This is a genomic window from Amycolatopsis melonis (assembly GCF_040064235.1).
In the GTDB taxonomy this organism is placed as follows: domain Bacteria; phylum Actinomycetota; class Actinomycetes; order Mycobacteriales; family Pseudonocardiaceae; genus Amycolatopsis; species Amycolatopsis melonis.
In genome coordinates this window covers 1-54,986 of sequence record NZ_JBDZYD010000004.1, presented here as the reverse complement: position 1 = coordinate 54,986, position 54,986 = coordinate 1, and the positions used below count along the sequence as shown (strand labels likewise).

Annotated in this window: 32 protein-coding genes and 1 pseudogene; 3 read left to right on the top strand and 30 right to left on the bottom strand. The window is 72.1% G+C overall.

Going from position 1 to position 54,986, the window contains the following annotated elements:
• Nucleotides 1-392 precede the first annotated feature (392 nt).
• The 12 genes and pseudogenes from ABJI51_RS11230 to ABJI51_RS11175 form a co-directional block, all read right to left on the bottom strand.
• Entirely contained in the window at nt 393-2,183 is a 1,791-nt protein-coding gene (locus ABJI51_RS11230; protein WP_348949883.1) for a flavin-containing monooxygenase, read from the bottom strand.
• Nucleotides 2,183-3,253 carry a TauD/TfdA family dioxygenase gene (locus tag ABJI51_RS11225; RefSeq protein WP_348949881.1) on the bottom strand — a complete coding sequence of 357 codons (1,071 nt, stop codon included), beginning with the start codon at nt 3,251-3,253 and terminating at the stop codon, nt 2,183-2,185. The genes ABJI51_RS11230 and ABJI51_RS11225 overlap by 1 nt, the downstream gene beginning before the upstream one ends.
• A gap of 47 nt (nt 3,254-3,300) precedes the next feature.
• A complete protein-coding gene (locus ABJI51_RS11220) occupies nt 3,301-6,975 on the bottom strand; it encodes a non-ribosomal peptide synthetase (RefSeq protein WP_348949879.1) in 3,675 nt (1,224 codons plus the stop codon).
• Nucleotides 6,972-8,294 (bottom strand): MFS transporter, encoded by a 1,323-nt coding sequence (locus tag ABJI51_RS11215; RefSeq protein ID WP_348949877.1) that lies wholly within the window; start codon nt 8,292-8,294, stop codon nt 6,972-6,974. Before ABJI51_RS11215 ends, ABJI51_RS11220 begins: the two co-directional genes overlap by 4 nt.
• Nucleotides 8,291-16,180: pseudogene (locus ABJI51_RS11210) on the bottom strand (amino acid adenylation domain-containing protein); the annotation flags it as partial. The pseudogene ABJI51_RS11210 and the gene ABJI51_RS11215, both read right to left, overlap by 4 nt.
• 75 nt (nt 16,181-16,255) lie before the next feature.
• Entirely contained in the window at nt 16,256-17,971 is a 1,716-nt protein-coding gene (locus ABJI51_RS11205) for a carbamoyltransferase N-terminal domain-containing protein (protein WP_348949873.1), read from the bottom strand.
• A gap of 61 nt (nt 17,972-18,032) precedes the next feature.
• Nucleotides 18,033-21,131 (bottom strand): aminotransferase class III-fold pyridoxal phosphate-dependent enzyme, encoded by a 3,099-nt coding sequence (locus ABJI51_RS11200; protein WP_348949872.1) that lies wholly within the window; start codon nt 21,129-21,131, stop codon nt 18,033-18,035.
• A 22-nt stretch (nt 21,132-21,153) separates the two neighbouring features.
• Nucleotides 21,154-23,742, bottom strand: a complete 2,589-nt coding sequence (locus ABJI51_RS11195; protein ID WP_348949870.1) for a type I polyketide synthase — start codon at nt 23,740-23,742, stop codon at nt 21,154-21,156.
• On the bottom strand, nt 23,735-28,015 hold the full coding sequence (locus ABJI51_RS11190; RefSeq protein ID WP_348949868.1) for a condensation domain-containing protein: 4,281 nt from the start codon (nt 28,013-28,015) through the stop codon (nt 23,735-23,737). Before ABJI51_RS11190 ends, ABJI51_RS11195 begins: the two co-directional genes overlap by 8 nt.
• Complete coding sequence (locus ABJI51_RS11185) at nt 28,012-31,287, bottom strand: non-ribosomal peptide synthetase (protein ID WP_348949866.1); 3,276 nt, start codon at nt 31,285-31,287, stop codon at nt 28,012-28,014. The genes ABJI51_RS11190 and ABJI51_RS11185 overlap by 4 nt, the downstream gene beginning before the upstream one ends.
• Before the next feature lie 108 nt (nt 31,288-31,395).
• Nucleotides 31,396-31,665, bottom strand: a complete 270-nt coding sequence (locus tag ABJI51_RS11180) for a phosphopantetheine-binding protein (protein WP_348949864.1) — start codon at nt 31,663-31,665, stop codon at nt 31,396-31,398.
• Entirely contained in the window at nt 31,662-31,868 is a 207-nt protein-coding gene (locus ABJI51_RS11175; protein WP_348949862.1) for an MbtH family protein, read from the bottom strand. Before ABJI51_RS11175 ends, ABJI51_RS11180 begins: the two co-directional genes overlap by 4 nt.
• A 190-nt stretch (nt 31,869-32,058) precedes the next feature.
• Between ABJI51_RS11175 and ABJI51_RS11170 the strand changes: the two genes are divergently transcribed.
• On the top strand, nt 32,059-33,093 hold the full coding sequence (locus ABJI51_RS11170; protein WP_348949860.1) for a MupA/Atu3671 family FMN-dependent luciferase-like monooxygenase: 1,035 nt from the start codon (nt 32,059-32,061) through the stop codon (nt 33,091-33,093).
• 123 nt (nt 33,094-33,216) lie between these two features.
• On the opposite strand, the gene ABJI51_RS11165 is transcribed toward ABJI51_RS11170, so the two are convergent.
• The 14 genes from ABJI51_RS11165 to ABJI51_RS11100 all read right to left on the bottom strand — a co-directional run bounded on the left by ABJI51_RS11165 (nt 33,217) and on the right by ABJI51_RS11100 (nt 48,819).
• A complete protein-coding gene (locus ABJI51_RS11165) occupies nt 33,217-35,325 on the bottom strand; it encodes an iron-containing redox enzyme family protein (protein WP_348949858.1) in 2,109 nt (702 codons plus the stop codon).
• 12 nt (nt 35,326-35,337) lie between these two features.
• Entirely contained in the window at nt 35,338-36,447 is a 1,110-nt protein-coding gene (locus ABJI51_RS11160; RefSeq protein ID WP_348949856.1) for a 2-oxo acid dehydrogenase subunit E2, read from the bottom strand.
• Nucleotides 36,440-37,447 carry an alpha-ketoacid dehydrogenase subunit beta gene (locus ABJI51_RS11155; RefSeq protein WP_348949855.1) on the bottom strand — a complete coding sequence of 336 codons (1,008 nt, stop codon included), beginning with the start codon at nt 37,445-37,447 and terminating at the stop codon, nt 36,440-36,442. Before ABJI51_RS11155 ends, ABJI51_RS11160 begins: the two co-directional genes overlap by 8 nt.
• A 3-nt stretch (nt 37,448-37,450) precedes the next feature.
• Complete coding sequence (locus tag ABJI51_RS11150; RefSeq protein WP_348949854.1) at nt 37,451-38,359, bottom strand: thiamine pyrophosphate-dependent dehydrogenase E1 component subunit alpha; 909 nt, start codon at nt 38,357-38,359, stop codon at nt 37,451-37,453.
• A complete protein-coding gene (locus ABJI51_RS11145; RefSeq protein ID WP_348949853.1) occupies nt 38,356-39,426 on the bottom strand; it encodes a C45 family autoproteolytic acyltransferase/hydrolase in 1,071 nt (356 codons plus the stop codon). Before ABJI51_RS11145 ends, ABJI51_RS11150 begins: the two co-directional genes overlap by 4 nt.
• Complete coding sequence (locus ABJI51_RS11140) at nt 39,423-40,037, bottom strand: GNAT family N-acetyltransferase (RefSeq protein WP_348949852.1); 615 nt, start codon at nt 40,035-40,037, stop codon at nt 39,423-39,425. Before ABJI51_RS11140 ends, ABJI51_RS11145 begins: the two co-directional genes overlap by 4 nt.
• Nucleotide 40,038: 1 nt before the next feature.
• Complete coding sequence (locus tag ABJI51_RS11135) at nt 40,039-40,299, bottom strand: acyl carrier protein (protein WP_348949850.1); 261 nt, start codon at nt 40,297-40,299, stop codon at nt 40,039-40,041.
• Nucleotides 40,289-41,827, bottom strand: a complete 1,539-nt coding sequence (locus ABJI51_RS11130; protein ID WP_348949849.1) for an AMP-binding protein — start codon at nt 41,825-41,827, stop codon at nt 40,289-40,291. Before ABJI51_RS11130 ends, ABJI51_RS11135 begins: the two co-directional genes overlap by 11 nt.
• On the bottom strand, nt 41,824-43,836 hold the full coding sequence (locus tag ABJI51_RS11125; protein WP_348949847.1) for a class I tRNA ligase family protein: 2,013 nt from the start codon (nt 43,834-43,836) through the stop codon (nt 41,824-41,826). Before ABJI51_RS11125 ends, ABJI51_RS11130 begins: the two co-directional genes overlap by 4 nt.
• Nucleotides 43,833-44,909: an NAD(P)/FAD-dependent oxidoreductase gene (locus ABJI51_RS11120; RefSeq protein WP_348949846.1), complete on the bottom strand. Its 1,077-nt coding sequence runs from the start codon at nt 44,907-44,909 to the stop codon at nt 43,833-43,835. The genes ABJI51_RS11125 and ABJI51_RS11120 overlap by 4 nt, the downstream gene beginning before the upstream one ends.
• Before the next feature lie 4 nt (nt 44,910-44,913).
• A complete protein-coding gene (locus ABJI51_RS11115) occupies nt 44,914-46,212 on the bottom strand; it encodes a lysine N(6)-hydroxylase/L-ornithine N(5)-oxygenase family protein (RefSeq protein WP_348949844.1) in 1,299 nt (432 codons plus the stop codon).
• A gap of 30 nt (nt 46,213-46,242) precedes the next feature.
• On the bottom strand, nt 46,243-47,418 hold the full coding sequence (locus ABJI51_RS11110) for an acyl-CoA dehydrogenase family protein (RefSeq protein ID WP_348949842.1): 1,176 nt from the start codon (nt 47,416-47,418) through the stop codon (nt 46,243-46,245).
• A gap of 195 nt (nt 47,419-47,613) precedes the next feature.
• Nucleotides 47,614-48,549, bottom strand: a complete 936-nt coding sequence (locus ABJI51_RS11105) for a hypothetical protein (protein WP_348949841.1) — start codon at nt 48,547-48,549, stop codon at nt 47,614-47,616.
• Nucleotides 48,550-48,582: 33 nt separating this feature from the next.
• A complete protein-coding gene (locus tag ABJI51_RS11100) occupies nt 48,583-48,819 on the bottom strand; it encodes an acyl carrier protein (RefSeq protein ID WP_348949839.1) in 237 nt (78 codons plus the stop codon).
• A gap of 417 nt (nt 48,820-49,236) precedes the next feature.
• Between ABJI51_RS11100 and ABJI51_RS11095 the strand changes: the two genes are divergently transcribed.
• Nucleotides 49,237-49,971, top strand: a complete 735-nt coding sequence (locus ABJI51_RS11095; RefSeq protein ID WP_348949837.1) for an LmbU family transcriptional regulator — start codon at nt 49,237-49,239, stop codon at nt 49,969-49,971.
• A 4-nt stretch (nt 49,972-49,975) separates the two neighbouring features.
• Here ABJI51_RS11095 and ABJI51_RS11090 read toward each other — a convergent pair whose 3' ends face one another.
• From ABJI51_RS11090 to ABJI51_RS11075, 4 genes are all read right to left on the bottom strand, one after another.
• Nucleotides 49,976-50,878: an SGNH/GDSL hydrolase family protein gene (locus ABJI51_RS11090; protein WP_348949836.1), complete on the bottom strand. Its 903-nt coding sequence runs from the start codon at nt 50,876-50,878 to the stop codon at nt 49,976-49,978.
• Nucleotides 50,875-51,924 carry a glycosyl hydrolase 53 family protein gene (locus tag ABJI51_RS11085; RefSeq protein ID WP_348949834.1) on the bottom strand — a complete coding sequence of 350 codons (1,050 nt, stop codon included), beginning with the start codon at nt 51,922-51,924 and terminating at the stop codon, nt 50,875-50,877. The genes ABJI51_RS11090 and ABJI51_RS11085 overlap by 4 nt, the downstream gene beginning before the upstream one ends.
• Nucleotides 51,925-52,111: 187 nt before the next feature.
• Nucleotides 52,112-52,870 (bottom strand): SDR family NAD(P)-dependent oxidoreductase, encoded by a 759-nt coding sequence (locus ABJI51_RS11080; RefSeq protein ID WP_348949832.1) that lies wholly within the window; start codon nt 52,868-52,870, stop codon nt 52,112-52,114.
• 12 nt (nt 52,871-52,882) lie between these two features.
• Nucleotides 52,883-53,935 (bottom strand): YncE family protein, encoded by a 1,053-nt coding sequence (locus ABJI51_RS11075; RefSeq protein ID WP_348949830.1) that lies wholly within the window; start codon nt 53,933-53,935, stop codon nt 52,883-52,885.
• A gap of 128 nt (nt 53,936-54,063) precedes the next feature.
• Here ABJI51_RS11075 and ABJI51_RS11070 point away from each other — a divergent pair, with 128 nt between their 5' ends.
• Nucleotides 54,064-54,957 (top strand): LysR family transcriptional regulator, encoded by an 894-nt coding sequence (locus ABJI51_RS11070; protein ID WP_348949829.1) that lies wholly within the window; start codon nt 54,064-54,066, stop codon nt 54,955-54,957.
• Nucleotides 54,958-54,986: the final 29 nt, after the last annotated feature.

Here is a 54,986-nt window from a genome sequence, read left to right as displayed (position 1 = left end):
GCCGTTGGGGCGGGTCGCGCGGGGTTGGGTGGTTGGCATGGCTGGGACAACCCCCCCCCGCCCCCCCCCCCACGACCGCGCGAAGTTGTGCAAAGTTCTCAAAGTGGACATTTATGTCGGACTTTGCGTCCTGCGTGGACAGTCGAGAAGATGCTTCACGCTCCCGGTCTGTCGCCAACTCGCCACGACGCGTTTGCCTTGCCCCTCAATAACCCGAATTACCACTCACGACACCTGCGGGTTGCACCCGGGCGGGCTGAAAGGGACTTTCGTCTCGTCTGGTGCGACGAAAGGGACTTTCGTCGCGTCAGACGCCAGGAAAGTCCCTTTCAGCCCGCGCCGATCGGTGGATCCAGGTCAGATGAGACGCGGGCATGCCGGCGGCAGCGGGGTCACCGGAACTCCAGGCCGGTGAACTCCCGGGCGTCACGCCACTGCTGCAGCACCCGGAAGAACGTCATCACGTCGGCCGTCACGTAGTCCTGGAACAGGGAGAACGCGCCGAGCCCGCCTGCCTCGTTGTTGATGTAGCCGGGTGTGCAGTCGGCGGTCAGGAACGCCGCCCAGTCCTCGTCGACCTCCACGTTCTGCATCCAGTCGTCCTCGGCCTGCCGCGTGACCTCGACGACGCCGGCGCCTTCGTCGAGGGCGTGCGCGATGACCGTCGCGACGGTGCGGGCGGACTCCATCAGGATGTGCGTGACGTTCGAAAACCGCATCGCGCCCGTGGCCGGCTGGACGAGGAACGCGTTCGGGAACCCGTGCACGTGGATGCTGTGCATGGTGCGCATGCCGTCGGCCCAGTACTCCGAGAGCCGCGCGCCGTCGCGGCCGACCGCGTCGAACCCGACCCGGCGGGTCGGCGCGGTGTTGACCTCGAACCCGGACGCGAAAATAATGCAGTCCACTTCGTACTCGACGCCGTCGACGACGACGCCCCGCTCGGTGATCCGCTCCGGGCCCTTGCCGTCCGTGTCGACCAGGTGCACCGTCGGCACGTTGAAGGCGTCCAGGAACTCGTCGTTGAACGCCATCCGCTTGCACGAGACGTGGTACCAGGGCTTGAGCAGCTCCGCGGTCTGCGGGTCCTTCACCGTCGCGTCCACCCTGGCGTGGATTTCGTGCATCTTCTTGAGGTCGGCGAACAGCCAGCCCTTGACCCCCTCGGGGGCGTCGGGGTCCGTGCTCGGTCCCTGGCCTCCGGAGTTGCGCCACATCCGGGCCATCGCCGTGAAGCCGTCGTCGATCAGGCACTCCTCCGGCGGTTCGGCCGCGGTCATGGTGTCCGCGTAGTTCTCCAGCCAGCGTTGCTGCCACCCGGGCGTGGCGATCCGGGCGAACCAGTCCGGGTCGACCGGGCGGTTGTTGCGGACGTCGACCACGCTCGGGGTGCGCTGGAAGACGAACAGCTCCTGGCACGCGGCCGCCAGTTCCGGCACGGCCTGCACCGCGGTGGCGGCGCTGCCGATGATCGCCACCCGCTTGTCACGCAGGTTGTCCAGCGGCCCGCCGTCGGGATCGCCGGTGTAGGCGTAGTCCCACCGGCTCGTGTGGAACATGTGCCCGGCGAACTTCTCGACCCCGGGGACGCCCGGCAGCTTCGGCACCGACAGGTGGCCGAGCCCGTAGCTGACGAACTGCGCGGTGAACTCGTCACCGCGGTCGGTCCGCACCGTCCACAGCCGCGCCGTCTCGTCCCACACCAGGTCGGTGACCCGGGTGTGGAAGAGCCCCTTGTCGTACATGTCGTACTGCTTCGCGATCCGCTGGCAGTGCTCGAGGATCTCCGGGCCGGACGGGTACCACTCGGTGGGCATGTACCCGGTCTCCTCCAGCAACGGCAGGTAGAGCAGGGACGCGACGTCGCACCGGACCCCCGGATACCGGTTCCAGTACCAGGTCCCGCCGACGTCCCCGCCGCTCTCGACCACCCGGACGTCGGTGACCCCGGCCTCCTTCAGGTACGCGGTGGTCATCAGCCCGGCGAACCCCGCGCCGATCACCGCGACCGTGACGTGGTCGCGGACCGGCTCGCGCTCGACCCGTTCGGTGAACGGGTCCTCGGTCAGATGCGTGTGCTCTTCGCTGAGCAGCACGTACTGCGCGGCGCCGTCCGGCCGGGTCCGCTTGGTCCGCTCGGCGGCGTACTTCTCCAGGATCTTCGGGACATCGGGCTGGAACATCAGTGCGTCTCCTCGGACTGGGCTTTGTGCGGGTCAGCGGTCCCGCCGGTCATGTCGCCGAGCGCCACCACGATCTTCCGTGGCCCGGTGAACGGGCTGCGCGAGTGCGCGACCAGCATGTTGTCGATGATCAGGACGTCGCCCTCCTGCCAGGTGAACGCGACCGACTCGCGGTCCATCAGCTCCCTGACCTCGGTCACCACGGCGTCGTCGATGACGCCGCCGTCACCCCAGAAGACGTTGCGGGGCATGCCGTCCTCACCGCAGATCTCGGCCAGCGACGCGCGGGTCTCCGCGTCCAGCGCCGACGGGTGGTGCAGTGCCAGCTGGTTGAAGAACACCCGCTCGCCGGTCACCGGGTGGTGCAGGACCGCGTCGGCCTGACGCGAGGTCCGCAGGCCGCCACCCGGCGTCCATTCGAAGCTCGTGCCCTCCTCGGCGCACTTGCGCTCGACCTCGGCCGGGTCGTCGGTGCCGTAGAACCGCGACCAGCTGACGTCGACGCCCTCGATGAACGTGCGGACGTAGCGGAGTTTCCGTGCGGCGAACTCCTCGGCCAGCTCCGGCCGCATCCGGTCCAGGACCGTCCGGCAGTCGACGATCGGCGTCTGGCCCCCGGTCAGCGGCGCGACGACACAGGAGAAGAACTGGCGCATCGGCCACTGCGGCAGGTGGGAACTCTCGTTGTGGAACAGGATCGAGAGGTCTTCCGGGTACGGGGTCGACTGGTAGACGCGCTCCGATTCGCCCTCCCGCGGGAGGTCCCCGTACTCCCGGAAGAGGGTGCTGCACAACGCCGACGCGGCCTGCTCGAACTTCTCCACCGAGCCGCCGTGGAACCCACGCAGCAGCACCGCGCCGTGCCGCAGCAGCCGGGCGTCGATCTCGTCGCGGTTCGCGCGCAGCCAGCCGGGCAGGTCGACGCCGGGCCCGGACGGCGTGAGGACGGCGGGCGTCGACGGCGACTCCGGCAGGAAGCCGAAGGTCACCGCGTCTCCGGCGGCAGCGGGCACCGACCGCCGGGTGGCGCCCAGGAGGGGGCGGGGCCCCGGCGAAGTGACTGCGTTCATGTGGTTGGTCCTCGTTTCCTTTGCGGTGGAAGCGTTTGTCCCCGGTGTCATCGGATCATCTCGGCGAGTTGGGCCACCGCGGGCGCGCGCAGGATGCCGTGGTGGGTTGCCGTCACCGACGCGACGGCGAGGCCGGGGCCGACCACCGATTTCCAGTCCTCTGTGGAATCTGTCTCCGCACGTACCAGCAACACGGGGAAGTCCGGTCGGTCCACTGTGGAGTGTTGCTGGGCGAAGAAGCGGTCCAAAGTGGTCACGTTGGCCGCGAAGACGTCCAGCAGGTTCTGCAGCTCCGGCTCACCGGAGCCGGGAGCCAGCAGCCCGGCGTTGTGCATGGCCTTGAGCAGGTCCTGCCTGCCGGCGGGCAGCTCCATGTCGTGATGGACGGCGAAGCGGTGGACCGGGTCGTCGCCGGGCAGCGGCGCCAGGCCGCCGTCGACGATGACCAGCCGGGTCACCTCGCGCCCGGACCGGCGCAGTGCCCCGGCCGTGGCGTAGGCGATGATCCCGCCGGAGCCCCAGCCGACGAGCACCGGGGCGGCGTCGCCCGCGGCCGCGATGGCCGCCGCGTTCTCCTCCGCCATGGCAGTGAGGTCCTGCGGGAGCGGACGGCCGTGCAGGCCCGGGGATTCGATCCCGAAGACCGGCCGGTCTTCGGGCAGCGCACGGGCCAGGTCCCAGTAGGCCAGCGTGGTGCCGTCGGCCGGGTGGACGCAGAAGACGGCCTGCGGTCCGCGGGCGGCGCGCAGCAGGACCAGGGTCGAGTCCTGGAACCCGCTTTCGCGCACCAGCGACGCCATCGCCGCGGCGGTCGGCGCGCTGAACGCCGCGGACATCGGCAGCCGGCAGCCGAAGGTGGTGTTGATCTGGGCCATGAGCTTGATCGCGCGCAGCGACTGCCCGCCGAGCTCGAAGAAGTCGTCGTCCGGCGACGAGACGTCCTGTCCGAGGACCGCGGACCAGATCGCCACCAGGCGCTGCTCCACCGAGTCGCGCGGACGGCCTGCCCTGGCCTTCGGCGGCGCGATCGGCGCGAGGGCCCGGCGGTCGAGCTTTCCGTTGGCGGTCAACGGAAGCCGCTCCAGCACCTGCCAGCCGGTCGGCACCACGGCGGCCGGGAGCCGTCCGGCGACGGCCGTCCGCACCTGTTCGATCGAGAGCGCCCCGGCGGCGACGAGGTAGGCGTCGAGATGCGTGATCAGGCCGCTGTCGTCCCCGCGCGCCACGACCGCGGCGGCCCCGACGCCGGGCAGCTCGGTCAGCACCGCTTCGATCTCGCCGGTCTGGACGCGGTGCCCGCGCAGCTTCACCTGGTCGTCGAGCCGGCCGAGGATCTCGACGCCGCCGGGCACGAGGCGGCCGAGGTCGCCGGTCCGGTAGGTGCCGCCGAAGCCCGGCTGCCCGAGATAGCCAAGGCCCACACCGGGTCCGCTGACCACCACCTCACCGGGGCACCAGGGCGGCACCGGGATGCCCGCGGCGTCGACCACGGTCAGGACGTTCGCGCCCAGGCCACCGCCGACGGGGATCGAGGAGCAGCGTTCGTCGATCTCCTCGTCGAGTGCCAGGCAGGAGGCGCCGACCGTCGTCTCGGTCGGGCCGTAGTGGTTGTACACGCGCAGCGACGGCGCGATCTCGCGCAGCCGCTCGTACAGCGGACGCGGCAGCCGTTCCCCGCCGAGCACGAGTGCCTCGCCCGGCAGCAGCGCGAGCGGATCGGCGGCCTCTGCCAGCAGCGCCGAGAGGTGCGAGGGAACCAGCTTCAGCGCGGCGGCGGGATGCGCGCGGAACCACTCGGCGAGCGCGGCCGGGCTGGTGGCGGTCTCGGCGGGGATGAGCTGGACGCAGCCGCCGCTCGCCAGGGCCGGGAAGATCGCCGTGTAGGCCAGGTCCGCGGCGAGGGTGGAGACAGCGGCGAACTCGGCACCCTCGGACAGGCCGAGGGTTTTTTCGATGGCCGCGGTGTAGTGGGCGACCTGGTCGTGGCCGATGACCACGCCCTTCGGCACGCCCGAGGTACCCGAAGTGAAGATCACGTAGGCCGCGCCCGCGGTCTCGGTGGCGGCTGCCGAGATCGTCCGGACGGAGACGCCGGGATCGGTCTCCGGATCGGGGGTGAGCAGCAGCGCGGGGGCGGCTTCGCGGAGGATGGTCTCGACCCGCTGCTCCGGCCACGCGGGGTCGACGGGGACGAACGCCGCCCCGGCGAACCAGATCCCGAGCATCGCGACGACGGTCTCGGCCGAAGCCGGTGCCAGCAGGGCGACCCGGTCCCCAGTGGACACTCCGTGCTCGCGCAGCAGCCGGGCGACCGTGTCGGCGCGTAGGGCAACGTCGCGATAGGACAGGACGGTTTCGCCGCAGCGCAGTGCGGGTCGGTCGGGAGTCCGGGCTGCTTGATCGAGGAACCGTTCGGGCACTGAGGGGTATCGCGTTTCCGGCCCGGTCGGCTGGTCCGGTGTGCCCGGCGTGGTGAGCCGCAGCCCGCCGACACCAGGCTCCACGCTCCCGGCCAATTCGTCCGGCGCGCCCGGCGCGGCCAGCCGCAACCCGCCGCCACGCTCCGCACTCCCAGCCGACTCGCCCAGCTCGCCCGGCGCGGTGAGCCGCAACCCACCAACACCACGCTCCACGCTCCCGGCCAGCAGATCGGCAAGCTGATGCCCATACGCCGCCGCCACGAGGTCCAAGTCGGCCTGGGCGATCCGGCCTGCGTCGCCGACGAAAGTCAGGCGCAGGCTCCGCGACCCACGGACGCAGTCCAGATGCAGCAGCCCGGTCGCGGGCTCCTCGGCCGAAAGCTGCCCGTCCCACCGGTCTTCGCGGTGCCGGTAAGAGATCCCGCCACCAACCGTCCCCGGGTCGACCTCGTTCTCGATCGTCGCGACGAAGCCGAGGACTTCCTGCGCCGCCCGGAGCGCGTCCGCGATCGGGGTGTCCACAGTGAACTCCAGCCGCACCGGTACCGGCCGTTCCAGCAGGCCGAGCACGGTCTCCAGGCCCTCCGTGGACCGCCCGTCGGACAGCACCACCACCCGGTCGTCGGCGTCCTGCCCGTACCGGCCGGACAGCGCGCGCCAGAGCGCGAGCAGCACGGCCGCTTCGCTCACGCCGTGCCGGACGGCGAGTTCGTCCAGCCGGTCCAGCGCCGGGCCCTCCACCACGGCCGAGACGCGCACGGCGTCCCCGTGGCCGCCCGGCTTGAGGAAGGGCAGCGCCGGCGCCGGTTCGTCGTCCGCCGGACGTGCCGAGTGCGCCAGGACTTCGCCGAGCCAGGCGGCGATGTCGGCGTACTGCAGCTCCGCCTCGGCGACCGGGTCGCCGAGCAGCAGCCCGGCAAGGCTGCTCCAGGACTCGTCGTCGACGCTCAGCCGCGGCAGGCTGAGGACCAGCCGCGTGCCGTCCGGGCCGGGCTCCTGCTCGACAGTAAGTGCACCGGCCCGGAACACGGTGACCCCGTTCGCCTGCCGGTCGATCGTCACCGGACCCGCCGGATCCACGACCTGGACGGGAGTCAGCATGCCCGAGAGTTCGCGGTACCGCGTGCGGAGAATCTCGTGCGCCGAGACCGCCGCGGCGATCCTGGCCTCCAGGTCCGCTCCGGCGATGTGCGCGGTGGTGCGGAAGGTGCGCGACGCCGTGCCGCCTGCCTCGCCCGACCGGGCGAGCTGCTGCGGGGCGAGCTGGTAGCCCTCCTCCTGCTGGGTCTCCAGGCTCGTCATTCTTGGTCCTCCCCGGGTGTCGAGTGCACGAGTTCCGCCGCGTCGCCGCCGTCGGACGGGTCATAGAGCCGGCGCGCCGAACGCACCGGCGAGAACACCAAAACCAGGGCGGCCACCAGGGTCCCGCCCGCCGCCACCAGCAGGGTCGTCCGCAGCCCGGCCGCGGCGCCGAACGCGCCGCCGAGCAGCGAGCCGATCGAGAACGCCCCCAGGATGCAGGTGCGCGACGTGGCGACCACCCGGCCGAGCAGCTCGTCCGGCGTGACGATCTGCCGGTAGCTGACGATGTTCATGTTGAAGATCGGGATGCCGAACTGGACGATGAACGACGAGGCCGCCACGGCCGCGACGTCCGCGGCCGAATTTCCGTTGACCGCGGCCAGGATCAGGTAGCCCGCGACGGGCATCACCAGCGCCGTGATCATCATCGGGCCGACGCCGAACCGGCCGGTCAGCCGGTCGCCGAAGACCGCGCCGAGCAGCGCGCCCACACTGCCGACCGCGAGGACCAGGCCGACCTGCGCCGCGCCGATGCCGATGTGGACCAGGTAGAGGAAGAAGACCGCCAGCTGCATGGCCGCGAACAGGTTGATGGTCACCGCGGCCGTGGTGATCGAGCGCAGCAGCGGGTTCCGCGTGATCACCGCGAACCCCTCGCGGATCGACGCGCGGACCGAGAGCGTCTTCGCTTCGGGCTGCGGCTCCGGCGCCTTGTCGGCGGGCAGCCCGGCCACCGTGACGACGGACAGGAGGTAGGTCGCCGTGTCCACCACGATCGCGGCCGGCGCCCCGAGCGTGCTGACCAGCAGCCCCGCCGCTCCCGGACCGGCGACCTGCGCCGCCGAGTCCGACACCTGCATCTTCCCGTTCGCCGAGCCGACCTGGTCCCGGCCGAGCAGACCGGGCGTGTACGACTGGAGGGCGACCTCGAAGAACACGGTCATGGTGCCGACGACGAAGACCACGACGTACAGCTGCGCGATGGTCAGCACGCCGAGGAAGTGCGCGATCGGGATCCAGGCCAGTGCCGCGGCGCGCACGACGTCGGCGGCGATGATCACCGGCCGCCGGGCGCGGCGGTCCAGCCACACGCCGACGAACAGGCCGAACAGCAGGAACGGCACCATGTCGAGGGCGCCGAGCACGCCGGCTTCCAGCGGCGTCGCGTGCAGCAGCAGGACGGCGGTCAGCGGTACCGCGACGAAGGTGATCTGGGTGCCGAACAGCGAAGCCGTCTGGCCGGTGAACAGCAGCAGGAAGTTCCGCTGCCGGAACAGGGAACGCGGCTTCACCTCCGCGGTCGCCGTGGTCTCGCTCATAGCTCTGGCCAACTTTCTGCGGTCGTGGACATCGGGGCTGGACGGGCGGCGACGGCAACCCGGCGGCGGCCGAAGGCCGGGGGCTTCCGGACGATCTCGGCGCCGATCGGCCGCCCGGGGTCGGCGACCAGCCAGCCGAGCAGGCGCTCGAAGCGCCCGACCAGGGACCGGACCGCCGATTCGTCGTAGAGGTCGGTGGCGTACTCGACGACGCCCTCGATCCCGGCGGGCCGTCCGTCCGGCCGGAATCCGCCGCGCAGCAGGAAGTTCAGGTCGAACTTCGCCGAGGCCCGCCCGGGAACCTCCACCACGGCGACCCCCAGGCCCGGCAGGGCGAAGTCCGCCCCGGCGGTCGTGTCGAAGGAGAGCATCACCTGGAACAGGGGGTGGTGGGCCAGGGTCCGGCGGGGCGCCAGGATCTCCACCAGGCGCTCGAACGGCAGATCCTGGTTCTCGAACGCCGCCAGGTCCGTCCGGCGGACCCGGTCGAGCAGTTCGAGGAACGTCGGATCGCCGGAGACGTCGGTGCGCAGCACCAGCGAGTTGATGAAGAACCCGACCATGTCGTCCAGCGCCGCGTCGGTGCGCCCGGCCGCCGCCGTGCCCAGCAGGACGTCCGGGCCGGCGCCCGACTGCGCCAGCAGCACCGCCAGCACCGCCTGCACCACCATGAACGGGGTCACGCCCGCGCCGCGGGCCACCTCCTCGACCCGGGCGTGCACCTCGGCGCCGATCGTGACCGGCACCTCGGCACCCCGGTGGCTGGCGACCGCGGGCCGGGGACGGCGGAACGACAGCGACAGCTCCGGCGGCATCCCGGCCAGCGCGTCGCGCCAGTAGGCCGACTGCCGCGCCACGACGCTGTCCGGGTCGTCCTCGGTCCCGAGGAGTTCCCGTTGCCACAGGGCGTAGTCGGCGTACTGGACCGGCAGCTCGGCCCAGTCCGGCGCCGTCCCGGCCAGCCGTGCGGCGTAGGCCGTCGCCAGATCCCGGCTCAACGGCCCCACCGACCAGCCGTCGCAGGCGATGTGGTGCAGCAGCAGCACGAGCAGGTGGTCGTCCGGGCCCAGCGCGTAACCCTGCGCCCGCACCGGGATCTCGGCCGCCAGGTCGAAGACGTACCCGGCGGCCTCGGCCACCAGCTCCGCGACCGGCCGTCCCGCGGCAGCGGCCCACTCCAGCGGCAGCACGACCTCGGTGGCGGGCACGATCCGCTGGAACGGCTCGCCGCCGACCGCCGGGAAGACGGTCCGCAGGCTTTCGTGGCGCCGCACGACGTCGCGCAGTGCCGCCGCCAGCGCGCCGCGGTCCAGCGGCCCGGACAGGCGCAGCACCACCGGCATGTTGTAGGTCGCCGCCGGCCCGGCCAGCTGGCCGATGGTCCACAGCCGCTGCTGGGCGAACGACAGCGGCAGCGGATCGGGGCGGTCCGTGGCCGTCAACGCCGGGCGCGGCCGGGCGGCCGTGCCGAGCGCTGCCGCCAGTGCGGCGACGTTCGGCGCCTCGAACAGGGTGCGGATGCCGACCTCCAGCCCCAGCTCGGCCCGGATGCGCGCGACGAGCCGGGTCGCCAGCAGCGAGTGGCCGCCGAGCTGGAAGAAGTCGTCGTCGACGCCCACCTCGGGCAGCCCCAGCACCTCGGCGAACGCCGTGCACAGCTGCCCCTGGAGTGCCGTGGCCGGCGCGCGCCGGGTCGAGGCGGCCGCGTAGTCCGGGGCGGGCAGGGCCTTGCGGTCCAGCTTCCCGTTGGCCGTCAGCGGCAGCCGGTCCAGTACCACGATCGCGGCGGGCACCATGTACTCCGGCAGCAGGCCGGCGGCGTGCCCGCGCAAGAGGCCGGGCAGGTCCTCGGCGGTGCTTCCCGGCTCCGGCACCACGTAACCGACCAGCCGCTTGTCGCCGGGGACGTCCTCCCGGACGGCGGCGACGGCGCGGGTGACGCCGGGGTGAGCGGCGAGCGCGGCCTCCACTTCGCCGGTCTCGATCCGGAACCCGCGGATCTTCACCTGGTCGTCGGAGCGGCCGAGGAACTCCAGTGTCCCGTCGCCGTGCCAGCGCACCAGGTCGCCGGTCCGGTACATCCGCTCCCCCGGCGCGCCGAACGGGCAGGCCACGAACCGCTCCGCGGTCACGCCCGGCCGGTTCAGGTAGCCGCGCGCCAGGCCCGGCCCGGCGATGTAGGCCTCCCCGGTCACGCCGGGTGCCACCGGCTCCAGGGCGTCGTCGAGCACGAACACCCGCATGGTCGGGGTGGGCCGGCCGAGTACCGGCTGCGGCGTGACACGCGGGTCGGCGAAGACCTGGTAGACCGTGCACTCGGTGGGCCCGTAGAAGCTGAAGCCGCGGGTGCCGGCGCCGGCCGAGCCGAGCCACTCCCACAGCGGCTGCGGCACCGCCTCCCCGCCGACACCCAGCAGCGCCGGCAACGGACGGTCGCTGAACAGGCCGGCGGCCACCGCGGACGCCATGTGCGAAGGGGTCAGTTCCAGGAAGTCGACGTCGTGCGCGTCCAGCCAGGCGCCCAGCAGCCCGGTGTCGGCCAGCTCCTCGCGGCCGACGACGTGCAGTTCGTGGCCCTCGGTGAGGGCGGACAGCTGGTCCCAGACGGCGTCGAAGGAGATGGAGGTGGTCAGCGCCACCCGCAGCGGCCGGTCCCGCGGCGCGGTGGCGGCACCGAAGACGGCCTCGCGGTGCACGGCGAGGAAGCTGGTGATGCCCCGGTGCGGCATCGCGACGCCCTTGGGGGTGCCGGTCGAGCCGGAGGTGTAGATGACGTAGGCGGGGTGCGCCGGGTCGAGCGGAGCAGTGCGGTCGGTGTCGGCCGGGTCGTGGTCCCGGACCGGCAGGGCGGGCGCCGGATCGAGCGGAGCGGTGCGGTCGGCGTCGGCCGGGTCGTGGTCCCGGGCCGAGAGCGCGAGCGCCGGGTCGTCGAGGACCAGCAGTGGGGCGTCGGCGGGTAGCCGGTCCACCGTGTCCAGCCGGGTCACCACGTACGCGGGCCGGGCGTCGGAGACCATGAAGCGGATGCGGTCCAGCGGGTACTCGACGTCGATCGGCAGGTACGCCGCTCCGGACTTCAACACTCCCAGCAGTGCCACGATGAGGTCGGCCGAGCGGGGCAGGGCCAGCGCCACGACGGACTCGGGACCCACCCCTTGCGCGATCAGGTGATGTGCCAGGCGGTTGGCCCGGACGTTGAGGTCGCCGTAAGTCAGGACGACCTCGCCGGCGACGACGGCGGTGGCCTGCGGCTGCCGGGCCACCTGGGCCTCGAACAGCGCGGGCAGCGTGTCGGCGGGCAGGGTGCCGATGTCCGGCTCGTTCCACGTACGCAGGACCTGTTCGCGCTCGCCGCCCGAGAGCACGGCGACGCGGTCGGCCCGCTGGTCCGGGTCGCGGGTCAGGCCGTCGAGCACGCGCACGAAACGCTCGGCGATCCGCTCGGCGCTGTCCCGGTCGAACAGGTCGGCGGCATACGTGAGAGCGCCGGTCAGTCCGGCGGGCCGTCCGTGCTCGTCGTGCCGCTCGGTCAGGTCGAAGGACAGGTCGAACTTGGCCGGCGGTTCGCCGTCGGGCAGCAGGCCCACGGCCAAGCCGGGCAGGTCGAGGACCGGCTCGGCGGTGTTCTGCAACGCGAGCGACACCTGGAACAGCGGATGGCGGGCCATGGAGCGGACCGGGGCCAGCTCCTCGACGATCCGCTCGAACGGCACGTCCTGGTGCGCCAGCGCGTCCAGCGTGGCCTCGCGCACCCGGGCGATCAGGGCGCGGAACGACGGCCCGCCTGCCAGGTCGGCACGCAGGACCAAGGTGTTGACGAACAACCCGACGAGGTCGTCGAGCGCCGTGTCGGTGCGGCCGGCGATCGGGAAGCCGATCGGGACGTCCGTCCCCGCGCCGAGCCGGGACAGCAGCGTGGCCAGTGCGGCCTGCAGCACCATGAACGCCGTCGCGCCTTCGGCCATGGCCAGCTCGGCGATCCGGGCGTGGAGCGCGGCGGGCAGCTCCAGGAGCACGCTCGCGCCCTGGTGGGTGGCGACCGCCGGGCGGGGCCGGTCGGCCGGCAGGGCGAGTTCCTCCGGCAGCCCGGCCAGCACGCGGCGCCAGTACGCCAGCTGCCGGCTCAGCACGCTCTGCGGATCCTGCGCCGAGCCCAGCAGTTCCCGTTGCCACAGCGTGTAATCCGTGTACTGCACCGGCAGCGGCGCCCACTCCGGTGCTCGTCCGGCACAGCGCGCCGCGTACGCCGCCGAGAGGTCCCGCATCAGCGGGGCCAGCGACCAGCCGTCGCCCGCGATGTGGTGCATCAGCAGGACCAGCACGTGTTCGTCCGCACCCGCCTCGAACAGCCAGGCCCGCAACGGCGCCTCGGCCGACAGGTCGAAGCAGTGCTGCACGGCTTCGGCCACCAGCGAGGCGGCACCGGACGGCACCACCGTCAGCACGTCGAGTTCGTCGGCAGGCAGCACCAGCTGGTACGGCTCTCCTTCGGCCGTCCGGAAGACGGTGCGCAGCACCTCGTGGCGCCCGAGGACGTCACGCAGGGCGGCGGCGAGCGCCCGGACGTCGACGGGGCCGGACAGCCCGATCACCGACGGGACGTTGTACGTCGTGCTGCGCCCCTCCAGCTGGTCCAGGAACCACAGCCGCTGCTGGGCGAACGACAGCGGCGGCCGCTCCGGGCGCACCGCGGCCACCAGCGCCGGCCGCGCGGGCCCGGCGGTGTCCAGCACACCGGCCAGCGCGGCGACGGTGGGTGCTTCGAACAGGACGCGGATGGCCGGTTCGACGCCGAGCACGGCGCGGACGCGGGCGACCAGCCGGGCCGCCAGCAGGGAATGGCCGCCGAGTTCGAAGAAGTTGTCGTCGACGCCCACTTCCGGCAGCCCCAGCACCTCGGCGAACACTGCGCACAGGGCCTTCTCGCGGGCAGTGACCGGCGCCCGGCGCGTGGCAGCGGCGGCGTAGTCCGGGGCAGGCAATGCACGGCGGTCGAGTTTTCCGTTGGCAGTCAACGGGAATCCGTCGACGACGACGACCGCCGACGGCACCATGTACTCCGGCAGCACCGTGGCGGCGTGCCGGCGCAGCAGGCCGGGCAGGTCCTCGGCGGTGCTGCCGGGCTCCGGCACCACGTAACCGACCAGCCGCTGGTCGCCGGGGATGTCCTCCCGGGCCACCACCGCGGCGCGCGCGACGCCAGGGTGTCCGGCCAGCGCTGCCGCCACTTCGCCGGTCTCGATCCGGAACCCGCGGATCTTCACCTGGTCGTCGGCCCGTCCCAGGTATTCCAGTGTCCCGTCCGGCCGCCACCGGGCCAGGTCGCCGGACCGGTACATCCGCTCGCCGGGCGCCCCGAACGGGCAGGCCACGAACCGGGTCGCGGTCAGCTCCGGCCGGTTCAGGTAGCCGCGCGCGAGCTGGGAACCGGCCACGTACAGCTCACCCGCGACGCCGGCGGGCACCGGCTGCAACCGCTCGTCGAGCACCAGGACGGCCAGTCCCGGGAGCGCGGTGCCGATCAGGCTGCGGGCCGATGACGCGGCGACCAGCTCCGGGTCCAGCGCCAGGATGGTGGTGTGGACGGTGGTCTCGGTGATGCCGTACATGTTCACCAGCTGCGCGGAACTGTCCGGGTAGCGCTCGTACCACTCCTGGACGCGCTCGAACGCCAGCGCCTCGCCGCCGAAGACCACGGTGCGCAGCGCCAGTTTCCGGGGCTGCGCCCGCAGCAGCTCGGCGAACGCCGACGGCGTCTGGTTGAGGACCGTGACCCGCTCGGCGGCCAGCAGTTCCAGCAGCTCCGCCGGGGACCGGGTGACGTCGGCGGGCACCACGACCAGCCGTCCGCCGGACAGCAGCGGGCCCCAGATCTCCCACACCGAGAAGTCGAACGCCAGCGAGTGCAGCATCGTCCACACGTCGCCGGGACCGAAGCCGAACGCGTCCCGGGTGGCCGTCAGCAGGCTGACGACGTTGCGGTGCGGGACCAGCACGCCCTTGGGGTCGCCGGTCGAGCCGGACGTGAAGATGACGTAGGCCGGATGTCCGGGGTGCAGCGGCGAACGCCGCTCGGCGTCGGCGAGATCGTGCGACGGCTGTGCCGCGAGGACGTCCCGGGTGTCGGCCTGGTCGAGGACGACGACCGGCACGCCGGACGCGGGCAGGTCCACGCCGCCGGCACTGACGATCGCGACCGGGTCGACGTCGGCCAGCATCCGTTCGATCCGCTGCGGCGGCAGCGCCGGGTCCACCGGCAGGTAGGCCGCGCCGGCCTTGAGGACGGCCAGGACGGCGACGATCATGTCCACCGAGCGGGGCAGCGCGACCGCGACCCGGCGTTCCGGTCCGGCGCCGTGGGCGGTGAGCAGCCGGGCGAGCCGGTTGGCCCGCGCGTTCAGTTCGCCGTAGGAGATCCGGTCGGCACCGCACGCCACCGCTTCGGCGTCCGGGGTGTCCCGTGCGCGTTCCTCGAACCAGGCGGGCAGCGTGGTTCCGGGAACCTCGAGGGCGTGACCGGCCAGGCCTTCGGACCTCGCCCGCTCGGCGTCGGTCCGGACGTCCACGGTGCCGGCCCGCTGGTCCGGATCGGCGGCGAGCTGCCCGAGCACCCGCTCGAACCGCCCGGCCAGTGTCCGGACCGTGTCGTCGTCGAACAGGCTGGTGGCGTACTCCACGGTCCCGGTGATCCCGGACGGCCGTCCGTCGGGTCCGTGCTGCTCCCGCAGCTCGAAGTTGAGGTCGAACTTGGCGGTGTCCCAGGCCGGGGTCTCCAGCTCCCCGACCGTCAGGCCGGGCAGCTCGAAGCCGACCCGGGCGCCGGCCTCGAACGCGAGCATGACCTGGAACAGCGGATGCCGGTTCGGCGACCGCGGCAGATCGGCGGCCGCCACCAGCCGCTCGAACGGCAGATCCTGGTGGTCCAGTGCCGCCAGGTCGGCGTCGCGGACCCGGGCCAGCAGCTCGCGGAAGGTCGGCTCCCCCGACAGGTCGGTCCGCAGCACCAGGGTGTTGACGAACAGCCCGACCAGGTCGTCCAGCGCGTCGTCGAGGCGGCCGGCCACCGGGGTGCCCAGCGGGATGTCGGTGCCCGCCCCCAGCCGGGAGAGCAGCACCGCGAGCCCGGCCTGCACCACCATGAACGGGGTGACGCCGGTCTCGCGGGCCAGTTCTTCGATGCGGGCGTGGGTCGCCGCGCCGACGTCCACCGGCACCTGCGCGCCACGGCGGTCGGCGGACGCCGGCCGCGGCCGGTCGTACGGCAGCGCCAGTTCCTCCGGCAGCCCGGCCAGCGCCGCCCGCCAGTACGCCGTCTGCCGGGCCAGCACGCTGCCGGGGTCATCGGCGTCCCCCAGCAGCTCCAGCTGCCACTGCGTGTAGTCGGTGTACTGGACCGGCAGCTCGTCCCACTCCGGCGCGGTCCCCGCGGCCCGTGCCGCGTAGGCGGTACGGAGATCCCGGCTCAGCGGGCCCGCCGACCAGCCGTCACAGGCGATGTGGTGGACCAGCAGGAGCAGCACGTGCTCGTCCGGGCTGATCGAGAATCCCCGCGCCCGCACCGGGATCTCGGCGGCGAGGTCGAACACGTACCCCGCCGCCTCGGTCACCAGCGCGGCCGCCTCCGCCGGACCGGCGTCGGCCCAGACGACCGGCAGCACGACCTCCCCGGCGGGCACGACCCGCTGGAACGGCTCGCCGTCCGCCACCCCGAAGACGGTCCGCAGGCTCTCGTGCCGCCCCACCACGTCCAGCAGCGCCTGCTGGAGCGCGGCCCGGTCCAGCGTCCCCGACAGCCGCAGCACCCACGGGACGTTGTAGACCGGGCTCGGCCCCTCCACCTGGCCGATGAACCACAGCCGCCGCTGGGCGAACGACAAGGGAATCACAGCAGGCTCCTCACAGCACTGGGACAGGGATCGGGGAAGCGGGCTTGTCGAGGGGTGAGACGTTTGCCTTACCCCTCAGAAGAACGCCGGGTCTTCCCGCCGGTACAGGACGCCTTCGCTCCACACGAGGTCGAGCTGGCCCCACTCGATGGCCGAGGCGACGTCGGGGAAGAAGCTGCGGCCGTTGTAGTTGGCGCTGGTGTTGCACAAAACCGGGATGCCGCTGCACTTGTGGTACTCGCGCAGGATGGCGTGCAGGGTCGGGTCGTCGGACTCGTTGACCGTCTGCAGCCGCGCGGTGCCGTCCAGGTGCATGATCGCCGGGACGCGCTCTGTCCACTCAGGACGGACCCAGTGCTCGAACAGCATGTACGGGTCCGGCGTGCCAGGGTCGAAGACGGTCGGAGCGTGCTCCTCCAGGCAGATGGGCGCGACCGGGCGGTAGCGCTCGCGGTTCTTCACGTCGTTGAGGAGCTTCTTCATCGACGCCTCGACCGCCGGCGCGATGATGCTGCGGCCGCCGAGCGCGCGGGGGCCCAGCTCGGCCCGGCCGCCGAGGACGACCGCGGGCTGGCCGGTGGTGTGGAGGATCCGGGCCAGCTCCTGCGGGGTGCAGGGCGAGGTGCTCCAGCCGTGCGGCACCTCCGGCGTCGGCTCGAGCGCCGGGCCCAGCCGGGCGCCCCACTGGATCGGGCGGAGGCCGGAGCCGCCTGCCGCGGCGAGGCAGGCCGTGCCGATGGCGACGCCGGAGTCGTCCGGGAACGGCGGCACCCACATGGCCTTGATCGCCGGGTGGGAGCGCAGGGCGCTGTTCCACTTGATGTTCAGCGCGCAGCCGCCCGCGAAGCACAGGTTCCAGGCGCCGCCGCCCTTCCACGCCTGGATCTTCCTGGTCACCCGGTCGATCAGCAGGTCCTCGATGAACGTGTGGACGCTGGCCAGCACGTCCTCGTCGGAGACCCCGAGCGCGGCGGTGCGGGCCTGCACGGCACCGAGGAACCGGTGCACGTAGGCGTGGGACGGCTCACCGGTGCTGCCGCAGCCGATGATGGTCCGCCGGTACTCCCGCACCCGCGGGGTGTCGGCGTCGAAGAACTCGAAGAACTCCTCGCGGAAGACCTGCTTGATCTGCTCCTGCGAGGTGCCGAGGGCGATGTAGGCCATCATCTTCCCGGCCACCGACAGGTCGTCGACGTTCTTCGACTTGTTCTGCCGCTTGAACGGGCCCCAGTACTGCGACGCCATCGAGTAGGTGTGGCCGATCAGCGGGAACGCCTCGCCGCCGGGCTCGATCCGGCCGTCGGCGTCCACGCAGTACAGCCGCGGGAAGCAGCCGCCGTCCCAGACCAGCACCATCGACGGCTCGCCGCGCCGCGCGAACGGGCTGGTGCAGTAGGCCGACGCCAGGTGGCCGGCGACGTGGACGTAGCTGTCGTAGTCCAGTGCCTGGCCGCCGATGACGATCCGGCCGTGATGGCCCGGCAACCCGGGGTCGGGCACCAGGTCGGTCTCCCGGTAGGAGGCGACCAGGACCTCGGTCGCCAGCCCACCGGCGAGCACCTTGACGCGCCCGCCGGTGGCGCCGTCCCAGCCGTCCAGCGCCCACCGGCCGACGTCGCCGACCTTGAGGTCGAACTTGCCCATGACGCCGGTCAGGTCGTCGAGTTCGTCGACGTTGCTGTACCGGGCGCCGTTGGCGATCTTCTGCATTTCGACGTTGAACACCAGCCGGTCCCCGTCGAGGATGGCGAGTCCGCCGCTCTGCGTGAGTTTCAAGCCTGCTGTGATCATGGTCGTGGGGCTCCCCTGTGTCGAAGGTTGATGTGGTCGTGTCCTGGGTGCTTTTCGGTGGTCATGGCCGGTCGCCGCCGGCGAGCAGGCCGTCGAGCAGGGTCCGGTAGCGGCCCGCGATGGTGGTGGCGAGTTCGGGCGCGACGACGTCCGTCGCGATCTCGAAGTCGCACCGGAGGCCGTCCGCGCCCTCGACGATGTTCAGCGCCAGCGGGTGTCCGGTGTGGGTGATCGGCAGCGGATCGGCGTCCGACACGGTGATCCCGGCCATCGGCGGCGCCGCCACGCGGCGGTAGAACGAGATGGACGTCGCGAGCAGGCCGGCACGCAGGCCGGCGCCGGGCGCGAGTTCCTCGATCAGGTCGGCGAACGGGTGGTCCTGGGTCTCCAGCCCGGTCACGAGGTGTTCCATGACGTCGGCGACGTAGTCCGCGGCCAGGACGTCCGCCGTCCGGCGCAGCCGCAGGGGCAGCAGGTTCGAGCAGTACCCGGCCATCCGGTCCAGCTCCGGCGGACGGCGGGCGGCCAGCACCGGGACGACGAGGTCGTCCTGCCCCGTCACCTCGTGCAGCACGGCGCCCCAGGCCGCGACCAGGTAGGCGAACACGGTCGCGCCCTGCTCCCGTGCGGTTTCGCGCATCCGGTCGCAGAACTCCGCGTCGAGCTGGACGCTGTGCCGCTCCGCCCGGAACGGGAAGGGCGCGGACGTTCCCGCCCCGGGCAGCTTCGGCGCCTCGGCACCCCGGAGCAGCGTGCGCCAGTAGTCCCGGTGCTCCGCGGCGTCGGGGCCGGCGGCGACCCGCTCGTGCCACGCGGTGTAGTCCCGGAACTGCGCCGCGGGCGGCAGCAGCGGCCGGGCGTCCTGGCAGCCGGCGTTGTACAGCGCGACCAGGTCGTCGACCAGGACGCCGAACGACCAGCCGTCCACCGCGGCGTGCGCCCCGGCAATCAGCAGCAGGTGCCGCTGCGGGGCGGTCTGCACGAGCGCGACGCGGAACACCGGCCCGGCCGCGAGGCCGATCGGCTGCTCCGCCCAGGACTGCCGGAAGCGGTCGAGGTCGTCGTCGTCCGGGCAGACGTGCTCGGTCAGCACCTCGCCGAGCGCCGTCTCCGCGGCAGGGTGCACGACGAGCGTCACCCCGTCGGCGGCGAGCGTGGTCCGCAGCGCCTCGTGCCGCGCGACGAGGCCCTGCACGGCGTCGCGCAGCGCGTCCCGATCCAGCACGCCGTCCAGCCAGAAGCCGACGGACATCCGGTACGCCGGCACGCCGCCCTCGTCCAGTGCCGCCTGCTGCCGCTGCGCCAGAGTGCTGCGCGGTGCGGGCACCGGCACCACGGGCGCGTCCGTGGCCGTCCCGCCGGGGCCGAGGACCCCGTGCTCCCGCAGCTCGGTGACCGAGTCGCGGACCGCGGCCCGGATGTGGTCGAGGTCGGCCTGCTCGTGCGCCGTGGACAGGAAGAAGTTGCGCAGCTCCCAGACGAACACCCCGCGGTCGAGCAGGTTGAAGTACAGCGGGTCCAGGTTCTGCTCGTGCTCGAACCGGAAGAGCGAGGAGAACCGGCGTACCTCGATCGGCACGTCGAGCTCGCGGAAGTCGGCGTTCAGCCCGTCGGCGAACAGCTCGGTCGTGCGGTCCAGGTTCCATTGCAGGGCCGGGCCTTCGGCGCGGAGGTGGTTCAGCACCGCCCGTGCCGCGACCATGGTCATCGGGTGCTGGCAGAACGTGCCGGCGAAGAAGGTGGACTCGGCGGTGGGACGGGAGTCGTCGCCGAAGTCCCAGACGCCGCCGTCGATCGTGTCCATGATCCCGCCGCGGCCGGCGATGACGCCGATCGGCAGGCCGCCGCCGATGATCTTGCCGTAGGTGGCCAGGTCCGCGTCGATGCCGTAGAGCCCCTGGACCCCGGCGGGGTGGCAGCGGAACCCGGTCACCATCTCGTCGAAGATCAGCTTCGTGCCGTGCCGCCGGGTGATTTCCCGGACGCGGCGCAGGAACTCCGGGTTCTGCACCCCGGGGGTGCGCAGGGTCACCGGCTCGGTCAGCACCGCGGCGAGCCGCGGGCCGTGCCGCTCGATGAAGTCCAGGGCTTCGTCGGTGCCGAAGTCGAGCACGTGCAGGTTCGCCACCGCGCCCGCCGGGATGCCCGGGGTGCTGGGCCGGGTGATCCGCACGCCGTTCTCGACGGCGGCCGTGGCGAGCACGCCGTCCGCGTGACCGTGGTAGGCGGTGGAGAAGACCACGACGTCGTCGCGGCCGGTCGCGGTCCTGGCCATGCGCAGGGCGGTCATCACCGCTTCGGTGCCGCTGTTGAGGAAGGCGACCCGCTCCATGCCGGTGAGTTCGAGCAGGACGGCCGCGACCTCCTCGACCACCTCGGTGCGCGGGGCGACGACGAAGCCGACGTCCAGCCGCTCGCGCAGGGCTGCCATGACCGCGGGCGGGTTGTGCCCGAGGAGGTGGACGCCCCAGCCCATGGTGAGGTCGACGTACTCGTTGCCGTCGATGTCCCACAGCCGGGCACCCTCCCCGCGCTCGGCGGCGATCGGGTACACCAGCTCCTTGGTCGCCGGCCGGAAGCCGATGGACGAGCGGCTGTCGGCGATCAGCGGCCGGAACCGCTGGGCGAACTCCTTCGAGCCCTTCGTCCGGCTGCCGAACCGCTCGGCGAGAACCTTGAGATACCGGGCGCGCTGCTCCGAGTCGACGGGCCCGGTTCCGCCGCGCGCGCCGGGGGCGAGCGGGACGGCCGGACGGGCCGCGGGCGCCGGTGCGGCGACTGCTGGTTCTGTGGTGCCACCCGCCAGGAGTTCGAGCTGCCTGCGCATGACGGCGAGCTGTTCGGTGATCAGCCGTTCGACCGCCGTCGTGGGAACGGTGCGGTCCGGCACCGGCGGCAGCTCGACGGCCTCCGGCGGGGTTTCGGCCGTCGTGTTCGCCGCCAGGTGCGCCGCGAGCGCGGCGGGCGTCCGGATGTCACCGAACAGCTGCCGGAGCGAGACCCGGCTGCCGAAGCGTTCCTCGACCAGCCGCAGCAGGCCGAGCAGTGCCATCGAGTCCGCGCCGAGGTCGGCGAACGAGACGTGCGGATCCAGTGTGTCGGGCCGGATGTCGAAGTAGCCGCCGACCAGCGCGACGACGTCGGGGACCAGTGGCTGCACGGTGTTCTCCTCGTGGTTCATGTCAGCCGGCCCGGTCCAGCTGGGCCGCGAGGCGGTCGATCGTGGGGTGCCGCAGCAGTTCGATCGCGGTCAGGGAGACACCGAGTTCCGTCCCGATCCGGCGGGCGAGCCGCACGGCGAGCACGGGGTCGTCGTCGATGTCGAAGATGCTCAGGTCGTAGCGGTCGACCTCGGTGCGCAGCACCTCGGTCCACAGCTTCGCCAGCAGCCGCTTCAGCTCCTCACCGCGCGGAGGTCCGGCTTCGTCCAGCCGCAACCTGCTGCGGTACAGCGGATGTGCGGGCAGGGGGACTCGGCGGGGCTCGTCGCCGAACCAGTCCGACCAGTCCACCGGCACCCCGGCGGTCCACAGCCGGGCCGCGTCGTGGAGCAGCCGCGCGACCGGTGACGACGTGACGTCCTCGGGCAGCGGTTCGGCTGGGATGCCGATGTTGACCACCGTCGCCGCGTCTCCGGTCCGGCCCGCGAAGGCCTCGGCCAGCCGGCTGCCTGTCCACACGTCGCGGGTCCAGTGCAGCGGGTCGAGGGCTCGCGCCGGGGGCAGCTCGCCGCCCACGACGGCCGACAGGATCGGGATACGCGGGAGCTGCGGCCGTAGTTGGGGTGGGCTGTCGAGCAGTCCGGCCCGCCAGGACAGCAGGGCCAGTGCGTCGGTTTCGTCGAGGACCCCGGCGAAGCAGGCCGCGAGGACTTCGCCGGACCCGGCGCCGCCGACCGCGTCGGGCCGCGCGCCGGATTCGGCCCACAGCGTCGCGAGCACCAGCCCGGGGGCCGGTGTAGCGCCGGACCGCTGTGCGATGGCGGCCACGGCAGGTAGCCGGTCGGCCAGCACGCGGAAGTTTTCGGGTGGGACCTCGCCGAAGAGGAACGACACCGCCGGGACCGCCTCCGCCGCCCGAGCCGCCGTGGCGATCGGCCGCCCAGCCACAGCAGTGGCCTGGTCCTCCGCCGACCAGGCCGCGGTCCCCGCGGCAATCCCGCGCAACGCGGCGACGTCGGTGGCGTCCTCCGCCGCCTGGGCCGCCGCCCCCGCGGCAATCGCCCGCAACCCATCCACAGCAGTGGCGTGGTCCTCCGCAACAACCGTGCCGCGGTAGGCGAACTCGCGCCGCCCAGCTCTCAGCGTGAAGGCGGCGTCCGCCAGGTCCGGGGCATCCGGCCCAGCCAGCGCCCCAGCCAGCCGCTCGGCCAGCTCGCGCAGGGCCCGGTCGCTCTTCGCACTCACCGCGAGCAGCCGGGGACCGGCAGCAGGTGCCAACCGCGCGGGCAGCGGGGGTGCCTCCTCCAGCACGACGTGCGCGTTGGTGCCGCCGATGGCGAACGAGCTGACCGCGGCCCGCCGCGGGGTCGCACCCTGTGGCCACGACAGCGGCGAGGTGTTGATGTGGAACGGACTTCCGTCCAGGTCGATCCGCGGGTTCGGCCGGGTGAAGGTCGGATGGCCGGGGATTTCGCGGTGCCCCAGGGCCAGCACCGTCTTGATGAACCCGGCGATCCCGGCGGCGGCGGCCAAGTGCCCGACGTTCGCCTTCACCGAACCCAGCGCGCACTGCCCGGGCCGGGCCCCGCCCGCGACGAACGCTTCGCTCAGGGCGTCGAACTCGATGGGGTCGCCCAGTGCCGTCGCGGTTCCGTGCGCCTCGACGTAGGTGATGGTGTCGCTGCCCACCTCGGCGATCGCGTGCGCCTCGCTGATCACCGCCCGCTGTCCTTCGACGCTCGGGGCGGTGTAGCCGATCTTGGCGGACCCGTCGTTGTTGACCGCCGAGCCCTTCAGCACGGCCAGCACCCGGTCGCCGTCCTCGATGGCCTCGGCCAGCCGCTTCAGGGCCACCAGGCCGACGCCGTCGCCGAACGTGGTGCCGTCGGCGTCCACGTCGAAGGGGCGGCAGCGGCCGTCCGGGGAGAACATCATTCCCTCGCCGTGGACGTAGCCCGGGTACGGGTTGGCGATCACCGAGACGCCGCCGGCCAGCGCGATGTCGCATTCGCCCGCGATCAGGCTCTGCGCGGCCACGTGCACCGCGACCAGCGACGTCGAGCACGCGGTCTGCACGGCGACGCTCGGCCCCGTCAGGTCCAGCTTGTAGGAGATCCGCGTGGTCAGATAGTCCTTGTCGTTGGCGACCATCAGCTCGATGCCGTCGTAGGTCAGCAGGTCGCAGGACCGGGCCACGACGTTCGCCAGGTACGAGTTCATCGCCGCGCCGGCGAACACCCCGACCGCCTGGTCGCCGGCCCCGCCCGCGTAGCCGATGGTGTCGAGCAGTTCCGCCGCGACCTCCAGCATGAGCCGCTGCTGGGGATCCATCAGCTTCGCCTCGCGCCGGGTGTAGCCGAAGAACCCCGGGTCGAAGTCGAAGGCGTCGGGCAGCACGGCCGCTCGCGGGACGTACCGCGGGTCGCGCCGTACCCGCTCGGGCACTCCGGCCGCGGCCAGTTCGGCGTCGGTGTAGGTGGTCAGCAGCTCGTCGCCGTTCCGCAGCCTGCTCCAGAACGTGTCCAGGTCGGGGGCGCCGGGAAACCGGCCGCTCATCCCGATCACGGCCACGTCGTTCGGCCGGACCGGCACCTCGGTCTCGTCAGGCATGGCGCCCGCCCCGCTGCCGGGCACGCAGGCGCGCGCCGCGGACCGTGTCGTCCGCCGGCCGGGCGCGCCGGCCCGAGGTCCGGTCGCGACCTCCGGTGTCCGCGCTGCCGAGACGCGCGGCCAGGCTCGCCACGGTCGGGTAGCGGAACATCTCGGACCCCTTCAACGGCGGGTCCGCGGTGTCGCCGGAGAGCAGTTCGTAGACCTGCAGCAGCAACAGGGAATTGCCGCCGATGTCGAAGAAGTTGTCCTCGCGGCCGATGTCCCGGCGGTTCAGCACCTGCTGCCAGACGGCCGCCACCCGGCGCTCGTGATCACTCGGCGCGGCGGCGACGCCGGTTACGGCGACCGGGTTCGCGTCGTCGGCGCCGGGGTGGCCCAGGATCTCCAGCCGCCCCCGGCTGTCGACGCGCGCCAGGTCACCGGTGCGGGACAGCGGCGGCGGTCCGCCGAGGTGCAGTTCGCCGGTGAACTCCGGCGGCACCGGCTGCCCGTGCTCGTCGAGGACGTGGATCCCGGTGTCCGCCAGCGGGAACCCGACCGGCACGGTGGTTCCCGTGCAGTCTTCGGGCCCGACGGGTTGTGCGGTGACCCAGACCGTGGTCCCGGCCGGGGCGTAGGTGTTCCACAGCGTCCCGCACCACTCGCGGGCGGTCCGGGCGAGCGGCGCGGGCAGCGGCTCGCCGGTCGAGAAGACGTGCCGCAGCGCCAGACCTCGAGTCCCGGTCCGCTGGACCACTTCGGACAGACCGTGCAGCGCGGAGGGGGTCAGGACCAGGTGGGTCACCCGCTCCGCGACCAGCAGCGAGTGGAGGAAATCGGGCGTCGCTCCCGGCGGCACGACCACCACGCACGCACCGGCCAGCAGGGCGCTCCACAGCGGCAGTTCGGAGACGGCCGGGTGGCCGAACGCCACGACCGCGGTCTCGTCGACGTGCTCGCGCAACGATTCCAGCCGCGTCAGGACGTCGCCGTGCGTCACGTCGAACCCCTCGTAGCCGCTGCAAGCCACGTCGCCGGAAGGCGGCAGCTCCGTCTCCGCCATGACCAGCACCGGGACACCGGCCGGTTGACCGGCCAGGTCCGGCTGGGTGAGCACCACGCAAGCTTCGGGTGCCGCCGGGGAGGACGGGTCCAGGACCACGGAGGCTGCCCCGGCCCGCTGGATCGCGACGATCGCGACGACCGCGTCGAGGGAGGGTTCGAGCCGGACCGCGACCCGGCTGCCCGGCCCGGCGCCCTCGGCCCGCAGCCGGGCCGCCCAGCGCCCGGTCAGCTCGTCGAGTTCGGCGTAGGTGAGCTGGTCGCCGTCGCAGCGCACCGCCGGGCGATGCGCGTGCTGCTGCGCGGCCTGCCGGAAACGGGCCGCCAGGCTGCCGTCCGGGGCGACCGGCGCCGGTGCGTGCTGCGCGGCTTCGGTCAGCAGCGGCAGGTTCACCACGCTGCGGCCGGGGTCGGCGACCGCGGCCTGCAGCAGCGTCACGTAGTGCTCGGCGGCACGACCGGCCGCGGCCGGGGAGAAGACGGACTTGCGGTACTTGAGTACCCCGGCGAGGCGGTCGCCGTCGTGGACGACTTCGAGCGTCAGCTCCACTTGGTTGTCCTGTTTGGACAGTGGGAACGGCGTCACGGACAACCCGGCCCAGCCGGCCGTGGGCACGGTCTCGTCGGCCAGGTGGAGCGCGGCGTGCGCCGGGTGCCTGCCGGACTTCTGGTAGATGAACATCGCCTGGAAGATCGGGTTGCGGCCGTCCACCCGGCGCGGCGCCAGCTCGCTGACGAGCAGCTCGAACGGATAGTCCTGGTGCTGGAACGCCTCGGCGACGGTGCGGCGGGTCCGGGCGAGCTGCTCGCGGAACGAGAGCGCGTCGCCCAGGTCGGCCCGCAGCACGACGGAGTTGACGAAGTTGCCGACACAGTCGGTCAGCGTGGGGTCGGTGCGGCCGGCGAACGGGCTGCCGACGAGCACGTCACGCCGTCCGGTGTAGCGGCCGACCAGGAGCTGAAAGGCCGTCAGCAGGACCACATACGGCGTGACCGCTTCGGCCTTGGCCAACGCGAACACCTCGGCGGCCAGCTCCGGCGGCAGGGGGAACTGGAACTGGTCGCCGCCGTCGGTGTCGGCCGGGTCCAGGTCGAACCGGGGCCATTCGGCAGGCTCCAGCGGACCGGACAGCCGGGAGTGCCAGTAGGCGCGGGCCCGGGCACCCCGCTCGTCGGCGATCAGCTCACGCTGGTAGGTGACGAAGTCGCTGTACGGCTTGGGGTTCTCCGGCAGTTCCGCCGGGCGCTGCTCGACTTCGGCGGCGTAGAGCTGCTCGAGTTCGGCGAGCATGGTGCCCAGCGACCAGAAGTCGCACACCGCGTGGTGGGCGGCCAGCAGCACGACGGCTTCCCCGGGCGCCACCCGGTAGGCCCGCACCCGCAGCGGAGACCCGGTCAGGAGGGCGAACGGCTCGCGATAGGCGGCACGCACCGCGTCCCGGAGTTCTCCGCCGGTCCACCGGCTCGCGTCGAGCTCGGCGAAGTCGGGGTCGAGCCGGTCGTGGACGATCTGACGGCCCGCGTGGCTGAAGGTGGTGCGCAGTGCCGCGTGCCGCCCGGCGAGCGACTGCAGCGCGCGGTGGAACGCGGCCGGGTCGAATCCCCCGGTGAACCGGGCGGTGAGGGCGACGTTGTAGGCCGCGCTGTCCGGGTCCATCCGGTGCAGGACCAGCATCGAGCTTTGCGCGTAGGAGAGCGGATGCTCAGTCATGGGTGTCACTCCTCGATCGATCGGACGGCGGTGCAGCTCGAGCCCGAAGACCTCGGCCACGGGTCGGCCGGTGCCGTCGACGACCGAGACGTCGACCACCTCCCCGGCTGCCCGGTGCCGGACCACCGCGACGCCGGACGTCGCGGTGCCCGCCGGTTCGTGGAGCACGACCCGCTCGATCCGGAACGGCAGCTCGGCGGCGGTCTGGCCGGTTGTCTGGGACGGCAGCTCGGCGGCAGTCCGGCCGGTCGCCTCAGACGGCAACCCGGCGGCGCTCTGCCCAGTCGCCTGGGACGGCAGCCCGGCGGCCTGCCCAATCCCCCGGGACGGCAACCCGGCGGCGCTCTGCCCAGTCGCCTCAGACGGCAGCCCGGTGGTTTGCCCTGCCGCCCGGGACGGCAGCCCAGCGGCGCTCTGCCCGGTCGCCTCAGACGGCAGCCCGGCGGCCTGCCCAATCCCCCCGGACGGCAACCCGGCGGCCTGCCCCACCGCCCGGAACTCCAGCCCGGTGACCTGCCCCGCCGCCCGGGATGGTGCGTGGAAGCGCACCCAGTCGACCGGGATTCCCGCCTCCTCCAACCGGGTCAGGTGGTCCAGGACCGTCGCCGGGTCCGGTGTCCGGGGCGACAGCCCTGCCAGCCAAAGCTCGTTTCCGGTGCTCTGCGCCCGGCCTGCCGTGGTCAGCGTCCGGCCGGAGCCCACCTCCAGGAAGACCGTGCAGCCGTCGTCCAGCAGGGCGCGGACTCCTGGCTGGAACCGGACCGGTGCGGTGAGCTGCCTGCCCCAGTACCGCGGGCCCGGTTCGCCGTCCGCCGCCCAGTCCCCCGTCAGGTTCAGCACCGGCGGCACGGCCGGGGCCCGGTGCCCGATCCGTTCCGCCGCCGCGGCCAGCGCCGGGACGGCCGGGGCGACCAGCGCCGAATGGAACGCGTGCGTGGTCTCCAGCGGGATCGTCAGCCAGCCTCGCTGCCCGAACGCGGCGACCAGCTCGTCCATCGCCGGGTCGGTTCCCGAGACGACCATCCGCCCCGGGGCGTTGTACGCGGCCACCGATGCCGCGCCGCCGTGCGCCGCGACCAGCCGTTCCAGCTCCGCCGGGTCGGGATCGCCGACGGCGACCATCCGGCCGGTGCCGGACACGGCCGCGAAGGCGCGGCCACGGGCGCTGACGAGTTCGAGCCCGTCCTCGACGTCGAACACGCCCGCCACGCAGGCGGCCGCGTACTCGCCGAGGCTGTGCCCGAGCACCGCGTCCGGGAACACGCCGCACGCCATCCAGAACTCCGCCAGCGCGACCTGCAGCAGGAAGACCGCCGGCTGGAGCAGCTCGGCCCTGGCCTGGGCGGCCGGGTCGGCGAACACGTCGAGCGGGCCGGTGCCGGTGAGCCGGCGGAACCGGCCGGCGTGCCGGTCGACGGCCGTGCGGAACACCGCGTGCTCGCGATGCAGCTCGACGCCCATGCCGGCGTACTCGGAACTCTGTCCGGGGAACAGGAACCCGGTCCGCGGCGCCGTCACGAGGTCCCCCGTCGCCGCAGTGCCGGGCGGGCACTGCTCTCGGCGGCCACCAGCTGCGCCGCGATGTCCCGCAGCGACTTCGCGTCGAAGACCACGCGGACGCTCAGCTCGCACCCCATGACGCGGCGGACCCGGCTGGTCAGCTGCATGGCCAGCAGCGACGTCCCGCCGAGGGCGAAGAAGTCGTCGTCCGGGCCCGCCTCCGGCAGGTCCAGGACCTCGGCCACGATCTCGCACAGCTGCTCGCCCCGAGGATCGGCAGGCGAAGCGGCGGCAGGCTCCGGGCGCGGCGGCCCGGTGTCCGCAGGCCGGTCGACCGGAGTCATCCGCTCGGCCAGCGCCCGGCGGTCCAGCTTGCCGTTCGCCGTGATCGGGAAGGTGTCCAGCAGTTCCACGCGGTCCGGCAGCATCGCGGACGGCAGCCGGTCCCGCAGGAACTCCCGCACGCCGGCGGTGGTCGGCACGTCGCCGCCGTCCTGCGGCACCAGGCACGCCACCAGCTTCGCCATGCGGGTGCCCTCGCCGGTCGCGACGACGGCGGCGCGCGCAACGCCCGGGTGGCCGAGCAACGCGGCCTCCACTTCGCCCGGCTCCACCCGCACGCCCCGGACCTTGACCTGGTCGTCGATGCGTCCCAGGAACTCCAGCTGCCCGTCGGGCCGCAACCGGCCCTTGTCACCGGTGCGGTACATCCGCTGCCCGGGCAGCGGGCTGAACGGGTCGGCGACGAACCGCTCGCTGGTGTACCCCGGCTGGCCCGCGTATCCCTGGCCGACGCCGATCCCGCCGATGCACACCTCGCCGCCGAACAGCGGCGGCAGCAGCTGGAGCTGGTCGTCGACGATGTAGAGCCGCGAGGTGCCTGCCGCCCGCCCGGCCACCTGCCGCGGCTGCCCGCCGATCTCGCCCAGCGTCGACTCGACCGTGCACTCGGTGACGCCGTAGGAGGTGAACGCCAGGAGCCCGGGCTCCTCGTGCAGCCGCTGCCACAGCCGCCCGGACGCCCGCTCGTTGCCGGTCACCACCATCTTGGGGCGGTGCGGCAGCTCCAGGAGCCCGGCGTCGACCAGGATCTCCAGCTGGCTGCAGCTCATGTCGAGCACGTCGATCGCCGTGTCCGGGTCCGCTCCCCTGGCGAGCAGCCGGGCCGGGTCCAGCCGTTCGGCGTCGTCGATCAGCAGCAGCCGGTGCCCGAGGGCGGCCATGGCCAGGAACTGGTTGACGAACACGTCGAAGGTCAGGGCGCTGAGCCCGCCGACGTTCGCCTGCCGACCGGCGGGCAGCCGCGCGTACAGCGGCGCGAGCTGGGTGGTGGCCAGCGCGACGACGCCCGCCTGGTCCACCACGACGCCCTTCGGCTTTCCGGTGGAACCCGAGGTGAACACGACATACGCCGGTGCGGCCGGGTGGTGCACGCCGCCGGAACCGGGGTCTGCGGCCGCCGGGAGGGGCCTGCCGCCGGAACCGGCCTCCCCGGCAACCGAGTCGCGCTCGCCGCCGGAACCGGCCACCGGTCCCGCGCCGAGCCCGGCGACGGAAACCGTAGGGACTTCCGCGAACGGCTCGTCCGCGATCAGCAACGTGGCACCGGCCTCGGCGAGCAGCAGGCGGCGCCGGTCCGCGGGCTGCTGGGCGTCCAGCAGCAGGAACGCACCACCGGCGCACCACGTGGCGAGCATCGCGGCAATCAGATCTGCCTGCCGCGGCAGGCAGATCCCCACCACGGTCCCGGTCCGCACACCGCGGGCGCGCAGGCCCGCGGCCGTCGTCCGGGCCCGGTCGGCCAGCTCGGCGAACGTCACCCGCTCCGCTCCCGCGCACACCGCCTCCCGGTCGGGAGTGGCGGCGGCGGTCGCCTCGAACAGTTCCCACCCCGACGCCCACTCCCCCGCGGCGGACGCCTCACCGGCACCCAGCGCCAGGGTCCGCGCCAGCGCGTCCCCGTCGAGCATCGGGACGCTCCCGAGCGACACGTCCGGCGTCCGGATCAGGCTCTGCAGCAGGGATCCGTACGCCTCGGCGAACCCGGCCATGGCCGCGTCGGAGAAGCGGCGCCGGTCGTACTCGACGGTGAGCGTCAGCTCGCCGTCCAGCCGCTGGACGCGCAGGTTCACGGCGAAGTGCACGCCGGTCTGGTCGCCGAGGTCCGGCACGGGCGTCACCTGGAGGCCGTCCAGGGCCCAGACCTGGGTCGGATCGACCGTGTCGTACTCGATGTTGGCTTGGAACAAGGGATTGCGGTCGGCGTCCCGCTGCGGGGCCAGTGCGTCCACGACCGCGTCGAACGGCACGTCCTGGTAGTCCAGCGCGTCCAGGACCGTGTCCCCGACACCGGCGACGAACTCCCGGAACGTCGGCGCCTGCCGCACGTCGGCGCGCAGGACGACCGTGTTGGCGAAGAACCCGATCGTGCGGAAGAACTCCGCGCGCGGACGGCCCAGCATCTGCGCGCCGACCGTCACGTCGGTCGTCCCGGACCACCGGCCCAGCAGGACGAAGTACACCGCGAGCAGGCCGGTGAACGGCGTGATCGCCTGTTCCTTGCAGAACACCTCGAACTCCGCCGCCACGTCCGGCGGCACCGGCACCGGCAGCCGTCGTCCGACGGCGCCGTCCGGGTTCTCCGCGCCGTCTTCGAGCAGCCGGGCGGGCTGGACGCCGGCCAGCTGCCCGCGCCAGTAGTCCAGCTCCTCGCCGTTGACGCCCGCACTCCGCTCCGCCGCGCAGAAGTCGGAGTACTGCGGGACCGGCTCGGCGAGGGCCGGCGCGTCGGGGTCGGCGTACGCCAGCCGCAGCTCTTCGGCGAAGACCTGCGCGGAGATCTCGTCCATGACGATGTGGTGGAACACGAAGGCCGTCAGGTGCAGGCCCGGGGCGATCCGGATGACGATCACCCGGCCCACCGGCCCGGCCGCGAGGTCGATCAGGCCGTCGACCCGGCGCGCGGCTTCGGCGTCCGCCCACTCCCGGCGCTCGGTCGCCGACTCGCCCTCGGCCTCGACGACCTCGATCGCGACGCGGAACGCGTCGGCGTCCTGGATCACTTGCAGGACTTCGCCGTTCCGTTCGACATAGGTCGTGCGGAGCACGTCGTGACGGCGGTACAGCACCGTCAGCGCCCGTTCGAGACGGCTGACCGAGAGGTCGCCGGAGACGCTCAGCACTGCCTTCCAGATGTCGGCGGTGTCCTCCGGCCGCAGCACCCAGGAGAAATACATCCGGCGCTGCGCCGACGATGCGGCGACGGTCCGGGAATGACCTCCGCCGGACACGTCCCGACCATTGTTGTACGGCATTCCGGGCACGAAGGAACTCCAACCGATCTGTCAAGTCTGCAAAAGGTCAGGCTCGATGTCCTGCCGGCGAGACAGGGATTTTTCTCAATCCGCCGGTGCCGCCGCCGCGCCGACCATGTCGCTCAGCGCGTCGCTGAGGTCGCTCAGCAGCGGCTTCTTGAGGATGACCCCGGTGATCCGGGAGATCCCGAGTTCCTGGCGCAGGGCCTGGCCGAGGCGGACGGCGATGATGGAGTTGCCGCCGACGGCCAGGAAGTCGTCGCCGATGCCGATGCCCGGTTTCCCCAGCAGCTCACGCACTTTGCCGACGACCAGCTCGTCCATGGGGTTGCGGAACCCGCCGCCGGCGGTCACCCGGCCACCTCGCGCAGGCTCGCGGGCCGCATGTCCGACCAGTGCGCCGTCACGTAGGCAAGGCAGTTCGCCCGGGTGTCCGCGTCATGCGCGACGGACCAGCCCGCGGGCACGGCGTTGGCCGACGGCCACAGCGAGTACTGACCCTCGCCGTTGACCAGGACCAGATGCACGCCTTCGTCGTCTTCGAAGGGATTGCTCACGGCTCTCCTGAGTGACTGGAATCCGGGATTTCCGGAGGACGTGCCCATCGTGCGCCCCGTCTCGCCGGCGAGACAACACTTCGCCGCCCGAATTCCGGCGTGCTCCGCGGCGAGGGTGTCCGCGAAGAACGGGAGTGCTATGAATCCAGGGGCGGCGCATTTACCGGACCGATGTCGGGAGAACGCAACGATGGAACTCAGCCTCTTCTATTTCGCCAACGACAGCGGAAGCGCCGAGGCCGACCGCTACCGGTTGCTGCTCGACGGCGCCCGGTTCGCCGACGAGAACGGCCTGGCGGCGGTGTGGACCCCGGAACGCCATTTCCACCCCTTCGGCGGGACCTACCCGAACCCCTCGGTGACCAGCGCGGCGATCGCGGCGACGACGCAGCGCGTCAAAATCCGGGCAGGCAGCGTCGTCGCGCCGCTGCACCACCCGCTGCGGATCGCCGAGGAGTGGTCCGTGGTGGACAACATCTCCGGCGGCCGGGTCGGGGTGTCGTTCGCCTCCGGCTGGCACGCCACCGACTTCGCGCTCAACCCGCCCGCCTACGCCGACCGCCGGACAGAGATGTACCAGCGCATCGAGCAGGTCCGCACCCTGTGGCGCGGCGAGGCGATCGAGGTCGCCGACGGCGCGGGAACCCCGGTGCCGGTACGGTCCTTCCCGCCGCCGGTCCAGGCCGAGCTGCCGATCTGGGTCGCCAGCGTCGGCGACGTCGAGACGTTCCGCAGCGCCGGCCGGATCGGCGCCGGGCTCCTCACCCACCTGCTCGGCCAGACTCCCGAGCAGCTGACCGAGAAGATCGCCGAGTACCGCAAGGCCGCGGCCGACGCGGGCGCGCCGGGCCACGTCACGGTCATGGTGCACACCTACCTCGGCGAGGACACCGACGAGATCCGCGAGCTGGTCCGGCCGTCGCTGAGCGCCTACCTGCGCAGCTCGCTCGGGCTGATCCTGGCGTCGGACCTCAGTACCGGAGACCTGGAGCCGGACGAGATCGACATGCTCGTCGAGCGGGCCTTCGAGCACTACTTCGACCACGTCGGCCTGCTCGGCTCGGTCGACAAGGCCGAGCAGGTCGTGGCACGGCTCGCGGAACTGGGCGTCGACGAGATCGCCTGCCTGATCGACTTCGGCCTGCCGACCGACACGGTCATGACCGGCTTGACCTACCTCAAGCGGCTGCAGGACGCGTGCGCCGACGGCACGTCCGGCCGCTGACCGTCCTTCTGTTCGAGACGTGAGCGGGCCGCCGAAGATTGTCCCTTGTGGACACTTGACCCCGCAGCCACCGGCAAAGACCCGCCGGCTTCGCGCCGGCGGGTCTGCCGCGTCCGGGTCAGGTCATCCCGTCAGCACGGCGATCTGCTCGTCCGGCTTCGGCTGCTTCGGCGGCTTCAGGGAACGGAAGCCGACCCGGACGCGGTCCCAGGCCGTCGCGGCCGCTTCGGATCCCAGCTGTGCGGACAGGCCGGCCAGGTAGGCCTCGACCGCGTCGGCCGCCCAGGCCGAATGGCCGGTCGCCACGTTGTCGATCGTGTTGTGGATGTCGAAGTACTGGCTGCTGAACCCGTGTGACCGCAGGTTGAACCGCTCGCGCCGGTAGGTCCCGCCGACTCCGGACAGCTCCATCGCCAGGTTGAGGCCGAGGACCTCGGGCAGGAACCGCCGGGGGAACCGGTTGATCGCCAGCCAGTAGACCGGGAGCGCGAACGACTCGTCCCGGAAACCCGGCCACTGCGCGAACTCCAGCGTCGCGGTGGGCGGCAGGTCGAAGCCCATCTCGTGCATGAGCTGCCGGTAGATGACCGCGTGGTTCAGCCTGCGTTCGCCGTTGCCCAGCTCGTCGAAGTGCGTGGCGAACAGGAAGTGCCCGAAGTCCGAAGAGGCGTGCCGGTAGTCGGTGAAGCCGGCCAGCCAGCTGCCGTCGACCAGGTTCAGGGGCGCCAGCTGCAGGTAGGTGTCGAGGACGACCTCCCGGGGCGGCGCCGCCATGTCGCCGGAGGCCTGGAACAGCTCGTCGTGTTCGTCGTGCTCGTCGAGGAGCCACCGCCGCAGGCCGCCCGGCTCCCAGGTGCGCGGCGGCTTCCTGACCCGCTCGATCCCGCGCCGGGAGCCGTCGAGCCAGTCGGAGACGTAGCCGAGCGCGTACCGGCGCAGGCCGGGTGAGTCGCCGCGGTGGAGCAGCCGGTGGAAGGCCAGCCGGATCGTCGACGGCTCCTCGTCGTCCGCGGGGGCGGCGGAGCTGTCCGGTGCCGCAGGGAGGACGCTGGAGCCGGCCGCCGGCTGCGCGGATCGCTCGACGTCCGGCGTGCTGTCGTCGCCCAGCGACGCGATCCACCGCTGCAGGACACCGAGATCTTCTGGGGAGAAGATCCGGAACATCGGCCCGTCGGCGTCGAGCAGCCTGCCGAGCAGACGGCTGACCTCCGGCTTTCCCTGCTTGACCAGCTTGCTGGCGGCCAGCGCCGCGACGAACCCCTCGCCGTGGCCGTCCCGGGCGTCGGCGAACCACTCGCGCAGCGTCCGGCCTTCGAGGATGAAGTGGGCGTGGTACGCGGCCGCCTGCCGGGAGCGCTGCCCGAGCATCTCGGCCATCTCGAACGCCGGGTCGAGCACGTCCACGACGAGATCGAGGAGTTCGCCGCTCCACTCCTGTATGCGCGCCAACGCCCAGCGTGCCCCGCCCAGCAGGCGGGCCGTCTCGTCACCGCCGGTCTCGAGGAAGGTCCGCGCGATCTTCAGCGACGTCTCGGCGGCCGTCCCGCCGAGGTCGAGGGCCGGCCACCGGGCGTCGACGTGCAGGCTGTCCCGGAGGAATTCCAGCGGCGGCAGCAGACCCAGCGCACGGAGACAGACGTCCGCCCCGAGCAGTTCCGCCTGGAACCCGGCGCCGCACCGGCTCATCGCCAGCAGCACGCCGGGCAGCCGGAACGCGGAGTCCAGCGTCTGCGGCTCGTCGGCCAGCCGCGACTCCGGCACCACCCGGGTCTCCAGGCCGAGTTCCCGCAGCAGGTCCAGATAGCGGCTGCCACGGGCGCTGCGCGGCTTGCCGACGCCGACGTCCTCGGCGTAGAGGCCGAGCACGAGCGTGCTCAGCTCGCTGTCGCCGTTGCCCGGCGAGACGAGCCACTGCAGCCAGGCGCCGGAGTTCAGGGCGAGCGGCGCGCAGTTCAGCCCGATCCGGGCGGCGACGGCCGGCCGCGCGGCGTCGAACAGCGGAGAGCCGGCGACCCGCCGATAGCGCGCGGACTCGGCGGACGCCCACTCCCGGGCCTGTGCCAGGAGGTCGTCGAGCGCGGCGGCCGGATCACCGGCAGGCGTGGTGCCCGGCCCGTGGACCTCCCGGCTCAGCTCGGCGGCGAAGCCGTCCGAGACCAGGATCCCCTCCGGATCACTGGCCCGGACGTAGAGATCGCGATGCGTGGGTTCGTCGTGGTTCAGCGTGGACATCGTTGTCCCCCTTCAGCCCGCGAGCCGGGCGATGGCGTCGGCGGATTCCAGGTCCTGCTTCACCGCGCCGAGGAAGCGGACCGCGTCGCGGCCGTTGAGATAGCGGTGGTCGTAGGTGACCGTGACCGTGGTGACCGGCCGGGCGAACGGGACGCCGTCCGCGGTCAGCGCGACTTCGCTCCGCTCGGCGCACAGGGTCACGACACAGGTGCGTCCCGGGTGGACGATCGGCATGGCCAGGACGATGTCCGGATCGTTGTGCAGCGAGAGGGTGATGGTCTCGCCGGCGAACGCCTCCTCGCGGAAGTTCTGCCGCAGGGCGCTGACGCGGAAGTCCATCAGGTCGTCGGTCAGGTCGCCGATCGGGCGGCGCGCGACGTCCCGGAGCACCGGGATGAACAGGCCGGTCCCGACGTCGATGGTGACCCCGACGTTGGCGTCCGGCGCGAGCGTGAGGGTGTGGTCCGCGCCGGGCGTGGCGAAGAACAACGGGAATTCGGCGTGGCGGGCGGCGATGGCCTTGACCAGCAGCTCGACCAGGCCGTACGGGGCGGCGTCCGCGCGCGTGGCGCGGAACGTCGTCAGGTCGACCGAGATCGCGGCGAAGGCGGCCGGGATCGTGCGGTGCGCCTCGGTGACGACGGCGGCCACCGCGCGCTGGCGCGGGCTCAGGGTGACGACGTCCGCGGCGGCCGGTTCCTGGTCGATCAGCCGCTGGACGTCGGCGGCCTTCACCATCCGCTTGCCGAGCGCGCGCAGCTGTTCGGCCCGGATGCCGTGCTCCTGGACGAGGGTTTGCGCGGCGGCGCTGAGGACCGGGCCGTCGTGCTCCCCTTCCCCGCTGCCGGGCGTGCCGTCCAGGTTCGCCAGGTAGTCGTCCCGTTCGCGGTGGCTGTCGAACAGCAGTCCCACGGGCCGCCCGAACTCGCAGTGCGCGCCCGCCTCGACGAGCCGGTGGAGGACGCCGTCGGTGTCCGCGACGAGTTCCTCCACCGCCTTGGCGGTCTCGACTTCGGCGACGACCGCGTCGGCGGACACCGCGGCGCCGTCGTCGACCGTCCAGCCGGCCAGGACGCAGCCCTCGTCGTTGGTGTTGTACTTGGGCAGCAGCAGTTCACGCATGCGACGCCTCCCAGATGGCGCGGTGGATGTCGGACGCTTGGGGAAGCACGGTCGCTTCCAGGTGGGCGGCGGTCGGGATGACCTCGGCCTCGGCACTGCACAGCACGACCGGGCGCCGGAGCCGTCCCCACAGGCGCTCGTAGACGCGCGCGGCGACCTCCGTGCCCCAGGTGCCGCCGGCGGCACTGTCCTCGACCAGGCACACCACCTCGGCACCGGCCAGTGCGGGCAGCAGCGGCTCGACGTCGAACGGGTACAACCGGGCCGGGACGATCACCTCGCAGGTGATCTCGTGCTCGGCGAACAGCGTCCCGGCCGCCTCCAGCGCCCGCCGGGCCACGCCGCCGGGCGCGACGATCACGCAGTCGGCCGCGTCGTCGCCGTCGGAGGCCCGCAGCCGCGCGGGGCCGTCGTCGCCGAACGGGAAGTCGGCGACGAACGGCCCGTCCGTCCCCGGCTCGTGCATCGGCTGCGCGTAGAGCACCTTGTCCTCGAACAGGACGGCCGGTTCGCCGCCGGCGAGCAGGCGGGCCAGCAGCGCCGTGTTGTCGTGGAACGGCGAGATCTCGTACACCGACAGGTGCGGCACGCCGATGAAGTGCTTCTGCAGGCTCTGGCTGTGCGTCGGGCCGTAGCCGCGCCGCCCGCCGGTGGGACAGCGCACGACCACCGGGACCTCGACGCGGCGGCCGTACATCGCGACCGACTTGGCCGAGAAGTTGACGATCTGGTCGAAGGCGAGGGTGACGAAGTCGCCGAACATGATCTCGACGATGGCGCGCCCGCCGGACAGCGCCAGCCCGTTGGCCACGCCCACCAGCGACTGCTCGCTGATGGGGGTGCTGAGGACCCGGCCGGGGTAGCCCGACGACAGGCCCTTGGTGACCTTGAAGGCGCCGCCGTACGGATCGGCGACGTCCTCCCCGAGCAGGAACAGCTCCGGGTCCGCGGCGAAGGCCGCGTGCAGCGCCCGGTTCAGGTTCTCGGCAACACGTTCCACGGCTCAGCTCCTCTCCCACACCGAGGCCGGGCGGGCCAGTACCCGGTCCACGGCCTCGGCGATCCGCCGCCGCTGCTCGTCCTCGACCTTGGCGAACAGATCGGGGTCCCGGCGCCGGTAGGCGTCGTGCCAGTCGTGCTCCCGCTCGGCGGCGACCTCGGCGGTGGAGCGCGTGTCGTCGCCCTTGCTGTGCGGGCCGAGGCGGTGGGTCGCGAACTCCACGACGACCGGCCCGCCGCCGGTGCGCGTCCGCTCGACCACCGGGGCCAGGCGGGCTCGGATCGCGGCAACGTCGCTGCCGGTCACCGGCACGTGGGCGATGCCGAACGCCGCGGCCCGCCCGGCGATGTCGCCTGCCATGGCGTGCGCGGTCGGCGTGGTCTGGGCGATGCCGTTGTTCTCCACGACCACCAGCAGCGGCAGCCGCCACAGCGCGGCCAGGTTCAACGCCTCGTAGACCGCGCCCTCGCCCCAGGTGCCGTCGCCGACGTAGGCCACGGCGATCCCGGTCCGGCCGGTCCGCTGGAACCACAGGGCGGTGCCTGCGGCCACCGGCAGGCTCTCCCCCTGCACGCCGGTGGACAGGTAGGTGTCCCGGAAGAGGTGCTGGCTGCCCCCGACGCCCGCGCAGACCGCGCCCGCGCGGCCGGTCATCTCGGCCAGCAGGCCCTCGGGGTCGTCGAAGCGGGCCAGGTAGTGCCCGTGGCCGCGGTGGTTGCTGAACACGAAGTCGTCCGGGGCCAGCAGCGGCCGCAGTGCCACCGGCACGTACTCCTGGCCGAGGCAGGTGTGCGTGGTGCCGTTGAGCAGCCCGCGCGCGAACAGGTCCAGCACGGTCTGCTCGAAGTGCCTGATCAGCAGCAGGCAGGCGAGGTCGTCGACGTCGACGCCGAGGGCGGTCCCCGCTTTCATGTCAGGTTCCCTTCCGGAAGAGCCGCAACGGCGAACTCCCTGGTGGACGCGGTGGCGGGATCACCGGGCCGGACGTACAGCCGGCCGCCGCCCGGCAGGGCGACGGCGGCGGCGACGGTGCGCTCGTACCGGATGTCGCCGGTTCCGGCGACCCGGATCGGCGGCGCCGAGAGCAGGGCGAAGTGCTCCTCCACGCCCGCGTCCGGGCCCAGTGCGGCGAGACCGGCGCGGCACGCCTCCAGCCTCCGCCGTGAGGAGTTCCGCGCGAAGACGTTGATCTCGTCGAACGGGGCGAAGTCGGGGTGGAGGAAGTGGTTGGTGTGCTCGGCCTGCCGGGCCTCGAAGCACCGGAACCCGCCGTCCAGTGCCTCCACCCAGACCGCCTTGCCCGCGTCGCAGAGCATGAACGAACGCGAGCTGGCCAGCGGGAGACCGCGGAGGCACTCGACCGCCTCGTCGACGCCGGCCGCGGAGTCCAGCACGTGGCGGATGGCCAGGTACGGCGGGATTCCGGGTTTCCAGTCGCCGCCGAGGACCAGGTTGAGGCCGACGGCCAAGCCGTCGCTGTTGACGCCCAGATAGCCCAGCAGGCCCGCGAAGCTGAGCACCAGGACCCCGCGCGGGGAACCGGTGAGCCGGACGTCGAGGACGCTGATCTGGTCGTCGAGGTCGCCGTTGAGGTCCACCGTCTGGGCCAGGACCGGACGGGAGCCTGCCCGCGCGTAGGTGGTGCAGTCGCCGCGCGCCGGGATCTTCCGGTAGCCCAGGATCTCCCGGCGCAGCTGCAGCAGCAGCGCCTGGTCGCGGGGGATGCCGATGCCGTCGGCGAGCCCGGTGATCTCGTCCGCGAGCCGGGGCAGCTCGGCCGTGATCACCTTGTCGAACGCCGACAGCACCGGTTCGAGCCCGGACATCGTGACCGGTTCGTCCAGCAGCAGCCCGAGACGGCAGAGCGAGTCGCCGACGAAGCCGCGCAGCGGACCGGCCAGAGCGGTCCCGTGCTGCCGTCCGGCCTCGTACGGATCGCCACGCAGGCGCAGGGCGGTGATGCCCGCCGGGCCGGTCACACCCCCGCGTCCTGCCGGGTCACCTTCGGGTGCGCGGCCAGCTCGCCCTTGAGCCAGGGCCACTCGCTGCGCACCACGCTGTAGAACACCGCGTCCCGGCGCCGGCCGCCCGGCATCGGGTTGTAGCTGCGGAAGACACCCTCCTCCAGCGCGCCGATGTTGCGCAGGCCCGCCCTGGCCTGCACGTTGAGCCGGTCGGTCTTGAACTCGACGCGCTCGGCGCCCAGGGTCTCGAAGGCGTGCTCCAGCAGGAGGTACTTGGCCCAGCGGTTGATGCCGCGGCCCTGGAAACCGACGCCCAGCCAGGACCAGCCGATCTCCAGGCGCAGGTCCGGCTCCGAAAGGTTGCCGAAGCTCATGCTGCCCGCGCAGCGGCCCGTCGTCTTGTCGGTGATGTGGAAGACCACGCGCTTGCCTGTCGCCTGGTCGGCGAGCATGCCCTCGAAGAAGACGTCGAAGTCGGCCTCGGTCTCGACGCGGCTGACGAACCAGCGCCAGATCACCGGGTCCATCGCGATGTCGTGGATCGACTCGCGGTCGTCGGCACTGATCGGACGCAGGCGCACGTGGTCGTTCTCCAGCGTGGCCGCGGCCAGCTCCGCCCAGCTCACTTCAGGCAGCCTTTCCCGCGTGGCGCGACAGGGTCCCGACGACGTCGCCGAGCGTGCGCATCCCGGCGACGTCGCGCTCGGTCAGCAGGGCGAGGTCGACCGTGAGGTCCTCGCAGAGCCGGGTCAGGAACAGGACCTTCTGCAGCGAGGTCAGCCCGTAGTCGGTCAGCTCGACGTCCGGCTCGATCGCGTGGGGGTCCACGGCGGGCTGGAGCGCGGCCGACAGGTTCTCCCGCGCGATGGTTTCGATGTCACTGGGCATGGATACCGTCCTGGTTGTTCGTGATCTCCGCTTCGAACGCGGCGAAGATGGTCTGGCGTTTGGGCTTGAACTGCGAGGTGAGCATGCCGTTGGCGATGCTGAACCGGGGACTGGCGACCACGACCCGGCGGATCTGCTCGTCGCGGCCGAACGCGGCGTTGGTGCGGGCCAGCTGCTCGGCGATCGCCGCGTGGTCGGCGGTGCCGGAGGCCGGCGAGACCACCGCGACCAGGGACGTCTGCGCGGGGCAGAACACCACGCACTCCTCGATCGCCGGGCTCGCCCGCAGGTGCTCCTCGATCGGCCGGACGATCACCTTCTTCCCGTTGCCGAGCACGATGACGTCGTCGGCGCGGCCCTGGACGAACAGGAAGCCGTCCTCGTCCAGGTAGCCGAGGTCGCCGGTGCGCACCACCCCGTCCGCGACGAACATCCGCTCGGAGTCGCCGGGTTCGGCGAACTCGTAGCGCCGGTTCACCGGATGCTCGCTGCGGACCAGGATCACGCCGTCGTCGTCGAACAGCACCTGCTTGCCGGGCAGCACCCGCCCCACGCTGCCCTCCTTGTGGGCACCGGGGTGGTTCTTGCTGACGATGCACGTCTCGTTCAGCCCGTAGCCCTCGTAGATCGGCAGGCCCGCGCCGGTGAGGTAACGCAGCACCTCGCGGTCGGCGGGTGCCGAGCCGGTCCACAGGTAGCGGATGCGGTCGCCGAACAGCCGCCGCGCCGCGGCCCGGCGGGCCTCCTCCGGCGGGACGCCGTCCATGCGCGCGGCGTCCTGGGCGATCTGCCGCCGGGCGGTCTCGAAGAACGCGGGCACCCCCATCACCACGGTCGGCCGGGCCGTGGCGAGCGCGGCGAAGGCCGCCTCGTACGTGGTCACGGTCGCGTCGTGGCCGAAGCAGAGGGCGGAGTAGATCCAGTAGCGCTGCTGCAGCAGCGACAGCGGCAGGAAGACGAAGAGGTTGTCCCCGCCCCGGTGCTCGAAGATCTCCTGCACGGCCTGCATCGACGCGTCGATGCTGCCGACGGTGGCCCCGAGCCCCTTCGGCACGCCGGTGCTGCCGGAGGTGAACTTGATCGTCGTCACCTCGCCGGGCTCGTACACGACCGGCTCGGGCAGATCCGTCCACGCCTGTTCCGCTGCGACGGCGACGTCGGCGCAGGCCCGGACCGGCGGCGGCGCGTCCGCCGGCACGTCCCGGTCGGTGAACAGAAGTTTGAGCCCGTAGCGCGCCACCAGCTCGGCGGCGTCGGCGAACTTGCCCGGCTCGAACCCCGCGACGACGGCCTTGAGCCGCAGCGCGGCGAGGTCCAGCAGCACCCATTCCAGGCTGTTGGCCGCCAGGATGCCGATGCGGTCCCCGGGTTCGACGCCGAGGCTGCGCAGGTAGGCGGCGACCCGCCCCGACTGCTCGTACAGCTCGGTCAGCTCCAGCGTCCGGCGGCTGCCGAGCCGCAGGAACGAGATCCGGTGGCCGGGCGACGGCGGCCCCGCCACCACGCGGTTGAGCACGGAGCCGGTCATGCCGTGGTCTCCCCGGCCGGCCAGTCCGAGGGCAGGGCCGCGAAGTAGGACTGGTCCGCGAGGCTGATCCCGGTCCCGGGTGCGACCAGCTCGACCCGGTCGGGCCAGGACGTCAGGTCGGCCTTCCCGAGTGCCTCGGCGAGCCGGGCGGCGAACCGCGGCAGGACCGGCGCGGCCGCGCGCGCCAGCACCTGTGCCGCGGCCAGTTCCAGGGCGACGGCCGTCCGGGCCTCGTCCTGCCAGCCGGCGATCAGGGCGGTCCGCGCCTCCGCCTCGGCGAACCGCCGGGCGTCCACGACGATCCCGTCCAGCTCGGCGGCCGCGCGGTTCAGCGAGAAGCCGTCCGGTCCCAGGCTGTCGGCGACGGCGGCGAGCCGGACGCCCAGCCGGTTGAGGAACGCGGTGTGCTCGGGAGTCCAGACACCGGCGTCGGGGGCGAGCCCGCCGTACCGGGTGGCGATCCGGGCACCCAGGTCGTTCAGCCAGCCCTGCCAGCCGTCCACCAGGACCCGCTGGACGGTCTCGGTGTAGGCGGCGAGCTCGAAGTTCGTCCGGTGCTGCTCCGGCCGCGTCAGCGCCAGGTAGAAGCGCACCGCGTCCACGGTCTCCGGACGCAGGATCTGCTTGCCCCACACGGCATGGCGGCGGCTGGTGGAGAACTTGCCGCCGTCGAGCAGGTAGAACTCGTTGACGTGGTAGTCGATGTCGGGCTGCCACTCCGGGTACGCCGACCGGTAGAGCGCCGGGTAGAGCACGGCGTGGTAGAAGCTGTTGTCGTAGCCGAAGAAGTGGACGATCTTCCAGTCCTGCTCGGGAGTGCCGGCCCGCCACTGCCTGCCCAGCCGCCCGCCCAGTGCTTCGACGCCGTGGAGGAAGCCGTAGGACATCTCGGGCCAGACCCAGATCACCTGACCGTCCACAGTGGTCTCCGCCGGGGCGACGCCCCAGTCCGCCGGGTGCGTCACCGGGATGTCGAGGTCCTCGCGCGCGAACACCCGGTCCGCCAGTTCGCGGAGCCGGGCCGGGACCCGGCCGAGGCGGTGGTGGTCAGCGACCTCCTTGGCGAACTCGTGCAGCGGCAGGACGAAACGGGCGACCGGCTGTTGCTCCGGCGTCGCGTCCGAGTGCCGGCTGCGCGGGCCGGCCAGATCGACGCAGACGTTCGGCTCGCCGCACTCCTCGCAGATATTGCCGCTGGTGCCGCCGCCGCATCCGGGACAACCACCCGAGACGTCCACCTCGTAGAGGTAGGCGCCGGTTTCGGCGTCCACCAGGGCCGGCGTCGGCCGGACGGCGACCGCCCCGGAATCGGCCAGCTTCGAGAAGAACCCGCGCAGGCCGTCCCGGTAGCCGGGGTCCTCGTTGGTCACGGTGTACTGGTCGACCTCGATGTCCATCAGCCGCAGCGTCGCGGCGATCTCGGCGCTGTAGTGCGCGGCGGTGCGCGCCGGTTCGCGGTCCTCGCGGCGGGCGCACTCGACCACGTAGCTCTGGAAGTCGTCGCTCCCGGTCAGGTGCCAGGCTTCGGTGCCCTGCATGCGCTGGAACCGGACGTAGGCGTCCGCGCCGAGGTAGGGGCCGGACAGGTGGCCGAGGTGGAGGTCGCCGTTGGGCGTGGGCGGGGTCGAGAAGACGAAGACCGGCCGTTCCGGGAAGCGGCGGCGCGCGGCAGCCGTGGCCGCGGTCCGGGCGGCGAGCGCCGGGTCGCGCCAGTACAGGTCGAAGAAGACCAGGTCGGCGTCGCCGTCGTTCTCGACGACGTGGGTCTCGAAGGGCTCGAACTGGCACACCGTGCCCGGCTCCGCCCGGACCCGCCTGCCGTCGCAGACCACCCACCCGGTGCCGGCGACGATGACGAACAGCTCGATCTCGTCGTGCTGGTGCGGTTCGGAGCGGCCGCCCGGCGCGACCCGGCCCCAGCCCGCGCCGGCACTCATCGACTCGACGGAGCTCATCTCGATGCCGAAGGCCCGGTGCAGCTCCTCGGCGGCGAAGACGCTCAACTTCACGGATGGCTCCCTTGCTCGGAAACGGTCGGGACGGCGGTACGCAGGAGGTCGGCCGCTTCGGCGGCGATGGCGGGGGCGAGCCGGTAGCCGGAGCCGTTGGCGGCACCCGCGAACACCAGCCGGCCGTCCTCGTCCAGTGCGCGGACCAGCGGCTCCCGGTCCGGGCTGTAGGCGTCGCAGAACACGCGGCCGCTGCGGGCGGCGCCGGCCAGGCGGGGCACGCGGCGGACCAGCACCTCGCGGGCGTCGGCGAGGTCCGCCGCGGAGACGCTGCCGGTGAGCCGGTCGGGCTCGACGTCCCAGACCTGGCTGGTGTAGCTGAACAGCCAGCGCCGCTGCTCGTGGAGCGGGAGCAGGAACGCGTCCTCGTCGTGGAAGACGACGACCCCGTCCCCGGCCGCGGGCGGCTGTTCGATGTGCAGGGCCACGACCTTCTTCACGCGGACGTCCAGGAGCGCGAGCCGGTCCCGCCAGGCCGGTGCGGCCAGCCACGGGCCGGGTGCGAGCACGACGGCGCGTGCCGTGACGCGTTCTCCGGTGCCGAGCGCGAGTTCGTAGCCGTCCCCGGTCTCCTCCAGGGCGGTGACGTCGGCGCCTTCCCGGAAGCTCGTCCCCGGCCGCAAGGACCGGGCCAGCGCCCTGGCCAGCGCGCCGACGTCGGCGTACTGGCAGCCCTCGCCGGTCCAGGCCGCCGTCTCGTCCGTCAGCGGCGGCAGCCAGTCCGGCAGCTCGTCCACGCGGGACATCCGGGCCTCGGCGAGATAGCTCGCCTCGACCTGGGCGGCGCTCGCGCGGTCGGCCACCACCAGCATCGGCACCGGGCGGATCGGCAGGGCCGGATCGGCGGCCAGCAGCGCCCGGTAGCCGGCCTGGCTGTAGCCGGCCATGCGGCGGACCCGCTCGGTCGCGCCACGGGGGAAGTGCAGACCGGCCGACCGGCGGCTGGCCCCGGACCCGACGGCGTCCTGGTCGAGCACCAGCACGGAGGCGTCCGGCGCGCGCAGCACCAGCTCGCGGGCGATCGTGCACCCGATGATGCCGCCGCCCACGACGGCGAAGTCGACGTGTGTCATGGCTTCAGCCCACGCTCTCGTCCGGGCTGAGCTTCGCCGACCATTCGAGGAACGACGGGGCCGGATCGTCGCTGCGCACGCAGCGCAGGCGGTCGATGATCCGCTGGCTGCGCCAGGCGAGCAGGCTGAGGTTCTTGTCCGCCAGCCCGCGCTGCCGCAGGGCCGCGTTCTGCACGAAGATGTTCCGGTTGGCCGGCCCGTCCCACCGCACGGCGAAGTCGCTGTCGATGCGGTACTCCTCGCCTTCGCGTTCGAGCCGGTCCGCGATCGGCGCGAGGAAGTCGGGCGCGGCGGTGCGGAATCCGGTCGCCCAGACGACCACGTCGGCGTCGACCTGCCCGAGGACCGCCGGGTGGTTGCTGTTGGCCAGCTGCACCGCCCACGCGTCGCCGGACGCGGCGACCGCGATCACGTTCCGGTTCGGGTACAGCGAGACCAGGTCGGTGTTGCCGTGGATGAACCGCTCGGCGTAGATGCGCTGGTAGATCTCGCGGAGGGTGCTCTCGGAGATGCCGTCGCTGGTGAGCACGTGCTCCCGGTTGAACGATTCGCGGGTGCCCTGGTCCAGCCGGGCGAAGTAGTCGGAGTAGCCGGGCATGTAGAAGTCGTTGGTGAAGGGCGAGTCGTCGATCGGGTAGAAGTTGCGCCGTCGCGACACCCACGAGACCCGGCGCGGCCGCTCGGCGGGCGGCCGCGAGATGAGGTCGAGGAACGCCTCCGCGCCGGACTGGCCGCCGCCGACCACGCAGACCCGCTTGCCCGCCAGGCCGCGGCTGCGCGGCACGAATTCGCTGACGTGGAACTGGGTGGGGCCGAGGTGGGCACGGGCAGGCTCCGGCACCCAGGCGCGGCTGCCGATGCCGATCGACACGTTGTCCGCCGTGACCGTGCGCCGGTTGGTCCGCAGGACGAACACGCCGTCGAAGTCGACGGACACGACCTCCTCGCCGAACACGACGTTCCGGTTGCGCCTGCTGGCCCACTCCAGATAGTTGCGGAACTCCTGGCGCGGCACGGCGCTGAACCGGGCGTTGATGAAGTGGTAGAGCCGCCCCTTGTCCTTCAGGTAGGACAGGAACGAGAACGGGCTGGTCGGGTCCGACAGGCTCACCAGGTCCTTGAAGATCGACACCTGGAGGGTCGCGTCGGGGATCTGCTGCCCGTCGTGCCAGCTGAACTCCGCACTCTTTTCGAGGAAGAGGTTCGGCAGCAGGCCCGGAGAGCCGTGCAGCAGGGAGGCGAGACTCAGGTTCGCCGGGCCGACACCGACGCCGACACACTCGTAGTGCTGTTCGTCATTCATGGCTCTCCACGTGTATGGCGTCAAAGGAAGTCAGCGCCCCGCCCGGCGGCCCAGCGCGTCCGCGATGATCATCTTCTGGACCTCGGACGCCCCCTCGTAGATGCGCAGCGACCTGACCTGCCGGTACAGGCGCTCGGGAACGCTGTCGGCGACCAGGCCGGCCGCACCGTGGACCTGGACCGCGGCGTCGACGATCTCCTGCGCGGCCTCGGTGGCGGCCACCTTGGCGATGCTCGAATGCTTCGCGTAGCCGGGGTTGCCGTGGTCGAGTTCCCACGCGGCCCTGGCGACCAGCAGCGCGGAGGAGTTCAGCTTGATCTCCATGTCGGCGAGCGCGGCCTTGACGAGCTGGAGGTCGATCAGCTTGCCGCCGTGGATCCGCCGCTCACGGGCCCGCCGGACGGCCGAGTCGGCGGCGCGCCGCGCGAACCCCACCGCGGCCGCCCCCACCGTCATCCGGAACCGCTCCAGCACGTCCGTCGCGACCACGAACCCCTGTCCGGGGCGGCCGAGGACGCTCGATTCCGGGACCAGGCAGTCTTCGAACACCAGGTGCCCGAACGAGCGCGGCGCGACCAGCGGCACGTCCTCGGACGCGCGGACTCCGGGCGTGCGCGCCGGCACCAGGAACGCGGTGAGCCCCAGCGCACCGGGTCCCCCGCCGGTGCGCGCGAGCACGCAGTGCAGATCGGCGGTACCGGCATTGGCGATCCAGGCTTTCCGGCCGTTCAGCAGATAGCCGCCGGACACCCGGTCGGCGGTCAGGCCGACGGCCGAGATATCGGAACCGGCCTCCTCTTCGGAGATCGCGAACGAGCCCGCCACCTCGCCCGAGGCCATTCGCGGCAGATACTCGGCCTGCTGTTCGCCGGTGCCGTACCGGATGATCGAGGTCGCCGACAGCGCCTGGATGGAGAAGGCGTAGTCGGCCAAGTCGTCGGCGTAGGCGAGGATCTCCCTGGCCAGGCAGAGCGAACGGTAGTCGACAGCGGGCGGATCGAGGAATCCCAGCCATCCGGCGGCACCCAGCGCGCTCAGGATCGCCCGGCCCGCATGCTGCGGAGTCTGCTCCAGCGGACGTGCCCACAGGCTCGCGTGCTCGGCGCACCAGGCGGCGAGCTTCCCGGCGAGCGTGCGGTGCTGCTCCTCGTAGAAGGGCAGCGCAAGCATGCGTTCGTCGAGACCGCTGAACAGCACGTCTGTCATTTCGCCCTTCCGGATCCGCGGGTCTGCCTCGGCCGGAAACCGGCGCGGCGATGCCCGATGAAAGCTACGCGACCGATACGCGGCCCCGCCAGAGCACGAATTGCTTGGTGCGTCAGCGATTCCCCGATGCTGGCGGATCGACGGCCGATGCCTGTCTCGCTGGCGAGACAGCGCCAACTAAAGACAGGCAACCGTTCACTTCGTAGACTCGGCAGTCTCCACCAGCTTGCGCAGCAGAATCCCGGTCCGTGACCCGGGAACCGAGGCGGCGAGCAGGTAGTGGCCGTTGTCGCGCAGACGACCGGCCGCGGCGAGGTCGGCCAGGTTGATGATCGGGTCGGCGGCGAAGCAGTGTCCCACCCGGGCGATGTTGCCGGTGTACAACTGTGTTGCGGCAAAACCCGCCTGAAGTTCCTTCATGACGATGATGGCTTCGAAGATGTTGGCGTGCAGCAGGATGTCGACCTCGTCGATCCCCATGGACACGTGTTTCATCAGCTGCGTGTTCACGCGGCGGGAGAGGTCCGGGCTGATCTGGTTCGACCAGTCCAGCTCCCGCATCTCGTGCGCCACGGCACTCGCGACGATCTCGTACTCGCCGTCGGTGTCCGACACGAGCGCACCGGCCGCGCCATCGCTGAACAGGGCGAACTTGGCCAGTCTCTCCGCTTCGGCAGTGACTTTGTCGGTGGTGACGACCAGGACCCGCCGGTGGATTCCGGCGGCCACGAAGGCTTCCGCGACACGCAGGCCCGCCAGGAAGTTCGTGCACCGGTCGAGCGTGACGCCGAGGAAGTCGGTCTCCCCCGTGCCCAGCCCTTCGGAGATGGTCCGCACGAAGTCGCCGTGACTGTCCGGTCCCCCGGGAAAACCGGTGCAGCAGAGCACCAGTGCGTCGATCGAGGCCGGGTCGGCGCCGGCGGCACGCAGCGTCGCGGTGCCCGCCTCGATCGCCAGGTCCTCCAGCGACTTCCGGGTCCGGTGCGCCGAACCCCAGCCCCAGACCTGCGGCGCATACGGGATTCCCAGTTCCTCGGACCGCGCCTGCAGGCCCGGCATCTCGGAGTGGTGCGACGTGCTTTCCCCCAGGACGTACTGCGGTCCGCTGAGGAAGACGGAAGACGAACTCATCAAGGCTCCACAACGGAATCGATTACTGCCTGGTCAGGACACGGTGTCCGGCTGCACCCGCGCCACCAGGCCGTCCATGGTGAGTCCCAGCAACTCGTCGGCCGGGACGTCCACACCGAGGTCGGTCCGCAGCCGGGCCCACAGCTCGATGGCCGCGAGCGAGTCGAACCCCAGCGACACCAACGGGACGTCGCTGCGGAACGGGCTGGTCAGACGCGCCCGGATCAGCTCGTCGAGGTAACTGTGGACAGCCTGGAAGCCGTTACTCATCGGCCATCTCCCTGATCCTCGGCGGGGTTCGCCACGAATTTCCATTGCGCACAACCAATGTCCGGCATCGGCAGGCCTCGCCCATCCTGCGCCCGTCTCGCCAGCGAGACAACGCCGTGCCGGTCATCCCGGCGGTGTGGTCCGATGTGCACAGTTCACGCCTTCCCCGGCGAGGAATCGATTCCTCGGCCGGGAAGGGCCCGAAAGATGATCTATATCCCGTTTCACCTGCAGCTGAATCAGGACATCGGCTTCCGGCGGCCCAGGCGCCTGACGACGGGCTTCCCGTAGTGCAACCACCGGTTGCCTTGCGCGGCTCGCTCGTCCTTTGGTAAGAACGCCGTACGCACGGTGGTCTGGGGTCCGATGCGTCGGCGCGAAAGCGCGGCTGGGGTGGTTCGTAACAGGGGGTCCGTCATGAATGCAGCTTCTATCCCGACACGCTCGCGTACAGCGGCGGTCCGGCACACGGTCGTCACACCGCCCTCGCTGTCGGCGGCCACTCCGGGTCCCGCGATGGGCCGGGGCGTGCAGGTGCACAAGTCCGGCCTGCTGTTCACCGCGCAGCAGAGCCTGGGGATGTGGGAGCAGGTCGGTTCCCGGCTGTTCTCGTTCGCCGACTCCTCGACGTGGTGGATCGCCGACTGGCTGGTCTACGGCGAGACGACGTTCCAGGACCGCTACGAGGAGGCGATCAAGCAGACGTCACTGAGCTACCAGACGCTGCGCAACTACACGTGGGTGGCGCGCCGGTTCCCGCTGGCCCGGCGGCGGCAGGTGCTGAGCTTCAGCCACCACCTGGAGGTCGTGGCGCTGGCACAGCCGGAACAGGACTACTGGCTGCGCAAGGCGGAGGAACTGACCTGGAGCCGCAACCGGCTGCGCGCCGAGATCCGCGCCAGCCAGGCCACCCGCGACGCCGAGAGCCCGCAGCTGCAGACCGACACCGCCACCGAGCCGGCCGCCCGGCCGTCCCGGGCAGTCGCCGACCCGGTGGCGGTCGACCGCCAGCTGCACCTCGCAGTGTCCCCCGAAGAGCTGAAGCAGCTGGAGAGCGCGGCCGGCCAGCAGGGCATGTCGGTGGAGAACTGGGCGGCCGAAACCCTCCGCCGCGCCGCGGCTCATTCGTCGTGGCGCCTGCACTGTCGATGAACGCTTACTTCAGGTAGCCGGCGAGGCCGATCTTTTGGTCGCGCAGTGCCTGTGCCACGACCCGCGCGATCCGGTCCGCGCCGGCGGCCTCGAAGTGCGTGTGGTCGTTGCAGAAGAAGGCACCGACGGCGCCCTTGCTGTAGTCGCCGTCGTTGGGGCACAGCTTGAGGGTGTTGTACAGGGTGTAGCTCAGCTTGTGCAGGTCGATCAGGGGCGCACCGGTGGCGGCGGCCGCGGCGGTCGTCGGCGAGAGGAATCCCCGGTTGCCGACCGCCGTGCTGCCGCTGCAGGTGATGGCCGCGACCGGGGTCAGCAGGACCGGGTGGGCACCTCGGCTCTTCGCCGCGTCGGCCATCGTGGTGAGCAGGCTCTGGTAGCGGGCCGGGCCGACGTGCCGCGGGCAGTTCGGATCGCTGTCGTTGATGCCGAACTGGATGAACAGGTAATCCCCCGCGTGCATCCCCTTCGCGGGGTCGAGCATGTCCAGCCACCGCTGGGCGTAGGTACTGGGACTCACCACGCATTCCCCGGCGGAGTTCTTGGTGCCGGTCACGTTCGACTCGTACAGCCACGTCTGGATGCTGCGCCCCGCCACGGCCTTGTTGACCACGGACACCTGGTCGGTGAACAGCGGCCCGAACTTGCTGCCCCAGCCGACCGGGCACGAGGACTTCGGATCCGCCATGGTCGAGTCACCGGCAAGCCAGACCTTGACGGTGGCCGCGGCGGTGCGCAGCGCCGGACGTTCCGCGCAGCTCGGTCCGGGGACTCCGTTGTGCCGGACCGCCGGCGTCCAGGAAGCGCTTTCTCCGCGCTGCTCAAGCGCGGTCGCGACGTCCACGCCCACGCTCGTGGTCGCGACGAGCCCGGCGACGAGCAGCACCGCCACCCGGGTCGCGCGGCTCACCGGAATCCGTCCATGATGGCGGTGGGGCGCCGGGTGGCGGCGTCCCAGGCGACGTTGGCGTAGCCGGTGAAGGGCGAATACCCTTCCGGCTCCCAGTAGAAGAGACCTTGCCCGCCGGTGCTCCGGAGCGCGTCGAGGTAGGCGGCCAGCGACGCCCTGGTGGCGGCAACCTTGCTGACGGGACCACCGAATTCGCTCTGCAGGAACGGCTTGCGGTAGGCGTCGGCGATCTTCTTCATGTTCCCGACGATCCCGGCGGCCACGCTCGCACTGCCGTAGGAGGAGAACACGGACATGTCCCACTTGCCGCCGTTCCCGGCGTACCGGCTGAAGAAGGTCTGCATCGAGTCGTACTTCTGGGGCTGCGCGAGGTGGATGCACACCGTGGTGTTCGGGGACACCTGCTTGACCTGGTTGTAGGCGGCATTGAGCAGTCCGGTCATCTGGGCGGGGTTGGAAACGCTGCCGACCGGGCGGCAGATGCCGCTGTTGATCTCGTTGCCGATCTGCACCCAGGCGGGGAGGACGTTGTTGTTCTTCATGACCGTCATCGTCTGGTTCACGTAGGAGTTCATGGCGCTCAGCATCTGGCTGTAGCTCATGTTCTTCCATGCGGCGGGCGGATTCTGCACGCCGACCGAGTTCCACGTGTCGCCGAACATGTAGTCCAGCATGATTGCCATGCCCGCATCCCGGACCCGCTTGGCCAGCGCGGCGACCTCGTTGATACTGCAGTGCCCGTCGGTCGCGCTGCCCGACGGGTTGACAAACGTGCGCAGCCGGATCGCGTTGATACCGTAGCCCTGAAGGATGGTCAGCAGATCCTGGCTCTGCCCGGCAGCATTCTTCCAGGTGTAGCCATGGGCTTCCATCTGCGGCGCCCAGCTGATGTCGGCGCCTTTGAAGAAGGCGGCCGCGGCATTCGCGGTGTGCGCTCCCAAAGCGAGCGCACCCACACCCGCGGCCGCACCGAGCAGCACACTGCGGCGACCCAGCCGAACCCAAGCGATTCCCGCCCGCTCTTCCGGAGTTCCCTGAACGGTCATTCGATCTCCCTTGATCGACGACGATCCGCACCGGCCGAATTGAACGTTCAAAAACTCTGCGCGGTGCCGGCAATAATGGAACCCCACCCGCGCGACCCTGACAAGACTCCACCAATTGGATTTCCTTCGTCCTCGCCGTCGAATTCTTCGAACCGCCACCGAGAACGGCTTCGACGGCGCATGACCGTCACAGGCTCTGGCCGCCCGAGGCCTCGATGCGCTGAGCGGTGATCCACGACGCCGCCTCGGCGGTGACGATTCGGACCGCATTGCCGATGTCCTCCGGCTCCCCGACCCGGCCCGACGCGTGGTTGGCCGTGACCATGGCCCGGTACTTCTCGTCGTCGCGGATGACGCCGCCCGCGAAATCGGTGGCAGTCGCGCCGGGCGCGAGGGCGTTGACCGTGACAGCACGCGCCCCCAGCACTTTCGCGGCATACTTCGTGTAGACCTCGATGGCTCCCTTCATCGCGGCGTAGACCGAATACGCCGGATTGGCCGCGTAGCGCGTCAGACCGCTGGAGGTGAACAGGATCCGGCCGCCGTCGCGGATCATCGGGGCCAGGAGTTCGGTGAGCAGGATCGGGCCACGGACGTGCACGGCGTACAGAGCGTCGATGTCGTCGGTCGTCGTCCGGCCGAACGGGGTCAGCTTGTCGAAGCCGGCGTTGTTCACGAGGATGTCGAACCGGTCGGTCTCCCAGCGGTTCCGCAGGAGCGCGCGCAGCTGCTCGGCGAAGCCCGGGAAGGTCGCGGGCCGGGTGAGGTCGAGGGGCAGGGCGGCCGCGGTGCGACCGCGGGCGGCGAGCTTGCCCGCCACCTCCTCGGCTTCGTCCCGGTTGGCGCGGTAGGTGAGGATCACGTCGGTGCCGTCGTCGGCGAGTGCGTCGGCGGCCGCGCGGCCGATACCGCGGTTGCCGCCGGTCACGAGTGCGATACGAGTCATGGCCGGATCTCCTTACGAGGTCACGCGCGGGATGTAGGCCAGGCCGTGGGCGCCCGGCTCGCCGAGCTTGGGGATGTCCAGCCGGGCCAGGCAGGACATCGCGTCGAGGTCGATGACGTGCACCGTGGAATCGATGACGCCGGCCACGTAGCCCAGCGCCCCGTCCGGTGACGAGGTGATCGTCAGCGGGCAGCGGCCGACGTCGACGCTGCCCGTCTTTTCGTGGCTGTCCGCCGAAAACACGGTCAGCTGCCCCGGCTTCTGGAGCTGGCCCGGTTCCGTGTTCCCGTCGGTCATCCGCACCTCTCCGGCCAGCAGCTTGCCGGTCGCGGTCAGGTGCACCGGGACCACGAGGTCGTCGGTGGGCAACGTGCCGACGACGGACCGGGCCTTGGTGTCGATGACGCGGACGCCCGGCGGCGCCGCGGGCCGGGCACCACCGAACGACGCGTACGGGGACGCGACGTACAGCTTGGCGCCGTCCTGCGACACGGCCAGGCCTTCCCCGCCGGGCACCTCGATCCGGTCGGTGAGCGTGCCGTCGAGCAGGTCCACGACGGACACGAACGGCGCTTCCTTGTTGCTGGCGTACCCCGTCGTCCCGTCCGGGCTCGCCACGAACCAGTGCGGGCCGGGTGCCCCCGTGTCGATCCGGCCGATCACCCGCCGGGTGGCGGTGTCCACGACCACCACTCCCCCGCCCCGGGTCTGCGACGCCTCCACGCTCACGTACAGCCGCCCGCGCGCGACGTCCAGGGCAAGCCCGTGCGGCCCGTGCTCCGGCGCCAGGTCGACGATCGCCACGATCTGCCGGGTGTCCGGATCGAGCACGGTCAGCTCGCTGCGGCGGCCGGAATTGGCGTGGTAGTACCCGGACCGGTACGTGGTGGCGCACCACAGCAGCCGGTGGACCGGGTCGAAGCACAGCTCGTGCGGCTCGGCCGGCGTCTCCACGGTGCCGAGATGCCGGTCCGACCCGGCGTCGAAGAACGACACCGTGGGACCGCTCTGGCTCACCACGGCCAGCACGTCCCCGGACCGGCCGGCACGGAGTGAACGTGTCATGACCACCCCTTTCGGCTCTCCTTGTCCGCCCTCTGCGGACAAATCCAGCTTCTCGTGGCGGCGAACCGGCGGGCAATGCAAAGATCGGCAGGGAATCATTGCGCTCAGCGCAAAGACGAGGGGATTGCATGGACCTCACCCTGCTGACCGCGCTCGACGCCCTGCTCCAGGAGGAGAGCGTGACCCGGGCCGCCGACCGGCTCGGCACGTCACCGGCCGCGATGAGCCGGAAGCTGGCGAGCCTGCGCCGGACCGTGGGCGACGCCCTGCTCGTCCGCTCGGGGCAGCGGATGACCCTCACCGACCGGGCGCTCGAACTCCGGTCCGAGGTGCGCGCGCTCATCGAGCGCGCCGACGCGGTCCTCACCGCCTCGACCGGATTCGACGTCGCCGGCCTGCATCGGACGTTCACCGTGCAGGCCGGCGACCTGCTGCAGGCGGCCCTGGCCGCGCCGCTGATCAGCCGCGTCCGTTCCCGGGCCCCGGCGGTGGGCGTGGTGTTCGTGCCGGAGTCGGTGGAGAACACCCCCGCGCTCCGGCAGGGGGCCGTGGACCTCGAACTCGGCGTGCTGGACCACCTCGACCCGGAAACCCTCACCGAGCCACTGGCTTCCGTGCCGCTGCTCGCCGCGGCCCGTCACGACCACCCGCTGTTCGACGCGCCCGTCGACGCACACCGGTTCGCCGGCGCCGACCACATCAGCATCTCCCGCACCGGCAAACGCCACGGCCCGATCGACACGGCACTGGGCAAGCTGGGCCTGCGCCGCTGCGTCGCGGCCGTGGTACCCAGCCACACCAGCGCGATGATGCTGGCCAGGACCACCGACCTGGTCTGCCTGACCATCGCGGCCGGCACCCTGCCCGACGCCGTCGCCGCACTGGGCCTGCGGGCGTTCCCCATTCCCCTGGCCATCCCGCCCATCGAGATCGGTATGGCCTGGCACCCCCGCCACGACGCCGACGCCGCCCACCGATGGTTCCGCGACCAGGTCCGGACCACCGTCGCCGGGCAGACGTGACCAAGGACCCTCTGCCGCGGCTTGTCGTG

What these genes read in the sequence shown, in the direction of transcription:
- ABJI51_RS11070 (WP_348949829.1), top strand. Translation starts at nt 54,064, where the DNA reads ATGGACCTCACCCTGCTGACCGCGCTCGACGCCCTGCTCCAGGAGGAG.
- ABJI51_RS11150 (WP_348949854.1), bottom strand. Translation starts at nt 38,359, where the DNA reads ATGAAAGCGGGGACCGCCCTCGGCGTCGACGTCGACGACCTCGCCTGC.
- ABJI51_RS11130 (WP_348949849.1), bottom strand. Translation starts at nt 41,827, where the DNA reads ATGACCGGCTCCGTGCTCAACCGCGTGGTGGCGGGGCCGCCGTCGCCC.
- ABJI51_RS11215 (WP_348949877.1), bottom strand. Translation starts at nt 8,294, where the DNA reads ATGAGCGAGACCACGGCGACCGCGGAGGTGAAGCCGCGTTCCCTGTTC.
- ABJI51_RS11225 (WP_348949881.1), bottom strand. Translation starts at nt 3,253, where the DNA reads ATGAACGCAGTCACTTCGCCGGGGCCCCGCCCCCTCCTGGGCGCCACC.
- ABJI51_RS11165 (WP_348949858.1), bottom strand. Translation starts at nt 35,325, where the DNA reads ATGTCCACGCTGAACCACGACGAACCCACGCATCGCGATCTCTACGTC.
- ABJI51_RS11230 (WP_348949883.1), bottom strand. Translation starts at nt 2,183, where the DNA reads ATGTTCCAGCCCGATGTCCCGAAGATCCTGGAGAAGTACGCCGCCGAG.
- ABJI51_RS11075 (WP_348949830.1), bottom strand. Translation starts at nt 53,935, where the DNA reads ATGACACGTTCACTCCGTGCCGGCCGGTCCGGGGACGTGCTGGCCGTG.
- ABJI51_RS11100 (WP_348949839.1), bottom strand. Translation starts at nt 48,819, where the DNA reads ATGAGTAACGGCTTCCAGGCTGTCCACAGTTACCTCGACGAGCTGATC.
- ABJI51_RS11170 (WP_348949860.1), top strand. Translation starts at nt 32,059, where the DNA reads ATGGAACTCAGCCTCTTCTATTTCGCCAACGACAGCGGAAGCGCCGAG.
- ABJI51_RS11105 (WP_348949841.1), bottom strand. Translation starts at nt 48,549, where the DNA reads ATGAGTTCGTCTTCCGTCTTCCTCAGCGGACCGCAGTACGTCCTGGGG.
- ABJI51_RS11160 (WP_348949856.1), bottom strand. Translation starts at nt 36,447, where the DNA reads ATGCGTGAACTGCTGCTGCCCAAGTACAACACCAACGACGAGGGCTGC.
- ABJI51_RS11120 (WP_348949846.1), bottom strand. Translation starts at nt 44,909, where the DNA reads ATGACACACGTCGACTTCGCCGTCGTGGGCGGCGGCATCATCGGGTGC.
- ABJI51_RS11205 (WP_348949873.1), bottom strand. Translation starts at nt 17,971, where the DNA reads ATGATCACAGCAGGCTTGAAACTCACGCAGAGCGGCGGACTCGCCATC.
- ABJI51_RS11095 (WP_348949837.1), top strand. Translation starts at nt 49,237, where the DNA reads ATGAATGCAGCTTCTATCCCGACACGCTCGCGTACAGCGGCGGTCCGG.
- ABJI51_RS11195 (WP_348949870.1), bottom strand. Translation starts at nt 23,742, where the DNA reads ATGCCTGACGAGACCGAGGTGCCGGTCCGGCCGAACGACGTGGCCGTG.
- ABJI51_RS11220 (WP_348949879.1), bottom strand. Translation starts at nt 6,975, where the DNA reads ATGACGAGCCTGGAGACCCAGCAGGAGGAGGGCTACCAGCTCGCCCCG.
- ABJI51_RS11115 (WP_348949844.1), bottom strand. Translation starts at nt 46,212, where the DNA reads ATGAATGACGAACAGCACTACGAGTGTGTCGGCGTCGGTGTCGGCCCG.
- ABJI51_RS11080 (WP_348949832.1), bottom strand. Translation starts at nt 52,870, where the DNA reads ATGACTCGTATCGCACTCGTGACCGGCGGCAACCGCGGTATCGGCCGC.
- ABJI51_RS11085 (WP_348949834.1), bottom strand. Translation starts at nt 51,924, where the DNA reads ATGACCGTTCAGGGAACTCCGGAAGAGCGGGCGGGAATCGCTTGGGTT.
- ABJI51_RS11110 (WP_348949842.1), bottom strand. Translation starts at nt 47,418, where the DNA reads ATGACAGACGTGCTGTTCAGCGGTCTCGACGAACGCATGCTTGCGCTG.
- ABJI51_RS11135 (WP_348949850.1), bottom strand. Translation starts at nt 40,299, where the DNA reads ATGCCCAGTGACATCGAAACCATCGCGCGGGAGAACCTGTCGGCCGCG.